At 30.1% G+C, this 57,671-nt stretch carries 55 protein-coding genes (1 of these 55 cut by a window edge); 5 read left to right on the forward strand and 50 right to left on the reverse strand.

The features are described from left to right. Positions 1–180: 180 nt before the first annotated feature. Positions 181–783, forward strand: a complete 603-nt coding sequence (locus SALLE_RS04205) for an FMN-dependent NADH-azoreductase (protein WP_115558374.1) — start codon at positions 181–183, stop codon at positions 781–783. Positions 784–803: 20 nt separating this feature from the next. Here SALLE_RS04205 and SALLE_RS04210 read toward each other — a convergent pair whose 3' ends face one another. From SALLE_RS04210 to oppB, 11 genes are all read right to left on the reverse strand, one after another. Then, positions 804–1,550: a class I SAM-dependent methyltransferase gene (locus SALLE_RS04210; RefSeq protein WP_115558375.1), complete on the reverse strand. Its 747-nt coding sequence runs from the start codon at positions 1,548–1,550 to the stop codon at positions 804–806. Continuing rightward, a complete protein-coding gene (locus SALLE_RS04215) occupies positions 1,551–2,114 on the reverse strand; it encodes a hypothetical protein (protein WP_115558376.1) in 564 nt (187 codons plus the stop codon). A gap of 61 nt (positions 2,115–2,175) precedes the next feature. Next, the gene (locus tag SALLE_RS04220; RefSeq protein ID WP_115558377.1) at positions 2,176–2,835 is read right to left on the reverse strand and encodes a hypothetical protein; all 660 of its coding nucleotides are present in this window, start codon (positions 2,833–2,835) and stop codon (positions 2,176–2,178) included. Positions 2,836–2,898: 63 nt separating this feature from the next. Beyond that, a complete protein-coding gene (locus SALLE_RS04225) occupies positions 2,899–3,942 on the reverse strand; it encodes a hypothetical protein (RefSeq protein ID WP_115558378.1) in 1,044 nt (347 codons plus the stop codon). A 30-nt stretch (positions 3,943–3,972) separates the two neighbouring features. Next, a complete protein-coding gene (locus SALLE_RS04230; RefSeq protein ID WP_162807954.1) occupies positions 3,973–6,990 on the reverse strand; it encodes a DNA translocase FtsK in 3,018 nt (1,005 codons plus the stop codon). Positions 6,991–7,109: 119 nt separating this feature from the next. Beyond that, positions 7,110–7,769, reverse strand: coding sequence for a hypothetical protein (locus SALLE_RS04235; protein WP_115558379.1), 660 nt, complete (start codon positions 7,767–7,769; stop codon positions 7,110–7,112). A 2-nt stretch (positions 7,770–7,771) separates the two neighbouring features. Beyond that, complete coding sequence (locus SALLE_RS04240; protein WP_115558380.1) at positions 7,772–9,994, reverse strand: ABC transporter substrate-binding protein; 2,223 nt, start codon at positions 9,992–9,994, stop codon at positions 7,772–7,774. A gap of 118 nt (positions 9,995–10,112) precedes the next feature. After that, positions 10,113–12,137, reverse strand: coding sequence for an oligopeptide ABC transporter ATP-binding protein OppF (oppF, locus tag SALLE_RS06105; protein WP_162807955.1), 2,025 nt, complete (start codon positions 12,135–12,137; stop codon positions 10,113–10,115). Positions 12,138–12,140: 3 nt separating this feature from the next. Next, the gene (gene oppD / locus SALLE_RS06055; RefSeq protein WP_115558381.1) at positions 12,141–13,838 is read right to left on the reverse strand and encodes an oligopeptide ABC transporter ATP-binding protein OppD; all 1,698 of its coding nucleotides are present in this window, start codon (positions 13,836–13,838) and stop codon (positions 12,141–12,143) included. Positions 13,839–13,856: 18 nt separating this feature from the next. Continuing rightward, a complete protein-coding gene (gene oppC, locus SALLE_RS04255) occupies positions 13,857–14,834 on the reverse strand; it encodes an oligopeptide ABC transporter permease OppC (RefSeq protein ID WP_115558382.1) in 978 nt (325 codons plus the stop codon). A gap of 19 nt (positions 14,835–14,853) precedes the next feature. Next, positions 14,854–16,071: an oligopeptide ABC transporter permease OppB gene (gene oppB / locus SALLE_RS04260; protein WP_115558383.1), complete on the reverse strand. Its 1,218-nt coding sequence runs from the start codon at positions 16,069–16,071 to the stop codon at positions 14,854–14,856. Positions 16,072–16,219: 148 nt separating this feature from the next. Between oppB and SALLE_RS04265 the strand changes: the two genes are divergently transcribed. Further along, on the forward strand, positions 16,220–16,702 hold the full coding sequence (locus tag SALLE_RS04265) for a hypothetical protein (RefSeq protein ID WP_115558384.1): 483 nt from the start codon (positions 16,220–16,222) through the stop codon (positions 16,700–16,702). Positions 16,703–16,715: 13 nt separating this feature from the next. Here SALLE_RS04265 and SALLE_RS04270 read toward each other — a convergent pair whose 3' ends face one another. Next, positions 16,716–18,437 (reverse strand): ribonuclease J, encoded by a 1,722-nt coding sequence (locus SALLE_RS04270; RefSeq protein ID WP_115558385.1) that lies wholly within the window; start codon positions 18,435–18,437, stop codon positions 16,716–16,718. A 228-nt stretch (positions 18,438–18,665) separates the two neighbouring features. Here SALLE_RS04270 and SALLE_RS04275 point away from each other — a divergent pair, with 228 nt between their 5' ends. Beyond that, complete coding sequence (locus tag SALLE_RS04275; RefSeq protein ID WP_115558386.1) at positions 18,666–18,965, forward strand: rhodanese-like domain-containing protein; 300 nt, start codon at positions 18,666–18,668, stop codon at positions 18,963–18,965. A gap of 16 nt (positions 18,966–18,981) precedes the next feature. Here SALLE_RS04275 and SALLE_RS04280 read toward each other — a convergent pair whose 3' ends face one another. From SALLE_RS04280 to SALLE_RS04290, 3 genes are read right to left on the reverse strand one after another with little or no spacing between them, the layout of a single operon-like run. Then, positions 18,982–19,689 (reverse strand): hypothetical protein, encoded by a 708-nt coding sequence (locus tag SALLE_RS04280; RefSeq protein WP_115558387.1) that lies wholly within the window; start codon positions 19,687–19,689, stop codon positions 18,982–18,984. A gap of 50 nt (positions 19,690–19,739) precedes the next feature. Then, complete coding sequence (locus tag SALLE_RS04285; protein WP_115558388.1) at positions 19,740–20,120, reverse strand: PTS sugar transporter subunit IIB; 381 nt, start codon at positions 20,118–20,120, stop codon at positions 19,740–19,742. Next, on the reverse strand, positions 20,120–20,911 hold the full coding sequence (locus SALLE_RS04290) for a diacylglycerol kinase catalytic domain-containing protein (protein ID WP_115558389.1): 792 nt from the start codon (positions 20,909–20,911) through the stop codon (positions 20,120–20,122). The genes SALLE_RS04285 and SALLE_RS04290 overlap by 1 nt, the downstream gene beginning before the upstream one ends. A 106-nt stretch (positions 20,912–21,017) precedes the next feature. Here SALLE_RS04290 and trpS point away from each other — a divergent pair, with 106 nt between their 5' ends. Continuing rightward, a complete protein-coding gene (gene trpS / locus SALLE_RS04295) occupies positions 21,018–22,028 on the forward strand; it encodes a tryptophan--tRNA ligase (RefSeq protein WP_115558390.1) in 1,011 nt (336 codons plus the stop codon). A gap of 36 nt (positions 22,029–22,064) precedes the next feature. On the opposite strand, the gene SALLE_RS04300 is transcribed toward trpS, so the two are convergent. The 20 genes from SALLE_RS04300 to SALLE_RS04400 form a co-directional block, all read right to left on the reverse strand. Continuing rightward, positions 22,065–23,657 carry a lipoprotein gene (locus SALLE_RS04300; RefSeq protein ID WP_162807956.1) on the reverse strand — a complete coding sequence of 531 codons (1,593 nt, stop codon included), beginning with the start codon at positions 23,655–23,657 and terminating at the stop codon, positions 22,065–22,067. An 11-nt stretch (positions 23,658–23,668) separates the two neighbouring features. Further along, a complete protein-coding gene (locus tag SALLE_RS04305) occupies positions 23,669–24,013 on the reverse strand; it encodes a hypothetical protein (protein ID WP_115558392.1) in 345 nt (114 codons plus the stop codon). A gap of 143 nt (positions 24,014–24,156) precedes the next feature. After that, positions 24,157–24,534, reverse strand: a complete 378-nt coding sequence (locus SALLE_RS04310) for a PTS sugar transporter subunit IIB (RefSeq protein WP_115558393.1) — start codon at positions 24,532–24,534, stop codon at positions 24,157–24,159. Between the two features lie 4 nt (positions 24,535–24,538). Beyond that, positions 24,539–26,443, reverse strand: coding sequence for a PTS transporter subunit EIIC (locus tag SALLE_RS04315; RefSeq protein WP_115558394.1), 1,905 nt, complete (start codon positions 26,441–26,443; stop codon positions 24,539–24,541). 62 nt (positions 26,444–26,505) lie between these two features. Then, positions 26,506–27,021, reverse strand: coding sequence for a lipoprotein (locus SALLE_RS04320; protein WP_115558395.1), 516 nt, complete (start codon positions 27,019–27,021; stop codon positions 26,506–26,508). Positions 27,022–27,197: 176 nt separating this feature from the next. Then, entirely contained in the window at positions 27,198–27,557 is a 360-nt protein-coding gene (rplT, locus tag SALLE_RS04325; protein ID WP_115558396.1) for a 50S ribosomal protein L20, read from the reverse strand. A 16-nt stretch (positions 27,558–27,573) separates the two neighbouring features. Next, entirely contained in the window at positions 27,574–27,768 is a 195-nt protein-coding gene (gene rpmI / locus SALLE_RS04330) for a 50S ribosomal protein L35 (protein ID WP_115558397.1), read from the reverse strand. Between the two features lie 22 nt (positions 27,769–27,790). Next, entirely contained in the window at positions 27,791–28,324 is a 534-nt protein-coding gene (gene infC, locus SALLE_RS04335; protein ID WP_115558398.1) for a translation initiation factor IF-3, read from the reverse strand. Positions 28,325–28,539: 215 nt separating this feature from the next. Next, on the reverse strand, positions 28,540–29,037 hold the full coding sequence (locus tag SALLE_RS04340) for a lipoprotein (RefSeq protein ID WP_162807957.1): 498 nt from the start codon (positions 29,035–29,037) through the stop codon (positions 28,540–28,542). An 84-nt stretch (positions 29,038–29,121) separates the two neighbouring features. Then, positions 29,122–29,826: a phage minor capsid protein gene (locus SALLE_RS04345; RefSeq protein WP_115558400.1), complete on the reverse strand. Its 705-nt coding sequence runs from the start codon at positions 29,824–29,826 to the stop codon at positions 29,122–29,124. Beyond that, complete coding sequence (locus SALLE_RS04350; protein ID WP_115558401.1) at positions 29,810–30,019, reverse strand: hypothetical protein; 210 nt, start codon at positions 30,017–30,019, stop codon at positions 29,810–29,812. The genes SALLE_RS04345 and SALLE_RS04350 overlap by 17 nt, the downstream gene beginning before the upstream one ends. A gap of 14 nt (positions 30,020–30,033) precedes the next feature. Beyond that, positions 30,034–30,309 (reverse strand): hypothetical protein, encoded by a 276-nt coding sequence (locus tag SALLE_RS04355; RefSeq protein WP_115558402.1) that lies wholly within the window; start codon positions 30,307–30,309, stop codon positions 30,034–30,036. 815 nt (positions 30,310–31,124) lie between these two features. Then, positions 31,125–31,736 carry a hypothetical protein gene (locus tag SALLE_RS04365; protein ID WP_162807958.1) on the reverse strand — a complete coding sequence of 204 codons (612 nt, stop codon included), beginning with the start codon at positions 31,734–31,736 and terminating at the stop codon, positions 31,125–31,127. Between the two features lie 2 nt (positions 31,737–31,738). Beyond that, positions 31,739–32,734 carry a putative cysteine peptidase gene (locus SALLE_RS04370; protein WP_115558405.1) on the reverse strand — a complete coding sequence of 332 codons (996 nt, stop codon included), beginning with the start codon at positions 32,732–32,734 and terminating at the stop codon, positions 31,739–31,741. Between the two features lie 26 nt (positions 32,735–32,760). Continuing rightward, positions 32,761–33,375, reverse strand: coding sequence for a hypothetical protein (locus SALLE_RS04375; RefSeq protein WP_115558406.1), 615 nt, complete (start codon positions 33,373–33,375; stop codon positions 32,761–32,763). A 31-nt stretch (positions 33,376–33,406) separates the two neighbouring features. Next, the gene (locus SALLE_RS04380; protein ID WP_115558407.1) at positions 33,407–34,006 is read right to left on the reverse strand and encodes a hypothetical protein; all 600 of its coding nucleotides are present in this window, start codon (positions 34,004–34,006) and stop codon (positions 33,407–33,409) included. 187 nt (positions 34,007–34,193) lie between these two features. Further along, on the reverse strand, positions 34,194–35,291 hold the full coding sequence (locus SALLE_RS04385) for a DUF871 domain-containing protein (RefSeq protein WP_115558408.1): 1,098 nt from the start codon (positions 35,289–35,291) through the stop codon (positions 34,194–34,196). Between the two features lie 58 nt (positions 35,292–35,349). Next, positions 35,350–37,557: a PTS sugar transporter subunit IIC gene (locus SALLE_RS04390; RefSeq protein ID WP_115558409.1), complete on the reverse strand. Its 2,208-nt coding sequence runs from the start codon at positions 37,555–37,557 to the stop codon at positions 35,350–35,352. Positions 37,558–37,613: 56 nt separating this feature from the next. After that, positions 37,614–37,934 (reverse strand): PTS sugar transporter subunit IIA, encoded by a 321-nt coding sequence (locus SALLE_RS04395; RefSeq protein WP_115558410.1) that lies wholly within the window; start codon positions 37,932–37,934, stop codon positions 37,614–37,616. 4 nt (positions 37,935–37,938) lie between these two features. Continuing rightward, a complete protein-coding gene (locus tag SALLE_RS04400) occupies positions 37,939–38,235 on the reverse strand; it encodes a PTS sugar transporter subunit IIB (RefSeq protein ID WP_115558411.1) in 297 nt (98 codons plus the stop codon). Positions 38,236–38,360: 125 nt separating this feature from the next. On the opposite strand from SALLE_RS04400, the gene SALLE_RS04405 reads away from it, so the two are divergent. After that, positions 38,361–38,549 (forward strand): hypothetical protein, encoded by a 189-nt coding sequence (locus SALLE_RS04405; protein WP_115558412.1) that lies wholly within the window; start codon positions 38,361–38,363, stop codon positions 38,547–38,549. A gap of 74 nt (positions 38,550–38,623) precedes the next feature. Here SALLE_RS04405 and SALLE_RS04410 read toward each other — a convergent pair whose 3' ends face one another. From SALLE_RS04410 to SALLE_RS04480, 15 genes are all read right to left on the reverse strand, one after another. Next, positions 38,624–40,489, reverse strand: a complete 1,866-nt coding sequence (locus tag SALLE_RS04410) for a lipoprotein (protein ID WP_115558413.1) — start codon at positions 40,487–40,489, stop codon at positions 38,624–38,626. 15 nt (positions 40,490–40,504) lie between these two features. Next, positions 40,505–42,355 (reverse strand): lipoprotein, encoded by a 1,851-nt coding sequence (locus SALLE_RS04415; protein ID WP_115558414.1) that lies wholly within the window; start codon positions 42,353–42,355, stop codon positions 40,505–40,507. Positions 42,356–42,448: 93 nt separating this feature from the next. Beyond that, positions 42,449–44,299 (reverse strand): hypothetical protein, encoded by a 1,851-nt coding sequence (locus SALLE_RS04420; RefSeq protein WP_115558415.1) that lies wholly within the window; start codon positions 44,297–44,299, stop codon positions 42,449–42,451. A 41-nt stretch (positions 44,300–44,340) separates the two neighbouring features. Then, complete coding sequence (locus SALLE_RS04425) at positions 44,341–46,176, reverse strand: hypothetical protein (protein ID WP_115558416.1); 1,836 nt, start codon at positions 46,174–46,176, stop codon at positions 44,341–44,343. 103 nt (positions 46,177–46,279) lie between these two features. Next, entirely contained in the window at positions 46,280–47,113 is an 834-nt protein-coding gene (locus SALLE_RS04430; protein ID WP_115558417.1) for a sulfite exporter TauE/SafE family protein, read from the reverse strand. A gap of 221 nt (positions 47,114–47,334) precedes the next feature. After that, the gene (gene murQ, locus SALLE_RS04435; RefSeq protein WP_115558418.1) at positions 47,335–48,231 is read right to left on the reverse strand and encodes an N-acetylmuramic acid 6-phosphate etherase; all 897 of its coding nucleotides are present in this window, start codon (positions 48,229–48,231) and stop codon (positions 47,335–47,337) included. A 15-nt stretch (positions 48,232–48,246) separates the two neighbouring features. Beyond that, the gene (locus SALLE_RS04440) at positions 48,247–49,983 is read right to left on the reverse strand and encodes a PTS transporter subunit EIIC (protein ID WP_115558419.1); all 1,737 of its coding nucleotides are present in this window, start codon (positions 49,981–49,983) and stop codon (positions 48,247–48,249) included. 93 nt (positions 49,984–50,076) lie between these two features. Next, positions 50,077–50,859, reverse strand: a complete 783-nt coding sequence (locus tag SALLE_RS04445) for a MurR/RpiR family transcriptional regulator (RefSeq protein WP_162807959.1) — start codon at positions 50,857–50,859, stop codon at positions 50,077–50,079. Positions 50,860–51,036: 177 nt separating this feature from the next. Further along, on the reverse strand, positions 51,037–51,867 hold the full coding sequence (locus SALLE_RS04450; RefSeq protein ID WP_115558421.1) for a hypothetical protein: 831 nt from the start codon (positions 51,865–51,867) through the stop codon (positions 51,037–51,039). A 14-nt stretch (positions 51,868–51,881) separates the two neighbouring features. Then, a complete protein-coding gene (locus SALLE_RS04455) occupies positions 51,882–52,988 on the reverse strand; it encodes a MupG family TIM beta-alpha barrel fold protein (protein WP_115558422.1) in 1,107 nt (368 codons plus the stop codon). An 8-nt stretch (positions 52,989–52,996) separates the two neighbouring features. Further along, complete coding sequence (locus SALLE_RS04460; protein WP_115558423.1) at positions 52,997–53,305, reverse strand: putative phage holin; 309 nt, start codon at positions 53,303–53,305, stop codon at positions 52,997–52,999. Continuing rightward, positions 53,305–55,356: a PTS transporter subunit EIIC gene (locus SALLE_RS04465; protein WP_115558424.1), complete on the reverse strand. Its 2,052-nt coding sequence runs from the start codon at positions 55,354–55,356 to the stop codon at positions 53,305–53,307. The genes SALLE_RS04460 and SALLE_RS04465 overlap by 1 nt, the downstream gene beginning before the upstream one ends. An 18-nt stretch (positions 55,357–55,374) precedes the next feature. Continuing rightward, positions 55,375–55,686: a PTS sugar transporter subunit IIB gene (locus tag SALLE_RS04470; RefSeq protein WP_115558425.1), complete on the reverse strand. Its 312-nt coding sequence runs from the start codon at positions 55,684–55,686 to the stop codon at positions 55,375–55,377. A gap of 108 nt (positions 55,687–55,794) precedes the next feature. After that, complete coding sequence (locus SALLE_RS04475; protein ID WP_115558426.1) at positions 55,795–56,898, reverse strand: MupG family TIM beta-alpha barrel fold protein; 1,104 nt, start codon at positions 56,896–56,898, stop codon at positions 55,795–55,797. 14 nt (positions 56,899–56,912) lie between these two features. Beyond that, positions 56,913–57,671, reverse strand: partial view of a MurR/RpiR family transcriptional regulator gene (locus SALLE_RS04480; RefSeq protein WP_115558427.1) — the 3' portion only. 18 nt of this gene lie beyond the right edge of the window; the window shows 759 of its 777 coding nt (coding positions 19–777); the start codon falls outside the window, past its right edge; its stop codon occupies positions 56,913–56,915.

Consider the following 57,671-nt stretch of genomic DNA (forward strand, 5'->3'; position numbering starts at 1 on the left):
AATTACTCCTTTCTTTTTTTACAATCTATTTATATAATAAACGATTTTTTTTAATTTTTTACAATAAGTGCAATTTAAATAGAAAAAAGTGCTAAAATTTAGTGTTAAAAGAGGATAAATTAACTTATTAGTTGAATAATAATTAAATAGGAATAGAATAAATATCAAGGAGGAATTATTATGAAGAATAAAATTTTAGTAATAAATGGTTCAGTTAGTCCTATTGAAAAATCATTTTCTGTCGCATTAACAAATCTATTTATTGATGAGTACAAAAAAAACGATCCCGAGGCAGAGTTTATTCATTTAGACTTGAACACAAATGAAATGGCTGGAAAAACACTTACAAGAGAAAATATGGGAACCTACTTTAACGAAAAAGATAGTATGGCTTATATTGAACAATTAAAGGATGTAAATAAGGTTATAATTGGTTGTCCAATGAATAACTTCAACGTTTCTGGAATTGTTAAAAACTATTTAGAACATGTATTATTGGCAAATCAAACTTTTTCTTATAAATATTCAAAAAAAGGAGATGCTATTGGTCTTCTAAAGCACTTGAAGGTTCAGATTTTAACTACCCAAGGAGCTCCATTTGGTTGATATCTGTTTGGTAACCACACCGAGTTTTTAAAAGGAACTTGAGAATTTATGGGGGCACAAGTTAACTCACCAGTTTTACTCGCAGGTACAAAAGTGGCTCCAGTAAATGCTATGGATCCTAAGGCAGCAGCCTTAACTGTTAAAGACGAAGTTATCAAAGCAGCTAAAAGCTTTTAAAATAGACGAAAGTCTATTTTTTATTTGGCTATTATTGTGACCGTTTTTAAATTAAGTACCCTTTTCATTCCATAATTGATGATAACTTTTATATCAATAAATCCAGCTTCTTTTAAAATGGCCTTAAATTCATCAACTCCAAATCAGTTTAGATTAAATTGTTGTCTTTGAGTCTCAACTAATTTCTCTTTATGAAAATCTTCATAAACTAATTCTGAAATAGTTTTTTGGTTAACTCAATCTATTTCCTTGGATATATTAGTCAACTTAATTGAACGATTATCATCAATTTTATAATCAAAAGAATGTATTGTCCCTGCTTTAAAATTTGAAGGAAAAATTAAATCAATTATTACCTTTCCATTTTTAGTTAGAATAGACTTAAATTTTTTTATAAGTTTAATTACTTTTTCACGTTCCTCAATTAGACAAATTGTTCCTGTTGGCATTAGTATTGCTTCATATTTTTTTTCAAATTCTGTTTCCACCAAGTCACCCAACAAAAGTGTCGTATTTTCTTTATACTTTAATAAATTTATTTTGCAAATTTCTAACATCTCTTGAGAGTTATCAATTCCTTCAATATCAATTCCTTTTCTCAAAAAGGGGATCAACATTCTACCCGTTCCCACACCCGCCTCAAGAATTTGGCCGTTAATTTCTTTTATTTCTTCATAATAAAATTCCAAGTCACCATCCACTGAATGACCAACCGGTTTTGTTAAGTCATAAATTAATCCACTTAAACTAGGATAATAATTTCCCATTTAAGCCTCCAAAACCGCGCTTCTATTTGCAATGGATTTTGAGTTTTTAACTAATATATTTATGAATCGGCTTGAAAGGATGCCATCAATTGCGACAGAAACCGTCAATGATGCGATAAAAACTACAACTCAATAGATTTCAACTTTACAGTTAATCAAAACTATAATTAATAGCAAGTATAATAAAGCTCTTAATGTCAAAGATGCAATCAAGTAAGAAATTTTAAGGCGGTTCGCAGATATTTTTTCTGTTACCGAAGGTTCTAGTGGGTTTTTTTGAGTTTGTTCTTTAATTTTATTTTTAGGTTTTGGCTTAATTAAAGGTCAAAATGCCAAGGCAATAGGAATAGAAGCAAGCGCGCTAGAATATCTATTAATGGGGAATTCAACTGCGCTTTCAATTATGAAAGATAAAACAATTACAGCTCCAACAGTTAGACTAATTTCGAAAATAAGTTCATTTTTAATCAATAGAGCCTCAATAAGCAAAAAAATTACTAATAAAATAGTAATTAAAGATTTTAAAAATATTTGTATTCAATTCAGTGATTTTGTTAATTTCATTTTATCGCCCCTAATATTAAAAACATTATAGCATATTTAGGTATATTAGGGTAATAGTTATTTATTTAAGATCAGACTCTATGAATTTAACCAGCTCTTTGAGAGCCAATTTATATTTCTTCATTTTTGTGTTTAAAGTAGCTGTACTAATAGGTTCATCAGGGTAAGGAACCAAAGTTTCATCTTTACTTATAATTGCCATTTGCATTGAGAATATCTCCGTTACAAATAGATTTTTGAAAATTTCTAAAATTTCATTAAGTATAGAAATATAACTTTTAGTTATTATTGAAATAACTTCATTTTCTCCACCTAGAGACTTTATTTTATTTAAAAATAATTCTTCAAGAATTGAATTGGTTTCCTTAATTTCATCGACTCCCTTATTTCACAAGCTTTCAATTTGAACTTCTGCCTTAGCAACTTGAGAATCTTTTAAATTTAATTTTAAATCTTGAATAACAGATTTTGGAACTCCAAAACCAAAAACCATTTTATTGCCAAAGTAATTTAAAATAACTTCAACCCTTGCATTCTTTAAAAAATCTTTTGTAATTTTTTTGATATCTTCTAAATCAGTTTTGTAACTATCATTTTTTTGATTTGTTACTACATTTTTTTTATCACGCTTCTTATTTTTTACTATAAGAATTAGACTTATAGTCCCTATTAAAATTGCCGCTATTGCTATGGAAAGGACAATTCAATAAATTTCACTCATAATTTAATCCCTCTCTTATTTCATAACTTTAAAATTATACATCAATTAATTTAAATCAAAAAATTATTTAATAAGTTTATTAAATAATTTATCATATTCAACTAAATCTTCGCGGCGATTAATCAACTGATCATAGTTTTTGTCTGCAAGTTCTTTTTCGTGAACCAATTGAGAAAAAGATGATGAAGATTGGGACTCCATTTCTAAGTCATACTTTAATTTTGCGAAATTTGGTTCTGCAAATAAATTTTCGTCAATATTCAAGCAGTAACTTAAATATTTAACTTCTTGATTTCTATCAATTTTTTCAAGTAAAGATTTAATATCTGTAAATTTTTTAATTACGGATTTCATTAATCTGCAATTTTCCCTACGAAAAGTCAGAGCTTGCTTGAATAATTCCAACAACTCTGAATTGTACGATTTTAAAACCTTATAGTTATTTGTAATTTTCTCTTCATTTTCTTGAATTCGACTTAAATTGTTTTTTAAACCAATAACATTTGCATCTCTCTTGGCAACCCTAACGTGTCTAAACTCAATATCTGTTTGATGAGCAAATTTTTGGTTGTCTTCTAGTAATAAGGAACTAAGATAGTCCAGTTCTTCAACCTTTTTTATTATTTCTGTGATTTTGTCAGTATTTTTTGAAAATAAAGTCAAAGCTAGATTAATTTCATTATTTAAAATAATTACTGGATCAAACTTATCTCTTACTTTCAAAAGCGTTTCTTTGGTCTGTTCATCTAAATAAATACTTTTTAAAAGATTTTTTCTAATAGAAAAAGCTTCTAGTATTTTTAAACAGTTTTTTTCGTCTATGCTTCCTAATGGATTCTTTAGATTCTTTATTTTAACACTGGCAAAATTATTTTTTCTCAATGTTAAAGATTCTAATTTCTTACTAGAACGATTAAGAAAGTCAATAATTATTTTCTTATCATCTAAACTAGTCTTCTTGATGTTAACAAAACCAATAACATTTCCAACTCTATCATAATCAATTCCCAAAGGAATAAAGTAAGTTCTTGTAGGAATTTTTTTGGTAACCTGGTTAACGGTTACTTCATATGAATAGTTGATCTCAAATATTTCTCATGTTTTCATTGAAATCCCCGCCCTCCTATTTTAATTAAACTAATATTCCTCGTTGCTTATGAATACTTCTCTAGGTTTAGAGCCGTTTTGAGGTCCAATAATTCCATTTAATTCTAAGTCATCAATAATTTTTGCAGCACGATTGTATCCAATACTAAAGCGACGTTGAATTAATGAAGTTGAAGCTTTTTGAATTTGAATTACATAGTCCTTGATTTCCTCGTAAAGGTCGTCATTTGAACCTCCCGCATAAGTATCATTATTTTCTTGAATATTCAAAAAATCTTCATCAAATATTTGTTGTTGTTGATTTGAAGCGTAATCTACAATTCTTTCAATTTCTGAATCACTTAAAAACGCTCCTTGCGCTCTGGTTAAAGTTGAGCTACCTGGCGGCATATATAACAAGTCTCCTCGACCAATTAACTTTTCTGCCCCAGTCGAATCTAAAATTGTTCTAGAATCAATTCCTGAAGAAACCGCAAAAGCAATTCTGGTTGGGATATTTGATTTAATAACTCCAGTTAGAACATCAGTTGAAGGTCTTTGAGTTGCTACAATTAGATGAATTCCAGCAGCTCTAGCCATTTGGGTTAGACGCATAATGCTATCTTCAACATCTTTTTTATTAGCTGTCATCATTAAGTCCGCTAATTCATCAATTACAATTACATAAAAAGGTAAACGATTTTTTTCATCTGTAATTTTGGCATTATAGCCCTCAATATTTTTAACACTCAATTCTGTAAACAAACTATAACGGCGTTCCATTTCATTAATGACTTTCTTTAAAGCATTATTAGCTTCGCGCATATCAGTTATAACTGGTGCTAGTAAATGAGGAAGGTTTGAATAAATTTGCAATTCAACTTTCTTTGGATCAATCATCAAAAATTTCACTTCGTGAGGCTTGCTTCTTAGTAGTAAAGAAGTAATAATTGTGTTTATCATAACTGATTTACCACTTCCTGTAGAACCAGCAACAAGTAAATGAGGCATTTTATCTAACTCAGCAAAAAGAAGCTCTCCAGTAACGTTTTTACCAATTGCAAATAACAGTTTTGAATTCATTTTTTGAATCGGAGTTTTTTCAATAACTCCACGTAAACGAACTAAGCTTGGAACATCATTGGCAAGTTCAATTCCTACCAAAGCTTTACCTTCAATTGGTGCTTCTAAACGCACGTTTTGGCTTGCTAGGGCCAATTTTAAGTCGTTTTCAAGCGATATAATGCTGTTAACCTTTGTTCCTGGAGCTGGTTGTAATTCAAACTTGGTTACAGTTGGACCGATATTCATATTAACAACTTTGGCATTAACGTTAAATTGAGCTAATGCATTATTAATTGCTTCCGCTTTTGCGTGAGCCATTGCTTCATTTTTCTTAATATCTTCAAGGCTTGTCTTGTGTTCATCCAATAATGAAATTGGTGGAATTTTATAACCCTTGTTAACAAAAATCTCTTTTTTTATTTGCTTAGTTTTATCTACTGAGATGCGGTTTGATGGAATTTGTGGATTATTCAAGAAGCTATTACTTACTAATCGAGTATTATTTCTTTGGGCAGCAATTTCAGCCATCGGACTTCTTGAATTGTGTTGTTTTGCCAATAGTTCTTCATAACTTTGACGTTCTTGTTTTTCACTTGAAATAAATTCCTCTAATGTAGATTGTCTTGGTTTGCTTGAATTTAAATTATCCAAACGGTCTTGCTGACTTGGAGAAATTCTTTCTTTATTTGGATTATTTAGACTGCTAATTAGCTCTGTTGTTTTACCATTCGCCCCGAAAGGAGTAATCTTAGTTTCTTTTTCAAAAATTTCACGAGCTTGTTTTGTTGAAATATTACCATAAATACTTGATTGCGGCATTTCGTATTTTTCTTCGCTAAGTCTTCTTGATTCATAAGATTCCATAGAAGGATTTTTAAATACAGAGTTTTGGTTATTAGAATAGACTTGATTTTGTTGCTCACGATTGGGTGAAAAATTATTTTCAAATTCTTGGAAGCTGTTTTCATAGAAATTATCATTATTGTGCTGAATTGGTTTGTATCCACGAGCCCCTTTTTGTAAAAACACATCATCAACTTTTTGCATCTGAGTTAACTGATCATCATTTTGATGAAAATCTAGTTGTGTGTTATAAAAACCACGACCCTGATTTTGATAAAGATCTTCTTGGCGATGTCTACGAAAACTTGGCAGTTCAATTGTAACATCACTTTCCTTAATTGACTCCAAAATCATTCGATCATTTAAACTTTCTCCTGGATTAAAGTCAAGAACGTCCATGTAACGGCGTTTTGAACTTGAGGCGCGATTACCACTATTTTTTAACTGCAAAATACGCAAACTTCTACCACGACGCTTGCTTTTGGGTTTAAATAAATAGAATGGGTCACCTGTGAAAATTCAAATCATTGTGATGAAAAATACAAAAACCGCAATTATTAAACCACCAAAAATTGTAGTAAATCCAGCGATAGCAGCAATTAAGTTACCAAAAATACCTCCACCAGCTCACAAAGTAAAGTAACTTTCTGGAGGAGAGATTAGTCAGGGATTAGAATTTTGATCATTTGCTGAGAAAACCGAATTTTCTTTTCAATTAGTAAAGTAACTATTCATTACATCAGAAATAATTGATTTTGATCACCAATTCTTCACAACAAATAACTCAGATTCAGTTGATCAAGCCACAATTAACAAGATTGCAGAAATTAAAAAACAAGATGCCAAAATTGTGATTGTTACCATTAACAAGAAACGCTTTTTAAATTTATATTTTATTCCAAAATAAATCGAAATATCAAATGCAAAAAAAACAAAATAAATAACGTATTTAAATCAACCAAAAGGCAGAGTAAAAATGACATCGTCAAAAAACTGACCAACAACAGTTAGCCTTGCGATTGAAACAATATTAAAAAAGAAAAGCAGTAAAGCCCCAATTATTCAACCAACCGAGTCCCCACGACGCTGCTTTTTGGAAACGCTAAATGCTCGAGTGCGGTCGTCATTTTGATCATCTAGCTCGCGTTCTCTATCCTTCATATTAAACCACCTTAATTTGTGCATATTTATTTAATTATTATACTAAATTCGCAAAGATAATTCAAAGAACCATCAAAGAAAGAAAAATATCTTTTTAAAATAAATTTAAAAAGATATTTCTAGATATATGTAAATTCAAATTCTTGATTTGTATAGTGTAAACTTTCACTATTTCCTTTAACTACTATTTTACCAACTTCGTCGTCTTCTGGTTGTTTGACAGAAACTATTTCTAAATTATTTGAGTTGCAAATTAGATGGTTATTGAATCTTTTAATTCTGGCTAAAATCACTTCAGGTTTTTCTTTATCAGCTTCAAAGTCTTTCAAATATGGTTGAATAACAATGTCACTTAAATTCTTTTTCTCATCCTTGAAAAGTTGGGTTTCAATGACTTCGGTGTGGTCTTCAAAATTTAGACTAGTTTGTTTGGCAACTAACCTAAAAATTACTTTATCACCAATTTTAAAACTAATATCTTTATCAGAAATAATATCATGATTTTCATTTAAATATTGAAATTCAAAGTCATCCTCTACTACTGGTAAATAAACATCGCTTTCAAAAGCTCTAGCAACATTTCATTCAAATACTTGCTGATCGGTTCCGTCTGTAGCCCCTTCCAAGATTCCGATTCGTGAAAATTCAGATGAACTATAGGCTTGTAAATTGGTTTTATTAAAATCACGGTTGTGAGTTGGATCTCCACAACTAATAACACTAAGCGCACTAGTTGAAGTTACTCCTAATGTAAATAGGCTTATAAGTAATTTCTTCATAATTAGTTACCCCCCATTTTAGCTTCTAGTTTCAAAATTCGTTTTTGTTCTTCATAGCGAATTGCTAAAATATCACGTTCGCGTTGAGTTAACAAAAAAGGAGTCAGTTCAACAAAGTTAAAACGATATTTTGAACCTCCATATGGAGTTAAAGGTTGAGTAAATGGCTTTTTATAAGTTAATTTTACTTGGTAACTACCATTTGGTACATAAACTGGAATTAATAAATAATCACGATAAATTAAATTAAATTCTGCTTCTGCATATGCTTCATAACGAGTTTTTAAATCAGTTGAAATTTTATCTGCAGCGTTTAGTTTAGTAGAAAAGTCTGCATAACTATTCATTGTTTTGGTAGCTTCTGGATTTTGCTCTAAATATTTGTATTCCTCTTTGAAACCTTCAAAAACAACTGTATCTCCATTTTTTTTGAAATTTCCTGCACGATTAGTTCCAGTATAACCTTGTAAATCCCCACCAATTGCATAAGTATTTAAGTAAGTTGAGGGATCTGAATAATCTGGTGATCAACCTGAAATAACTAAATTTCAACCACCTTTTTTAAGAAGGGTTTGGTATTCTGTTACATCCACAGTAATATGTTTAACAATTTCAATTGGATTATTGTCAATTGAGTTAAAAGTGTCAATCATATTTTCTAAGTAAATATTTGAAGTTGTTGCTAAGTTACCATTCATCAATGTTGGAATTTTAACTCTATCATTAATACCAACTGCCTTTAAATCTTTTCTAACTTGATTGAAAAGATTATCAAGAGTTATTTCTGGATTTGTATCTTTAAATGAATTTTTTAAATTAGCTTCATTATGATAAAGCGCGTCGCTTCCATCAGCTAATAAGTCACTTGCAGAAGTCGTTTGACCTGATGATTCAACATCTAAAGTGGCATTTAAAGCGTTTGGTTTCATTACTTGTTTTTCATATTGTTTTTCAACATAACTTGCATAATCTGTTCCATCTTCTTCAACAACAAATTTACGAGCTGTATAAACGTTTCTTAAAAATGATGATGTTTTTCCTGAATCTAAGGCATCTGAAAAGTATTTAGCAAATAAGCTTCGATCTAAAAAGTTCGATAATGTCGCTCTAACAGATTTTGTTGTCATCGCCAAGTTTGCACGTCGAGATATTTCATCCCGACCAACATTGGCCATATTCATTGTGTAGTTAAAAGTTGTTGGGTCTGGTGAAGTTTCACTTGTAGCTCCTGCAAAGATCGGGTTTGCCGCATCTTTTCCAACATATTTATTTCAACCAGCTGAGTCAGTTGGGGCGATGATAGCTTCACTTGCATCTCCTGATTCAAAAAGCACCCTGTTACGACTAACATCTGCATTTTTTAAGTAAGTATATTCTAATTTGCTAACATGGATATCACTTGAGTTAACGTAATTTGGGTTTTTCTTCAAAATTATTTGTGAAGTTGGTTCATAAACATCAACCAAATATGCTCCTGAATATCAAGGAATTCTTCAAGTTCTTCCGTAATTATAGTAAGATTCATTTGGTTTATCTTCGCTGATTGCTTTATCAGGTAAAGGTGCAAATGCTGTATAAGTTACAACTGTATCAAAGTATGGAACCCCTTTTGTTAAGTGGAAAGTGAATTCTTTAGAATCCTTTGAAGGAGTTGTAATTCCTTCAAAATTTTCATAAAGTTGTTCAATATCAGAAGAACTAGCTGGGGCAATTGAAAAAGTACCGTTTTTCTCCTTAACTCCATTTAGTTTCTGTTTTAATTCAGTAGCACCTTTAACAAAGGTTTCTCATAAACCAGCTGTTTCTGAGATACTTCTATTATTTAAAACATAAAATGCAGCATTTTTCATATCTTTTCCTAAAATAGGATCCATTTTATTACCAAAAGCATCATATCAATAAGCATCATCTTTGAATTTGAATGTTCATTCTGTTGAATCTTCATTACTTCTTACAATTTCTGCCAAATCGCCAACAATTCTACCATATTGGTCGTTTGTTAAAAGCGTGCCTTGAAGGTTGTTTAAATAACGACCATCTTCTGCTTGCATGGTTACTCCAGTTGATCAATTAGTTAATGGGTACAAGTAAGTAAATTTAAAGGTATTAACGTCGTTTAAACGACTCATTAATCGGCTAGTTGTTACACCACAACTAGTTACCGCACTCCCTGCTAGCGTAATCGCCGAGAAAGATGCTAGCATTTTTAATTTTAGTTTAAGCATTTTATACCCCCCTTTATTTTTATTTGCTATATTTGATTATTATAGTGTTTTTTTGTGAACAATTCCACTATTTGATATTTAATATTAAAAAAAATGCCAAACTAAATTGTTTGGTATTTTATTTCTTTTTTAATGCATTATATTCTCTAGTATTAGCCAAAACAAAGTGTCCAGGTGTAATTTCCACAAATTCAGGTACATCGAAAATATAGTCGAAGTGGACTTCTTCAGGATTATAATCAATATGAATTTTTGTTTTTTCTTGCTTTGGATCTGGTAAAGGAATCGCGGTTAATAGTGATTTAGTGTATGGATGCATTGGATTATCAAATAATTCATTTGCTTCCGCTAATTCAACAATTTCTCCATGATAAATTACCGCAATTCTATCAGCAATAAATTTAACAACTGACAAGTCATGAGCTACAAAAATATAGGTTAAATCAAATTTTGCTTGAAATAGTTTTAATAAGTTTAGAACTTGGGCTCTAATTGAAACGTCCAGCGCAGATATTGGCTCATCTGCCACTACAAACTCTGGTTTCATAACTAGCGCTCTTGCTATTCCAATTCTTTGTCTTTGCCCTCCAGAAAATTCATGAGGATAACGAGATAAGTGTTCTGATAGAAGTCCAACCTCTTTTAAAATAGATAAAATTAAAAATTGCTTTACATCGCTATCTTTTACTTTATCCATTGATAGTGATTGTTGTCCATCTTTTAAATTGTTGTTATAGAATTCAACATAACTTGATCGGGCTTCTTCATTTTTATATAGTTCAGGAAAGTTTTCTAAACCTTCTCCAATAATTTGGCCAACAGCCATTCGATCATTTAATGAAGCTGCTGGATCTTGGAAGATCATTTGCATTTTTTTCTTAAATTCTCTTCTAGACTTACGGTTTTGCAATACAAAGAATTTTGACTGTGCAATTACATCATCAATTGAAGGTAATTTTAAGAATTCAAGTAGTTCAATGATTGATTCATACGCTATTGACGGCTGCTCGTCATCATTTTTAGCTCAACGATAGACTTCAATGATGTCGCGCTCTTTAATAACTTCATCATTTACTACTTTAACTTTTTCAAGAGTGTTTTCATAACTACTTAGTAGTTCTTTTTGCTGAATTGTTTGTTCTTCTTGATTTGATAACTTAGAAATACGCTTTTCTAAAGTCGAAACAATTTGAATCTTTGTTGCTGTAATTTCAGCATTATAAATATCAATTTGTTTTTTACGACTTTTTTGCGAACTCGATAAAGCGACATTCATTTTTTGGTTATCTGAAATTGTTAAGAATGTTTTAGAAGCTTGACGGCAACGCAAAGTTATTTCTTTTAGAACTGTAAATAGGTCGTTAAAGAAATCCTTTAAAGAATTATAATGTCCCTTAGTCTTAAAATTACGGCGAATTTTTTCAACTTTTAAAATGTACTCATAAGCTTGATTATTCAAAGTTTTTGTACGCATAATCAAATCCATAGTATCATTTTGCTTTTTCATAATTGAAAGTTCTAACTCTTTGTCGATTTCTGGTATGTAAGAGCTTAAATTGTCAATGAATCTTAATAAACGTTTTTGTAGTTTTATTACCCCAATTAATGATTTTAAATTATCATTAACAAGCGCTTTAACTAGTTCAAATTGCTTTGCGCTTCAATCACTAGTGCTTATTTTTTTGTAAAAATTACTTCCATCTTTTAAAATATAATTTTGATTTTGTATTTCCTTGATTTCATTAGTTTTAATATTATAATCTTTATTTTCAACATATTTATAATATGTTTGTTTAGCAGATTTTAAGTAATTATTTAAAGCAACAATTGAACTATTAATATTTAATTGCATATTATTAATTTTGAAAAGAATCTTTTTATTCATTAAATTTAGATTGGGCAATTTTCCCCCAATTACATTATTTTCTAAATAAACAGTTCCGTCATGAATCGGCTGAATCCCCATAATAGCTCTTCCAATGGTTGTTTTACCACTTCCCGATTCTCCAACTAAACCTAAAGTTTCTCCCTTAAGAACGTCAAAGTTAACTCCTTTAATCGCTTTAAATGTTTTACCCTTAGCACGAAATTGTACTTCAAGGTCACGAACCATTACAAAAGGTTCTTTTTGATTAGATTTCATAAATTACTCACCGACCTTTGCATCTCTAACAGCTTTTGAAAGCATGTCTAATTGTTTTGGTCTTTGAACTTTTGGTGACCTTGGGTCTAATAACCATGTTTTAGCGTAATGATTTTCACTCACTTTAAACATTGGAGGTTCGTGAATATAATCAACTTTCATTGCATATTTATTTCTTGGCGCAAAAGCATCACCTTTAATATTTGAAAATAATGATGGTGGTGTTCCTGGAATTGAGAATAAATCTTCACCTTTGATTCCAAGTTGGGGTAGAGATGATAGCAGTGATCAAGTATATGGGTGTTGGGGGTTGAAGAAAATATCATCCACTGTTCCATGTTCTATAATTTGACCAGCGTACATTACAGCAACTCGGTTGGCAATATTGGCAACCACTCCTAAATCATGGGTAATGAAAATAGTGGTAAAGCCATATTCCTTTTGTAAATCTTTAATTAAGTTTAAGATTTGTGATTGAATTGTTACATCCAAAGCAGTTGTTGGTTCATCACAAATTAAAATTTTTGGACGACAAGCCAAGGCAATTGCGATAACAACTCTTTGACGCATTCCCCCAGAATAGCGACCCGGAATATCTTTGAATCGTTTTTCAGGATTTGGAATTCCGACTTTTCCTAATATTTCAATTGCTTCAGCTTTAGCTTGGGCTCGGGACATATTATGGTGTTTACGTAAAACTTCTGTAATTTGGAACCCTACTGAAAGTAAAGGATTTAAACTTGTCATTGGATCTTGAAAAATTGTAGCAATTGTAGCTCCTCTTAGTTTAGTAATTTCCTTGTTTGCTCTTGATTGGCTAATAAAACTTGGGTATCAAACATTTTTTCAGTTTTTAATAAAGGCATTGAAATCAATTTCACTGATTTCACCCCTTGACTTAACGATTGAATTTTTTTCTTGTAAACTAACTTCAAATTCGCTTAAAAATTCCTTTTTAGCGAAGTATTCATCAATTTTTTTAAAGTCATCATCTTGAATTGAATCTTTGTTTTCATAATAGTTTTTGATTAGCTTAACATTGTTCTTTAGTTTTAATTTACGAAATATCGATGGTGTTCTAAACTTTTCAATATCAGCTTTTGCTAAAGCGATTTCATTTGTAAGTTTTTCAAGTTTTTGCTCACGATAACCCGGAGTAGAAGCAGTTTTATAAATGTCTTCGTATTGTTCAATTTTTTCGATAATCGGAATAGACTTAGTAATCCCGCGGTTTGACTTTGAGAATTCGTATTTAGTTTTATTAGCTTCCAATTTCTCTTGAAGTTGTCTTAAAATTTCTTCAACCTCTTTAGGATCAAGAGCGTTAATTTTTTCAATTAAGTTTGATTTTTGACTTATAATATTTTTATTTTGTTTAATAATTCCTTTTTTGGTAGTTTTATCTAATAAAGTTTTATGAAGAGACAAAAGATCTGTCTCGTTTTTGAAATAAGATTCTTCGTCTTCAATAGTTTTTTTGGTAGGAAAGTAAGTAATTGAGCCGTTACTTACTCAACCATTTTCCTCTAACATATTTGTTAGAGTTTTGGTCATAACAGACTTTCCACTTCCTGATTCCCCAACTATAGCGACTGTTTCTCCATCATAAATGTCAAAAGAAACGTTACGAATGGCTGTTAAAGTTTTTGAACGAACTCGGAATTTAACTATTAAATCTTTTATTGAAATTATCTTTTCCATTCTGTTATTTCCTTTCTTTTAACGATGGTTTTTTGGATCTAGTGAGTCAGCAAATACTCGACCAACTAGGAAAACGATGATAGAAATACCAGCAATCATTGCTACTGGAATAATTATTAAGTGAGGGAAGTCTTGTCAAGCACTACTTGCTAAAACTTCGTTTAAAATATAACCCAACGAGGTGTTTTCACGACCAACAATAAATCCAAAGTTGAAGTAATTTAATGTTGAGTCAATCGCAATTGCCCCTGGAATTGAAAATGAGGCTGTTTGAATTACAATTGGTAAAATTTTTGGCATAATGTTACGACCAATTATTTTGTAACCTGGTGTTGCTAAAGTTCTTGAGGCAATATTATATTCGGTATTTTTAACCAAAATAATTTGTACCCTGATTATTTCTGCCATCCCGATTCAACTTACAATAGAAACTGCAAAAACAATTACTCCTCAAGATTGACCAAAAGCGAATATTATGATTAATCACAATATTAATGTTGGTACCAGACTGATAAAACGAGTTATTTCAATAAATAAGATGTCTAAACGACGGTAGTATCCTCAAATTGAACCGATAACTACTCCTAAAATAATTTGAATTACTGAGATTGTAACCGCAAAGATTAAAGTAGTTCGAGTTCCGATTCAAATTTTATTTCAAAAATCTTCACCTTGAATTCCTAAACCAAACAAATGATCTCATGAGGGATTTTTTTGAGTAATATCTCAAGTTATATCACCTGGTTTGGGAACAGCTATTTTACCAATTGGTACAATCGCAGCTAGCAAGACGATTATCAGAAGAACTGCAGTACATACTAAAAATATTCAATTTTTACATAAAATACTTCCAACTGTTTTTCAGTAACTATATGGTTTAGTTGTGATCCTTTCATTCTCTTCGTTTTGAGGTCCAACTATTTGAAATAAATCTTTATCAATTTTTTCAATATCAAAATCATTATTTAAATTATTTTCATTTTTTTGATCTTGCATTATGTGACCTCCTTTTTTATTATTTTGTTAATTTAATACGTGGGTCTAATGCCGCCATAATAATATCAGCAATTAGAGTTGTTATGATTCCAACAGATGCTGAGAAAACAATGTATCCCATAACAACAAATGAATCTTTGGCAGCTACCCCAGAAACAATGAATTTACTCATTCCTGGAATTGCTCAATTTTGTTCTGTAAAAATACTTGAACCAAATATAGTACCAACAAAAGCTACTGGTAAAGTTCTAAAAATTCGGATTCCAGCATTTCTAAAAATATGAATATTAAATACATAGGTACTTGACATACCTTTTGAAAGCGCAAATTTAGTATAATCTGCTGTCATCTCATCAATTACGTATCGACGAGTTGAAATTATAATTGGGGGCATAATCATTAACACAATTGTTAATGTTGGTCAAAATTTTGTATCAAAGGTTCCTGAACTAAACAATCCATGAGCTCCAAAGACATTTATTGAAATTAAGTAAATTCCAACAACAAATACCACTGGAGGAATTGCTGTAAAAATTATGCTTGCTGTATTAATTGAATTATCAACAGTTTTTTCCTTATTTTTGGCAGATAATATCCCTAACGGAATACCAATTCCATAAGAAAACACCATTGCCACTGTACCAAAAGCAAATGAATAAGGTATTGCTTCTGCAAAAACACTTGTGACTGTTTTTCCTGGTTCTGATACTGCTGTTGAGAAAACTTCTCCCAAGTAGAATCATTTGATTACTTTATCTCCAACTAAAACAATTTCCCCTGATGGTGTAATAGTTGCTGTTCCGTTAATAACAACTTCTCTTGGTATAAACGGGATGATATTAAGAATATAGTTCCATAGCTGAGTTAGTAAAGGCCCGTCTACTTTAAACATTGCCTTTCTCATTGCTAAAAGACGAAAGTATTCATCATCACCATAAGAAATTCCTAATTTATTATAGTCAATATTTCCCATGTAAACTTCATCTGGAGTTTGTAATCTTAGCATAATAAATACTACACAAACCGCCAATAAAAGCGTTATTAAGGCGAAAAGAATACGTTTTAATGAATAACCAATTAAAGGAAATCGAGCTCAAAATTCATCAGTATTACTCTTAGCTGCTGCTAAATTGAATTTCATTCTCGTTCATATAGATGATTTAGTATGAATTATTTCATCGTCAAGACAGAAGTCATTTGATTCCAAATCGAAATCAATTTTCTTTTTTTCTTCCATCGAAATGCCCCTTTCGTTTTTTTCATTATTACTTTATAAATTTAAAAAATTGTATTTATTTACATATATTTGCATATATTTATTAATATAACATATAATAAATTATAAGTGAAATTATTTTAAATAAAATTCAAAAGTGAGGGATATTATGGCTAAAAAAGAAAAAAATAACAGTACCTTTAAACAACTTAAGGAATTAAAAGCTGATCAAAAAGAAATTCATGAGGCCGAGGTCAAAGATGTCATAAAAGAGACTTATCAAGGACCTGATAGTTTTGAGCAAAAGACTAAATATCGCTTTGCAAAATCGCTACGTTGATATGAGATTTTAATAACTGTGATAATTTCAGGAATTTTCTTGATGATAGCCTTTTTGGTAGACATTTACGCAATGCCAGGAAAATATTTTGCCTCTACAATGACAACAATTTTAATCGTCTTTGGTTTATTAGTTTGACTAATTATGGGATGAATCAAAAATCGCCGAGCAGCTGGTTATTACAATGATGCTCGAAGAAGATACTTAGCGACAATGACAGATGAAGAAGCTTGAATTGTCAAAATAAGAAAATTAGTATTAATTTTTGTTATAATTCAAGTAATTGGAGCAGGATTTTCATTTTTAATATAAAAAACAGCGGACATTAGTCTGCTGTTTTTGGTCTTGGTGAATTTCTTCTTGGTTCGAAAACCGAACCTGTAATTTCATTAATAATAACCAAAACAATTGGTTGTTTACCTGTATCTTGTTTTACAATACTTTTCATTTTTGAAATAATTTCTCTCTTAATTAAATTTAAGTCAAAACTTTCGGGTTTATTTTTATAATCCTCTTTTGCCTTTTCTAAAATATCAACAACATTTTTTTGCATTAATTTAAAGATTGGGTTATCTTCATTAATATAAATAACCCCTCGCATTTGGATATCAATTAAACTGGTTAGTTCCTTGTCGTTTTCATTCAAGTTAGCACCAACAATAATAACTCCGTCAGTTGCCAATTGTTTTCTTTCATTTAGAACAACTGCTCCAATATCTCCAATTCCAGTTCCATCAACATAGACATCCCCGGTTTTGATTTCCTCTTTTGCAACAACTAGTTTGCCTGATTGAGTAATTGTTAGAACTTGTCCATTATCAATTAATCCAACATTTTCAGGTTTTACCCCAGCTTCAATTGCAGCTTTTTCGGCTTGTAAAAAGTCTTTATACAACGCCTTAACTGGAATAAAGAATTTAGGATTCATGATTTTAGTCATTAGTTTAATATCTTCATAACTAGCGTGCATTGCTCAAATATTTTTTTCACTTAAAACTACTAATTTTGCATTAGTTCTTGCTAACTCATCTAGAATTTGAGCGTGTCGCATTTCAACTCCCGGTGCTGGAGGAGTTGCTAGAATGATAATATCTTTTTCTGTAAATTCAATTACTGTATCATTTCCTGTGGCTATTTTAGCTAAACGTGAGTAAAGTAAATCTCCAGTTCCTGTTACTAACAATATTCCATTATCTGATTCCATGAAATCATTTATTGAGAAGATATTTTCTTCTGAAATATTTAACTTAGTTTTAATAATTGGTGATTCTAAAATTGTTGCCAATGATCTTCCATAAATTGCCATTTTACGATTGTTTCTAATAGCTTCACGAGCAATTTCAGAAAACTTGAAGATATCTTCTTCAAAAATTCCAATAATTAATCTTGCTTTTTCTTTCATTGGACCAGCAATTTTAGCTTCAATTTTATGATTTGGAACTGTATACGACTTTCTTGAAGCACATTCCGCATCACTAATTAAGGCCAAAACCCCATTTTCTGAAATTTTGTTTAAGTGGTGCAAATCAGTTGAAAAATATGATTGCTCTTTTCCGTCAATTATGTAATCTCCGATATAAACGATCGCCCCTTGATCGGTTTTGATAGCATAACCAAATGATTCTGGAAAACTTGAAGTAGTTCTGAAAACTTCAACTTCAACTTTACCGAATTTAATAATCTCTTTATCCTTAACGATTTTAAAATTATTTTCACGATTTTTTAAACGGAATTTTTGAGTCTTGTATTTTAAAACTAATGTTGTTAATTCATTACAAAATACAGGAACATCAACTTCACGCAAAATGTAGTTAATCGAACCAGCATTATATGCTGCTGGATTTGAGATAAAAACTCCTTTTACTCTATGCTTATTATTTTTGATAAATTCAAGGTTAGGAATAACAATATCGATTCCTAAAATACCTTTTTCTGGAAACTTGATACCCGAATCAAAGATAAATAAATCTTCGTCCACATCAACAATAAATAGATTTTTACCGCGTTCATCTTGACCACCAAGGGCCATAAACTTAATTTCTGACATTTTTTTCTCCTCTATTATAAAGACCCTGCTTTACGAAATAAAAACTTTGCTTGTTTTTAACTATTATTTTTATTAAATTACTCGCAATTGCACTTAAGACTTAGTTTTTTATATTATATCTCATTTTATATTTAATTACTTATAATAGTTTAATAATTTTGGATGAAAATCATTAATTGCTTGTTTGCCCTTAATTAGGTGTAAAATATAAAAAATAGGAGGTTAATTATGCGTTCAATTTCTTTTGATGAATACTTAAAAATTCAAGATACCGCCAGAACCATTGATGTAAGGACGGCTAGCGAGGTTAAAACTTTGCTTAAATTCAACTGGGCAGAAAATATTTATGTTGATGATTTGATTAGGAATTTTAAAACCTATTTTCCTGATAAAAATCAATTAATTGTGACTGTTTGTAACGCAGGAAATCGCAGTGGTCAAGCTGCTCAGTTTTTACAAGAAAACGGTTATCAAAATGCTTATGTTTTAACTGGAGGCATTTATAATTACTTTAGAAATAAAAAATAATCAGTAAATTTACTGATTATTTTTTTATTGGTTCTACAAAATCTCTAATTGTATTATCAAAATATTTAGTTGTATTATTTGCTCAAAGTTGGTTTGGAGTTTCATACTTTGAAAGTTTTTTGAATACTTCATTTTTGCTATCTATAAAATCTTGAGTACTAGCAATTTCGTTTTCGTTAACAATTTCTACATGATTATTGTAAATGCTTTTATAAACTAAAATATCAAACACTTTTTTCTCATAATCTTGTAAAAATTTATTATTACGGTATAAGTAGAAATAACGCATCATTTTTTCATTATCTGAATCACCTCTTTGGTATTTAAATGGTGAATCTCAACCCGATAATTCCTCAATTTCAGCAATTGTACTTTTGTAAATCGCTTGGTATTCATCAGAATTAATATAATCTTCTAGGTTATTAATGTATAGCTTTAAAGCCTTAATAGTTTCTGAGCTTGGTTTAAATTTAGCAGTTGGATCTACAAAATCTGGGAACGCTTCTCCGTTAGGAATGATTTCAATACCATTATCATCACCGGGCAATACTGGTTTACTTGGGTTTGGATGAGTTGGTTTACTTGGATCTGGAATTGAAATATTTGGTTGTTCGGGAGTAATTCCTCCACCCCCATTAGCCACACCAAAAGTACATGAAACAACCGAAGTTGGAATTGTTGTTGCTAAAAAGGTTCCTGCCAGAACAGTTAATAATTTTTTCATTAAAATCACTCCTTTGTATTAATATATTATATACCTTTTTAAATCAAAATTTAACTGTCCATATTTTTTAATAACCTTTTTGTTTTCAAAACAAAAGTATTAAAATTATAATCTTTGAGAGATAAAACTACACTATCTTCTGATAAAGTACTTTTAATCCCCAATTTTTTTAAACGTTTTTGGTCCATTAATGAATTTGAAAACAACTTCAAGCAACAATCGTTATTGATAGTTTCGATGCTTTGGATATTATCTAAACCTCCAACTGAGTCCAAAATATTATCGTATTTAAAAATATTTTTCTTAAAATTGGGGTCCTTATTATTCTTATTAAAATTGGTATAAAATCCTTTTCGAATAAATAAATAGATTATACTTCATATGGCAATCACTACTGCCACGATTAACATTACAAGTCAAACTATTAGCATTATTTTAATCCATCCTTAATAAAAATATCTCTCAGCAACTTTATTTTTGTTGGTCCATTTTTAATCGTACTGATAACTTTAACTTTATTTTGAAGTAAACTAATTTGGATTTCGTTTGCATCTAGTTTTTTCAACTTAGTATCAATAAATAAATTATGAGAATTATTTTCAATTTGTAAAGCAACTTTATGGTTTGGTCCTAAAATGATTGGCGCTTGTAAAGAGTGATAATTATTATTATTAATGGGACTAATTTCACTAATTTGGATAATTCCTGAATCAGCAATCACAACACTGCCCCCATTAGATTTGCTAAATCCAGTTGAGCCATTAGCTGTGGTTATACAAAGTCCACTACCTTTGAAATTTTGCAACAACTCATTGTTAATAATAATTTTGATATCTCTAGCTCGTGAATCATTTATTAGTTTTAATTCATTAAGAGCTAAAAATTGTTCTGAACCAAATTCAACATTTAGAACATCAAAGTAATTTATTGTAAAATCACCATTTTCAATTGCACTTATTGTAGCTTTTTCATCCCCCATTTTATTATGGTTTGTATAGAATCCAATCCCTCCGCTTTTAAATGGTACAAAATTTATACTATCAAGAGATTTATTGTATTCTTCCACAGCTCGCAAAAAAGTACCATCTCCCCCAATTATGAAAACAAAATCTGGATTAACTTGATCTTTAATTCAACCATTTTTTAAATGAGTAGTTTCAAGCTTTTTAACTAATTCTTGAGTTTCTGTATAGTTATTTTGAATAATTGCATATTTTTTCATTGAAAACCAACCTTTTGATAATTTTAACAAAAAAATAGCAATTTTAATTTATTAAATAATCTTAGCTAAAATAATCTATAATTTTATTAATAGGAAGCGGTGAATTATGGAAAAGAAAAGATTAATTTCAGGAATTACAAGCACAGGTAAAATGACCTTGGGAAACTACTTGGGGGCAATGCAACAATTTGTTGAACTTCAAGATGAATTTGAAATGATGGTATTTGTAGCTAACTTGCACGCCATTGTTTTACCAATCGAGGCTAAAGTCTTAAAAGAAAACATTAAAAGTATGGTGGCACTTTATTTCGCTTGTGGTCTTGACCCCAATAAAGCAACTGTATTTTTACAAAGTGATGTTTTAGAGGTTACTAACTTAGCTTGAATTCTATCTTGTAATTCAACAATTGGAGAACTAGAAAGAATGACTCAATTCAAAGATAAGTCGACAAAAGTTAGAGCTGATAATGGGACTAATTTCATCCCAACAGGATTGCTTACTTACCCAACTTTAATGGCAGCAGATATTTTATTATATGATGCTCAGGCAGTTCCGGTTGGAAAAGATCAAAAACAACATATCGAGTTAACAAGAAATTTAGCAGAACGACTTAACAATAAATTTGGGGAAATGTTCACAATTCCTGAACCAATTATTAGAGAAAACGGAGCTAAAATAATGGACCTTCAAGATCCAACTAAAAAGATGTCAAAATCTTCTACAAATCCAAAATCATATATAGGTCTTTTGGATGACTTAAAACAGGTTGAAAGCAAAATCAAGGCCGCTGTCACTGATAGTGAAAATATTGTTAAATTTGATGTTGAAAATAAACCAGGAGTAAGTAACTTAATGACAATTTATTCTTGCATCACTAAAAAAACTAATTCACAAATCGAAGAAGAATTTAAGGGTAAGAATTATGGTGACTTTAAAGCCGCAATTGCCAAAGTTGTGATTAAGCTTTTACAAAAAATTCAAGATAAATACCAAGAACTATTTAATTCTCAACAAGTTGAAGATTGATTAGAACAAGGAGCTTTAAAAGCTAGAACAATTGCTGCTCGCAAGTTGCAAAAGGTTGAATGAAAAGTTGGACTAAAATACAAAAAATAGAGAAAGGTTATTAATAAACCATTCTCTATTTTTTAATTATTCTGCTAACTTAAACTGAGTCGCTTCCCCAGATTTGGGAACATAGTCTTGAATTAGCGCAATTGAATTAGCACCATTAAAATCTGTTGATAGAAATAACCTTAAACCTCAGTTAATTTCACTAATAATATTATCACCCTCAAGAGCATAAATATTACCATTAGCATCAACATAAAAACTATTGTGTTGTTTTAAACTCATTTGGTTGAGATTAAATGAGGGTTGAATTCCAAATTTATCTAAATCCTCCATGGCTTCTTGAACTGGTTCTTCTCCCAGGATTTTTCCAAATAAATCATTATAAGTATATTTTTTACTAAATTCCACATCATCAGGTTTTTTGATTTCTAAAAATGTATTTTCTGATTCTGGTTTTTGATGATATAAACTATTAAAAAACTTAGCAACCGCATCTAAAAGTTCTTTTTGATAAGTTTCAATATTACTTGAAGTTGTTTGTTGAATATAGAACGTTGAAATTTCAGGTAAGACAAATTCACTTCCACCATCATTGACAATAATCCCACTAACATTCATTCTTCCAAAAGCATTTGTTTTTTTGCTATCCAATTTTAAGTCATCTTTTTTAAAGAGTCCACCAAATTTTTGGTCAATACTATTTTCAAAATTATTAAAGCCGAATAAACTGGTTTTGCCCTTGCTATCAGAACTCATTTGGTCATAAAATGATTTCAATTTATCTCCATCAGCTTCCCCACTTTTCAAAATTTCTACAAGTTCCTTGCGTTGGGTGCTTGAGTGAATTATTCTCTGACTTAATGTTAAGTAGCTCATTGAATTTAAATGAAAATCAAATTTATCACTTGTTAAAGATAGTTTGGTTTTAAACGCTTCTTTTAAAGATTGCTTTGATTGATTTTCTCATAAATTTGGATTAGTATTATTTTCATTAAAAATTAAATCTGGTTTTTGCATTTTGTTACGAACATCTTGAAATTCAGCAGCCAAACTTAGAGCAGCAGGTTTACCTGCCGTATTGAAAACCGCTATTGATTGAGAAAGTTCAATTTGATCGGTTGTTTCTGCAAATCCTGATTCTTCTAAGTAGTTAAAACTAAAAATTAAAGAAAACTCAATCGCAAAAGCATTATTTACTTTTTTAACTTTAGTATTATCAACTGAGAAAAATATTTTAGTCTCTTCAACATCAGGTTTGATGGTACGGTATTCAATTTTAGAATTAATATTTGAAATAATATAATTGCGGATTTCTTTAATGTTAATTAATTGACTTAGATCCATTAAGAATTCAGCATTTTGTTCATCAATTGGATCTTGCTTATTTGAAAAATTATCTTCCAAATAAGCATAATTTAAGAATTTGAAATCGCTTTCTTGACTTTCATTATCATCTGAAATAAGGACATAATTATTCATCAGTGAATCTAATCCTTGAGTCATTAAATAAGTTTCAATTTCGTTTTTATACATTTCTGTTAAATATCTGTAATCAGCAGAAGGAAAGTCTAGTAAACTTTCTGACTTTTCCCTAGTATTACAAGCAACCACACTAGCAGTTGTGCTCGCTGTCAAGGTTAGTCCGCCTAAAATTAGTAATAGTTTTTTCATATTTTCTCCCTCTACTGATGAAATTCTTCATCAAAATTTCATTTTACTTTTCGAATTTTTTCAATTCTCTTAGTTGCGTTTTTCTTTTTTCTAAATTCTAAACATACGTTATGAATTGCAATTAAATTGTTAATTACAAATAAATCCTTAAGAGTTGTATCAATTAAATCAACATACCATTGCAAGGTATCTGGTTTTTCAAAATTAAAATAATTTTCTTTTAACATGTGATACTTGCAAACGTAACACATTTTCATTACATTCGGGTCTGCGTTTTCTAAAACAATAGCCTTATCTCAGGCTGCTTGCAATTCCTTTTGGTCAAATTCAACTTCGTTGCCATTAATTTTTGCCATTTTCAAACTTCCTTAAATAAATTTTAATAGGTATTATCAAAATAACCTTAAAATGATTATACTCTTTTTGATTCATTTTAAAAAGTGGCTGCAAATAAAAAATACCACTTTGAATTTCAAAGTGGTATTAAAGGTAAAATAAATTAGTTGTGATTTACTCAAAGTTTTTCAATTGCGGGTTTTAGTGATGAAATGTAGGGTCCATAAATTACTTGAACTCCTGTCCCTGCGGTTTTCACCCCTAAAGCCTTAGTGGTTTTTAATTTTGGTTCGTCAACAAGACTTGCATCAAATACTGTTACTCTCAAACGAGTTGCACAGTTATCTAGCAATTTAATGTTAGCGTCTCCACCAAGTCCATCAATGATATCTCTTAGTAATTTAATATCATAACCATCAATTTGATCAGCTTTAGCTCCTTTTTTACCTGTAGCTTTTTTTGCATCAGCGTGTCCTAATAATTGATTCAATTCGTTGTGAATTTGTTCTGGATTATCGTATTTTATATAAATTTTTGCCATAGTTTTAACCCTCAACTTTCATTGCTTTTGAACCAGTGGTTTTAATAACACCCTCTGATACTTTACTTGCGTCTTTAACTTCAACTATTAATTCAGTTTTTGAGTGATCTAAATCAATAATGTTGTCTTTTCCTCCAAGTGCTTTTAGTAATTTTTCAGCGCTAGCTGCATCTTTTTTAGTACCTTTTGCAAGTGATGCTTTTAAAGCTTCAACTGCTACGTTTTCTTCACCAGCATCTTCACGACCTGGAGTTTTGTAATCTTTTACTTTAATAATTCATCAGAATCCGAAGAAGTATGATGGTGACATGATTAGCAATCCGTAGATTGGAATTCACATTGCCCCAGTTCTTCCTGCTCAACTTCCAAATGCTGGATTTCCACTAGTTCCTGTTGAGTATCCTGGGATAATTCCAAAGAAGATTCAATCGATAAATCCAGCGGCAAATCCTTGACCAACAGTTACATTTAATAAGTACGCCATCATGAAACTAATTCCAGCCATGAATGCATCAAATAGGTATAACATTGGAGCAACAAATAAGAATGAGAATAAGATTGGTTCTGTAATTCCTGTTAAGAAACTTGTTGCAGCTGCTGAAATCAAAATTCCTGAACTTTGTTTTCTATTTTCTGGTTTAGCCATCATAATCATTGCAGCTGCCCCGAATGGGTAACCGTATTGCATGAAGGCAAAACGTCCTGACATAAACATTGTTCCTACTTCATTAGTAAACTTACCAATTTGAATAGACCAAACTCCATCAGAAGATTGTGAAAGTTGGTTCGCAAAGTTAGAACTTCAAACCTCATTGTTCATTAGAATTTGGTGAGCTTCATCAGTCATTTGTCAACCGTTTCCACCCATTCATTTCATTTGTTCAAAGAAGATTGTGTAAGCTCCTGAAGTCATTGTTCAACCTGTAATAATGTTGTTTGAATCAATAACTGGAGTTAATCATTCCCCTCCAGCTGATGTATATCAGAATGGAGTATATTGTACGTGGTGTAGTCCCATAGGAATCAATAGACGTTCGGTAACCCCGAAGAAGAAAGCAACTAGTGCTCCTGCTGTTCTAGTGTACTCTTCTTTTCCACCAATTCCCATTAATGATCCCATTCCTGTTCCAATTAGGTATAGTAATTGTAGGAATGCTGGTCAAATAAAGAAGAATGCTAATCCTGCTGCGATTCCAAAGAAGAAACCAGCAATAGGAACAAATTTTTCTCCACCAAAGAATCCTAAGATTCTTGGTACTTTAATATTATATGTACGGTTGTGAATAACTGCCATCCCTCAACCAATTAAAATTCCCCCAAGAACTGATAAGTCAAGTGTGGGAGTAATTCCTAGAACGCTTTTTAGCATTCCTTTATTTGTTCCTTCACTTACTAATCCAAATTTACCAGCTAGGCCTCATGGGTCGAATTGAACAATAGCGTCCCCGGCTGTATTAGTTGTTGGTAAGAATAATGCCATTATTGTTGAAGACATAACCATGTATGCAACAAAGGCCGAAACTGCTGCTACCCCTTTAGATTGTTTTGCAAATCCAAATGCTACCGAAGTACAGAAAAGTACTCCAAGTGAGGCAAAAACAACATCACCGATTGACTTCATTATGTTGAAGAAGTTTACCGCTCCGTCTCCTCAATTATTTTGTGAAGCGGCTGCGGCAAATCCCCCCCCAATTCCCAGGAATAACCCGGCAATTGGAAGAACTGCAATCGGGAAAACGATTACTCTTGCTAAATTTTGTAATTTTGAAAAACTGGCACCTTTAAATTGGTTTCAATTTTTTCCAAATTTAGAATTAGCAAAAGCTTCTTTTTTCTCAGCTTTTTTGGCAAGTTTTTGCTCTTTTAAAAGAGCTTTATCGTTATCTATAACGATTTTTTCGTCTGCCATAAATTCTCCTTATATTTTTTTATTTTGATAATTAGATATTTTGTGTATGAAAATTATCCAATCTAGTCTTCTTTTGTACTCATTGTTGTAACAAAAGAACTTTCACCTCTTCAAAGATTGTTACCATCGACTGCTTTAAACGTAACTTTAATGAAGTTAGTTTCAAAAAACTCTGCTTCAGCAAGATTTTTAACATCTTCCTCTGGTTCATCTGGAGTTACCACTTCATCTTTTTTAGATTCATAGTATTTAGTTTTAAATTCCCCGTCTTTTTTATCGTCTCCGTTAATTTCAAAAGTATAGTGTACATTTTCCACTGAACCTTTTACAATTTCGGCTGTGACGGATCTAACTGCGGCAACGTATAACGCAATTGGCAATGTCTTATCAAAACTGTTTGATCCATTGTTAAAATACAAACTAATATTTTCGCCGTCTCGGTTTCATCCGGGCAATTTAGCTTCTATAGAAGAAGCATATTGTTCAAATGAAGCTATTTTGACATCACAAGCAACAACAGCACTAGCCGCTGAAACTGTGACAGTAAAACCTGCTAATAGATTTAATAACTTTTTCAATTTAGCTTTCCTTTCTACCGTACTAATATCTGTACATTTTTATTATAAAGTATTTTTCCATTTTTTCTACATATTTTATAAAAAATTTAGAAAAAATGGAAAAATTAACATTATATAAAATATGTTTTAATAATTTATTTCCAATAAAAAAACTAGGTAAAACCTAGTTTGTTACATTATTTTGCTAAAGATTTTTTAGCAGTCGCAATAATTCCTTCGAACTGCTTTGGTTCATTAATTGCAAGTTCAGATAACATTTTACGGTTAACTTCGATCCCTGCTAATTTTAATCCATTCATGAATTTTGAATAACTCATTCCATGCGGGCGAACTGCTGCATTAATCCTTACAATTCATAAACTTCTAAAATCACGTTTACGTAATTTACGTCCAACGAAGGCATAAGCCATAGAACGAACAACTTGTTCATGTGCCTTTTTGTAACTTGATTTTTTGGTTCCATAATAACCTTTGGCACGTTTTATTCAACGTTTTCTTCTTGCTCTGGTTACTTTACCAAATTTAACTCTTGCCATACTATTTTGCTCCTACCTATCCTTGTAATAAACCTTTTAAACGTTTCATATCTGTTGAATGAACAAATATAACTTTTTTTAGGTGTCTTTTTTGTTTTGTTGATTTGTTTTGTGCTAAGTGTGAACAATAAGCTTGACCACGTTTTCATTTTCCAGCAGCGTTTTTTCTTACACGTTTTGCTAGAGAACTTTTTGTTTTCATTTTTGGCATAAATAAACTCCTCCTTATTTGATTAGCCTTTTTTCGGCACTACATAGACATCTAAGAATCTAGCTGTTAGTTTAGGTTCTTTTTCAACTTTACATACATCCTCAATAATTGCTAGGAATGAATTTAGAGTCTTTTGACCAAATTCTTGATGAACTATTTCTCTACCTTTAAATTTAAGAGATATCTTTACTCTATCTCCATTTGAAAGGAATTCGCGAGCTTTTTTAGCTTTGGTTTCTAAATCATGTTGCCCAATTCCCACTGTTAAACGAATTTCTTTATTTTCAGTCTTAACTTGATTTTTTTTGTTTTCTTTTAGTTTACGTTTTTGTTCATATTTAAACTTTCCATAATCTAAAATCTTTGCAATCGCTGTAAAATTGTCTTGTTGACTAACTTGCATTAAATCAAGTCCTTGATCTTCAGCCATTTTAATCGCTTCCATTTTAGGGATTGGTCCAATTTTGTTTCCATCATTGTCGATGATTAAAACCATTTTAGCTCTGATTTCACGATTGACAAAATCAGACTTTACGTCTTTTTTGATATCTGCCATTTAATTCCTCCATTAAAATAAAAAATGTGCCATTTAAAGACTAATAGCACACTAAAATATTATTAACTCTATAGTTATAATAATCAGATTTTACCGCTTCATTTAATTGACGGTGAGCTTGTGCTACTTCTTTAAACCTTTTTAATTATGACATAATTAGGAAAAAAGTCAATTAAAATTATCAAAAATAACTATTTTAATGATAACTGCTAGAACTAGTTTTCTGGACCATCATTTTCAATATCAAAAATAAGAGTTTTAACTCAAACACCGGTAATTATTTTCATAGTTTCTTCGGTTGCACATTTTTCTATATCTCAAACTCCTCAAGTAAATACAGCATTCTTTAAATCTTCAAATTCCATATTTGGGGAAATAGGAATTGTGGAAATCTCAACCCCAGGATTAAATTTTCAAAACTGTAAAAGTTTAAAATAAAATGCAGATCTTAGAATTAAAAACATTTGATGGTTGGTATTTTCTTTGGCAAAATCAAGGTATTCTTGTATATATTTAGAATTATTTGATCTAACTTTATTTAAAATTTGATAGTTAACCACTTCGCTAATATCCAATAATTCCTGCCATTGTTTTCCGAAAAATACTTCATAGTCCTTTAAAATTACCTCATTTTTTTTATTACAAGACACTACAGCTATCGAACTTGTCGAGACAAGAGACAGCGATGATAAAAAAATTAAAATCTTTTTCATCATTTCATTTCCTTTCAAGATATTATCTCTTCCAGAAATATATTAACTCAAAATATAAAATAAACAATAATAAGTTTCTGAAAACTAAGAAAATCTTTTAATTTCATCAATAATAGGATCTTCACGTTGTAAATTCCTTTTTAAATGATTTTTATCTAGAAAATCCAAATATTTAAGATTTTCTATTTCAAGCTTTTTTTTGCTTTCATTAACAATTTCATCTTTGCTACTATTATTAATTTCATAGTTCAAATCACGGATTTTTTGCTCAAATTCGTACTGTTTTAGACGCAAATTAAATCTATTAATCTTGTGCTCTTCGCTGAATTGCTTCTCAGGAATAACAGTAACTCCTTCAAAGTAGTCTAAATCAATGTGTTTGCAACCCACATGGTGATATCCAGCAGCTATTGCTTCTTTCATCGTTGGTGCTTGTGAGTGTTCCTCAGCGATGATTATGACAGTGTTTTCTCAAGGTCGACACAAATCACAAGGATCCTCTTCTTCGCGAACATAAACAACCTTAGATAATCTAAGTGATTGTTTTTTACCAAACCAGTTATAAACTCCCATATAGGGTTCATTTTTCTTAACTTTAATTTTTTCGTTAGTAATTTTTTCAAGCACTTCTTCTTTAACTACTTTTTTGCGTGATATTTTACCTCAAGGAATTAACAATAGTAGTAGTAATATAAAAACTATGATGACCACAATTACTCATCAAGGTAGATTATTGATTTCATTAGCATTTGGCCTGTTGGCTAGGATTAGGTTAGTTATTATGTTCATTTAAAACCTCGTAATATTGATGAATTGCTTTAATATCAATTTTCTGTTGGCGTTCACAAACCCCACAATTAAAAACCTTTAAATGATTTTTGTCTTCAGATAGTTTATCGTTGAACAAGAATTTTTGATAATTCCAACACTTTTTGCAAAATATGAAAAGGAATTCTGTTTGGTTATTTAATTTTTCTTCCATAATATATCTTCTTTCTATTTATTGGGGATGTAGAAACTAATTCCCATTGCAAACATAAATATTCCAGCAACTACACATAAAAATATCATAAAAATAAAGAAATAATTTTGTCAAAAACTAAAGATCTTATAGCGACCACTTTCGGTTGTAAAATCCGCCTTTTCAACCTTTCTTTTTCTTAATCATCTTTTGTAAATAAAAACAAAACCAATAGCTAATAAAACTGCTAAAAAACTAAATCCAATTAGTAAATTGCTGGTTAACTTTGATAATTCTTGAGCGAGTAACATAGATATCTCCTTTTTATAAATTATAACCGATTAATTATTGGAAAAGCAACATTTAGAAATTTCAAAGATTTAAATTTTTTATTAAATAAAATTTTGAACTAAATTTATTATTGACTAAAATCCATAAAGTACTATAATCTATTAAATTCAAGATTAAAGATAGAATCAAAAGGAGAAGTTCTTATGAAAAATCGATTAATCCCTAGTATGTTAATATCTTTATTACTAACACTAATAATAACCGATTTAATTGCTCCGCTACTATTTTTTCAAAATGATAATTGACCCGTTTGAGGAATTGTATTATCCTCAATTGGTTTTATAATTTTAAGCCTTCTTATCATATTATATTTTTTTAGAAATTATTTAAAAAAATGTCCAAATTGAATTTCTAAAGTTTATGATGTTTGTTTTATTAATTTTGGGCAATTTAAAATTAATCAATTATTATTTTTAATTACCGTTTTTGTAATTTCAGGAGCTATTACACTTGGCTCAAGCACTGCTTGGTCAATAATTTATACCTTCTTAAATATTTATACGCAAATAAATTTGGACATTGTTTTCTTTATGTACATGTTAAGTTTTATGCTTTTGTTAGTCTATATTGGAGCTATAATATGAGTCATATTGATTTATGGTAAATCTCAAAACTTTTACCATGATGTTCGCTGAGCATGTTTGTTATTACCATTATTTGGATGAATTTATTTTTTCACCTTCCAACCTTCAAAAAGAGATTTGGCTTAATTAAAAAACAAAATTACCTCGAAAACTACTTTTCTAAGGTAGTAATTTGAGGTAATTTTTATTTATTAATTGACTGTATAGTTAACAATAACATTAACCAATTCAGCTTCTTGTCATTTTATTGAATAGTTTTTTAGTGCTTTCTGAGATTCATTTTGATCCAGTAAATTTGTTAACTTAAATAAAATATAGTCATTGTTTTCATCAATTTGATGAGTTAGTTCAAATCTTGTATCATTTTTATCCCCATATGGAATCTCATCAACTTCATAATCATATGATTTATTTGCAATAACAACGGGAATGAAACAACTTTCATATTTTTGCCTGAAATTACAATGAAAATCATTTCCCTCATGTGAAGTAAATTCTAATTTGGAACGAAAATAGACTTCAACTTTTCGTTTATTATAATTTTTTAGTTCGCTTTTAGCAGGGCCAACATAAGCTTTATTCGAATATACTAATTCAATTTCCAACTCAATATCTTCAACCAAAGGATTTCTAGCCCTAAATTCCTTTTCTATAGTTGTCTTTTTCAAATCTGGCAAGTATCCCATTTCACGCTCATACATGTATTTATCTAAGGATTTTTTGCTACTTTTACAAGAAACTACGCTTATAGGTAAGGGGGTAATAATTGAAAAACTTAAAAATAGTTTTAGGATTTTTCTCATTATTATTTATAATTGTCGAGAAATTCCATATTTGCAAAGTCATTAGCTGTCTTTCCCATTCTTTCTAGTTCGGTTCAACTATATAACTCCCCTTGGTACTTAAAGCGTTTTTTTAAGGCTTGTTTTGGCTTATTTGGATTCGGGTAGAATGCATTTCAAAATCCACCCGAAAAAGTACTTCACAAAAGAGATTTTTTAATAATTCTAATCGGTTGACTATCTGGTCATCCATAGTGAACAACATAACTATCTGTTGATTTGTTGTATCCAAAGATTACAATATTGTGTTTGTGCTTAGTCCAAGACATCATTACCGGCACTCTATGTTTCAACAAATTGTCCTCAGGGCTTGAAGTATGCCAAAAACTCGCACTATATTCATTTGCAATATTGGCTTCGCGGGATTGAATTTGGATTCACTTATTGAACGTATTTTGAACCGATCCCCCAACTAATAAGTCTAGTTTAAAATTATTTAAATTTCACAGTTTAGATGCCAGAGAGCTATCCATTGTTTCGTATTCTTTAAATGAGTATCTATGAATTGGTGCTTGTATCTTTCCCTCTTCTTTGATGCCAAAATCAAAGTATTTTCTAAAGTTATCATCATTAATTACTTCTGAAGTTACAAAAAGTTCAAGATAAGTAAGTATCATCGCCAGAGAATTGTATTCACAAAGACCTTTTTTTAGTTTTCCTTTTTCTCTATACCTAGCTTCGCTATAACCAAAAGACTCTTCTTTTTTTAATTTGAAAAATCATTCAAAATTTGGGACAAGTTCAAAATCTGTCTGGTTATTTTCATAAAATAAATCGGAAGGATTATTTATAGGATCACCAGGTTGCTCACCGCCAGCACTTTTAAAATAATAATCTGGAATATCATTTACAGTTTCAGAACTTTCATCTTTTGATTGTGTTTCTATTGAATTCTTGGCATTTGTTATGTAAGGAGCAGAAATTAATAACGAACTCAAAATAAGTAATATTTTTTTCATAGTTTTATTCCTTTCTTTCTTTTAATTTAATTTGAGTGATAAATGTTTATATTAGCTATGTGGATATTTGGGATTGAAATAGAAATAGATGTTATTTTGTCTTGGTAGCTTTGATGAAAAAATGAGCAAGTACAAGTTACTAGAAGATAATCTTTATTTTCAGCAATACTTCACTGTGCAGAAATCGTTTGATCTCAATTATTTTTAATACTAATTTTATTTTCGTTTTTTTGAGGGTCAAAAGTTTTGTCTAAAATGCTTATAAAAGTAAAACATTTATCTCCCTTTTTTCTAAATATACAATTTGAATCAAGGTTACCAGGACTTCCAAAAGTTATTTTACTTTGATAATTTATTATGGCTAGGCTACCGCTTTTAACAATTAAACTTTCGCTTCTACCTTCAACTAATATGAAATTAGATTTTATGACAAAATCAAAGTCATTAGATTCAATTCTGGGGTTGAGTTTTATAATTAATTGACCAATAATTTCAAAGTTTGGGTTTGGAATAAAACCGAAATCATGGATATCAATCAAATCATCGACAGGGATTTTTTCAGGTTCACATGAAACAGTATTTGGCAAAATTAGTCCCGTAACTACAAATAAATTCATTAAAGTCATAATAATTTTTTTCATATTTAACTCCTAACTGTTTAATTAATACAATTTATTTAATGTCATCATAAATTATGGCGACTTTAACCAATCTGACTTTTTGTCAAAAAATGGTAAAACGAGCAGTTTTTTGATTGTTATTAAAGATAACTAAAATATAATCTCTTGTTCATTTAAATTTGATGTCAAGAAATTGTTCTATATCATTATCAGAGTTTCCAAAAACAATTCTTTCATCATTATTTTCATTATATGAACTATCCATAATTTTTATTGGTAAAACACACTTACCACTTTTGGGGTAAACACGACAATTATATCGAATGTTATAAGAACTTCCATAGTCCAATTTTGATTTAAAAGTAATTTCAACTCGACTGTATCTACGAACAGTTTTCTCATCATAATTAGCCAATAAAAACGCTGAATGCGCATACATTTTAAAGGAAAAAGTATTAGGAACTAATCTTGGGTTTTTCTCAAATAAAGCTGTCAAAAAATCATCCCTTTTAATACTTGGTACATAGCCCAAATCTTTATTATCGATGAAATCTGCAATTGGGTTACTGCTTACATCTAAAAAACCAACATCAAGACTTGTAATTGTCCCAATTCCAAAAAAACTTGAAAGAATTATTAAAATTTTCTTCACTACACCACACCACACCTTTCAGTGATTAATATTTTTTATAAATCTTAGATCCAAAACTTTTCTTTTTGTTTATTTTAAAACTTTTCTACCCTTATGGTAAGGCTTAATTTCTTATATGTCAATGCTTATTTATAAATAATTAAAATTAAAAAAAACTTCTTGCTATAAAAATAACAAGAAGTTTTTTTTAATTTTTTTTAAATTGATATCGATTGTTTGCTTTAATAAAGTTTAGTAAAAATAATTCTTCTGGCTTTATAGAACCTATGAAGTTATATTTTTTTTCATCGTCTTTAAAGTTGTCTTGCAAGATGATGTGACACTCCCCTTTATAATGAGCATCATTGTCATTGATAATTACAACATCTCCTTTATTGTAACTGGCTTTTTGTTTACCGACCAAGATTTTCTCAGCTTTGTAGTAAACTCGAGTCATTGTGTAACGAATAAAGGCTTCGGTAATATCCATTCTTCTAAAATGTAAGTGATTAAATAAGATTTTTTCTTCTACTGGTGAAACCTGATGAGCAGTTTTAAAATCAAAAGTAATTTCATCACGATCAATTTGAGAAACCAATTTCAATTCCTCTTCGCTTGCATATGCATTACCAAAGAAAATCACATCGACTTCATCACAATACATTAAGATTTTAGCCTGACTAACAACATCATAGAATCTCATGAATTCTAAAGTGGGAAATTCTTTATTTCCCAAGGCTGGACCTTGGGTTCCTACATGACTTCCAATAAAAGCTGCCGTACTTAAACGGTGTTGTAAATACTTTTGATTGGCTTCTTTAAAAAAGTCATAAGGAATGGCAGTATTTTTTTGAGGATAAAAATTATGACACCCACTAAGACGACTCTTAATCGGTTTAAAATCCATCACATTGGTAATTAAATTATCATTGTTTGACATATTTAATTGCACATCAATTCCATAACGGTTATGAGTTAACTCAGCAATTTCACTTGGTAAACTTGGTGAGTCTAGACGAATACAATCAATCCCCATCTCCAAACATTTTTTTGGATCATTTAAATCAATTCCTAATCTTTGTAAAGAAACATTTTCAAAGTCAGCAATAGTGTAAAAACCTATGCTTTTAGCATATTTCAGTGATTTATTTATTTTATCAATTACTTCAATTGGTTGATTATTAACATGGAAATAACTTGTAAATACTTGAGTATATCCAAGCGATTTAGCGAAATCCAAATAGGCTTTATCCTTTTCAAAGGTTGATTGTTCTGGGTAAATTGAAATTCCTAATTGTTTTTTCATAATACTCCCTTTCTAAAAAACAGATTCTAAAGAATCTGTTTTAGTTAATATAAAAATATTAAGCTTTTTGAGTTTTAGCTTCCAATTTTTCAGCTTTAGCTTTCGCTTTGGCTGCTTGGTTAGCCATATATTTGTCTCATTTTGGTTTATATTGTTCAACTTTGCTATCACGAGTTGTTTTAATTTCTGTAGCTTTTTGTAGGTATTTTTCTTCCTTAGCTTTAGCTTTTTTATTGTTATTTTCAATTGCTAAGGCTAGTTTTTCTTTATTTACCATACGTTTTTCTCAGAACTCATTAACTGTAGCAGCATCGTTTAAAGCATTTTCAGCTTTCATTTCGTTAGCCGATACTTTACGTTCAGTAATAACCCCATAACGGTATTCAGGATCATTGTAGTAACGCATTTCTTGGTTGTATTGTTCAATGTTTGATTCTTTTAATTTTTTAAAGTAATTTGCATTATCAATTAGCACGAATGGGAAGTAGAAGATTATACTTACTCCCAAACAAATGGTTGCTGGAATCAGCGCCATGAAGTCAATTGAAGTTAATACTGCTCCAAAGATTCAAGGACTAGTTCAAGGTGTTGCTACATATGAATATTTAACTACTCCAAGAACATCTGGTGAGAATAATCAACCAATAATTAAGTTAACAATTGGTGCAAAGATAAATGGTACAACATAAATTGGGTTCAAAATTAATGGGTATCCGAAGATAGTTGGTTCGTTAATTTGGAAAATCCCTGCTGGAGTAGCGTATTTTGCAACTTCTCGTAATTCTTGACGTTTTGAAACTGCAAAAGTCATAATTAATAATCCTAAAGTAGCTCCACTTCCCCCAACATACATGTATGAATCGAAGAATGGTTTAGTAAATACTCCCATCTGACCTGAAGCAGCTGCCATTTCATAACCCATTGAAGTTACTAAAGCGGCATTGATTCCTAAAATCATTCATCAGATTGGTTCAAAGATACCAGCCATTAGGTTTGATCCGTGAACCCCGAAGAATCAGAAGAATCCAGTAAAGAATACAAAAGCAATTCCTAACCCAATTCCCCCATTACCTGTGGCAAATCCAATGAAAGCACTAGTGAAGATTTTGTAAATAAATGCTCCTGCTCCAAATTGGGTTGCTCCCAGTGTAACTGTTTGAAATGATGCTGATATGATGTATCCTTGGTTAACTGAATCTAAGAAGAAAGACATTTTAGCGGCTTCATCTAGTCAAGCAAAGTTTGAGTGACCTTGTAAAGTTGCTATTGCAGTAGTTCAAACCGCTTGATCGGCTGCTCCTAGAGCGTTATAAGCATCAACAAATAGTTTTTGGTTTTCTATTGTATTGTCTAATGCTAAAATTTGTAGCATTGGAGTTAAAATTTGTTGGTATTCAGCAAAGGCAGCTAAACTACCGTTTTCGCCAAACATTGCTGCAATGTTGTCACCATCAATAGTGCCAAACATTTTTCCAAATTGGTCTGCTGTTAAAGTAAAGTAGGTTCCACTGTTAACAAATCAACCTCCCCCAACAATAGCCATTGAAAGGAAGATAATGTTAATTGCCCCAACAGTTCCTAAAGTAATTACCACTGGTAGGAAAACCGCAAATGATTTTCCAACAGCTGGAGGTACTCCATCTGGTAATTTAATATTTAAAGCTCGAACTCCTGATAAGTATATAAAGAATTCGGTTGCTAATAATCCAAAAATAATTGCTTGGATTAATCCAACTGCTCCCATGAAGAAAGTAACTTCCCCCATACAAGCTAGTAGAAATGCTGATAATGATACAAAACCAGCAATAATTGGTGATTTAAACTGACGGCTTAAAGCAATAAAGTATCCAAATAGGAAAGCAAAGTAAATTGCCATCATTCCTACTGTTACTGTATTAATGTGCCCAAAAGCAAGACCTCCAATTTTTGAAGCTTGTCCTCATCCATTTGATGTATCTGCTAATAGAGCTGTAACACCATCTCATGATACATCTGGATTGGCAGCTTTACAGATTAGACCTAAAAATGAAACATATCCACTTCCAGCTCCACCAAAAATAATTGCATTAATTAAAATACCGATTGAACCAGCAATAATTAATGGAATCATGGTTCCAAAAGAATCTCTAATCGCTGCTAAATGGCGTTGATTTCCAACTTTAGCCATTCCAGGGACAAGTGATTCGTTAATTCATTGTTTAAAAGTGCGCTTTTCTTTTTCTTTTTCACGCGCCTTTTTGACATCAAATTTTTCAACTTCTGCCATGTTTGATACTCCTCTCCATAATTTTTAAAATAAAAATAATGTTTCTGTTTAGGTAATTACTTACCTATTTTTTTATAAACATCAATAAACTCTTTTGCCAACAAAATAATTGTTTGGGTTGTTAGTAATTGATCTTCAGCATGAATAAATAAAATTGGGAAAGTAATTTTCTCTCCTCCAGCTTCTGCACTCACAATATCCATGTGAGTTTTTTCAGCAGTCAGAATTGATTTTTCAGCTTCTTCAATTAAATTCTCAGCCTCTTCAAAACGACCATTTTTAGCAGCATTGATTGCTCCCATCGCATGACCCTTTGCTTCCCCAGCAAAAGCGATTATTGTGAAGGAAATCTCTTCAAAATTTCAAGTTTTAGCCATTTTATTAACCCAACATCCTTATAGCCATTTCACATGCCTCTTTTGCTTTAGCTAAAGCATAAATATTTGCCGGAATTACCTCAACAGGTTTATCAGTTAGTTTTTTCAAGTCCCCTAATGCATAACTTACTTGTGGTCCAACCATGACAATATCTCATTGATCAACTACACTTTTAGCTTCTTGCATTGACATTGCTTCAATTGTTCATTCTAGGCCTTCTTTACGAGCATAATCAGTCATTTTCTTAACTAATGTACTTGTACTCATACCTGCTGAACAGCATAGTAAAATTTTCTTCATTCTATGTTCCTCCAATAAATTTTTCTATAATAATAGTATAACAATTATAGAATTTTTTTCCACAATTTTTATCTAGAAATTACTTTTTCTCTACTTTATGTTAAGATTATTTCAAGGAGAATTTTATGGTAAGTAATTTGATTTATTATTGTTTTATTCCAATTGGACTTTGATTGATATTTTTTATAATCGTTCTTGTTCTTGAAAAATACTTTCAAATTTTTATGCCAAAAAAACTTTTTTGGTTATTACTAACTTTTGTAATTGTTACTTTAATTGTCATTGGAATCGTTATAGCTTCTTTAAATCTTTAATTAAAAAACCGACTTTTAAAAGTCGGTTTTTTGTATGAATTTAATAATTTTTAAGTTTTATATCTTTATAATACCTATTTGCTAAAATCTTTTAATCTTATTCTAGTCGGAGCCTCTCCAAATTCTGCAGGCTGACTATTCAACCTTTTAGGAACAATCATTAGTAGAGGACTGGGATTTAGAAGCAAATTAAAATTTTCACCTGTACCACTTATTCCAAAAGAAAAGTGTTCCATTTCTATTAAATTATCACTTTTATCTAATGAATAAATATAACCATTACTATTTATTTTATAATAAGATTTATCAAAATCCATGGCAGGGTAAGTGTAGAAGGTGTTAATAAAATCTTTAATATCTGGATCAACAGACATCAGTTTTTTTCTTGTATTTTCCAAAGCAGCAATTTGGATTATTCTGGCATCATATTTTACATTAACCTCTAGTTCGTTTAAAATTTCCTCTGGTAATGTTAAATTATAAATAAAATCAGGGTTTTGGCCAATATCAAAATTTGAATACCCTAAAAATTCTCTACAAAATTTAAGTCAAGCCATACCGGCATTATAAGCATATTCAATCGTATTTTCAAAGCTAGTAATTTGACGATTTACAATAAAATAATTAGGCATTTCAATTGTTATATCATTTCCTGTTCCATTTTCTTTGTAAGTTAATGAAATTTTTTTTAAGTCAGTTCCTCATATCGCAATTGTTTTTTTATCTTTTTCTTTATCAATTTTAAATTTGGAAGCAGCCAATTTTTCAGTAAAATATTTCATATAATTATTTGATTCATCTAAAAAATAATCTATATGATAATGGTTAATACTTCAAGAGCTCTCTGTGTCTTTTTCAATAAATTCTCGAATTTCTTTAGGTACTACAAACTTAAAAACTTGATACAAAGGTGAATCAGAAAGATTTTGGTCTCCATCAGTTTCAGCCATTTTTCTTGCAAAATTTTCTATTTCTTGATTTCCATTAGAAGTTAAAGTGCTGATTAATTGGTTCATTTTTATATCATCGCCAATGGTATCTCATCCAAAATTAGAAACAGAATTGGTTACTCCAGATCCAAAAGCACTATAAAGTTTATTTGTAATCAAATTTGAATTGTTTACGTCAATGGAAAACCTTTCAGACTGTTCAACTTTTTCACTGGCATCTATAACTGCTTCACTTATTCTAGATTTTATCGATTCACTACTATTGATTGTTTCTGAAATATCTAAAAAATTACCGCTATTGCTGATAAAAGACATTGAATTTACATATTTATCAGACTCCAATTGTTCTCTAATTGAAATTGACAACTGGTTTAGGCTTTCTGCAATATCGACATCATTAAAGATATTCATTATTTCATTTCAAAAGATTTCGTTATTTGATGAACCACCATCAGCTTCAAGAATTTGAATTTGAAAATCAAATTTAAAAATTATTGATACTACATCATCTGATTTTTTTATTAATTGAATTGAATCTGTTTCAAATTGTCCACTAAAAGGGCTTGAGCTATTTACTAAAATTGGTTTAAAATTAATATTTTGAGTAATATTCTTATTAATGTCATTTTTTAATTTTTCTATATCAACAATATTTTTGAGGTCCTTTGAAATATTGTTAAAACTAGCGTGACTTGAAGGTATTTTAAAATCATTAGTTCCTTGCTCATTCAAAATATCCAAAATTCTTTTAATACTTATACTTTCAAATTTATTTTGAGCGGCTTGGTTTTCCAATAGTAAAAAATCAGTAAAATCTTGGTCTAGATTTCGCTTTATAATTTCGGTTGTTTCATCAATTAACTGCTTTTTTAAAGCATCGTAATCAAACTCTTTACCTTTATTTGAATCTCCTTTTTTACATGCAACAACACTTAGGGGTGCCGAAACGGCTAGAGTTGTTGCAGCAAAAATGCTTAATAATTTCTTCATTATTTGGCCTCCTTTTTATTTTTTAAAATCTATAATTTTTCACTTTGTTGGAGAATCTCCGAATTGATCTGGTTGGCTATTTTTTCTGCCTAAAAAATTTCTATATTGATTTATTTCGTTTCTAGCATCATTGAAGTCAACCCCGCCTCCTCTTCAACTCACTGAAGGGAATTGAAATCCCATCATTTCGCCGTTAGGGCCGAATGAATAAATATAACCATCTGAATTTATTTTAATAAAGGCTTCCGAATTTTCATAAGCTGGAAAAATTGAGAAATAACTTATAAATTCTTTTGCTAAATTATTATTTATCGAAATATCTTCGAGTGCTTTTTCAAAAGCAGCCAATATAATTGTGCGAGAATTATAAGATACTCCCACTTCTAGTTCTTCGATTATATCAGGTGGCAATTCAAGATTATAAATCATTTCTGGGTTTTCATTGACATTAAAATTTTCATAACCAAAAAATTTTCTTAATAATTCAAGTCAAGAAACATTAAATTTATACGTAAATTCATTGGTGTCATCTAAACTCGTTTCCTGACGATTTATCAAATAAAAATCAGGCATTTCAATAGTTATTTCTGTATTAGAATAAGTTTCTGTGTAAGTTACTGAAATATTTTCTAAATCTGTTCCTCATATGGCAATGGTTTTTTTGTCATCATCATGGTCTATTTTTAATTTTGAATTCAGGATTCTTTTTTTGAATAGCTTAAATAGATTTTCATTATTTAGATATTCTTCGATGTTGTAGTGATTAATTGCAATCGAACTTGTTTCATCATTTAATACAAAATTTTGAACAGCTTTGCTAGGGCTCATTTTTTGAAAGCGCGAAAGCGTAACGTCGTCAAATGATCTTTGGGACATTTTTCTTGATCAATTTTCTATTTCTTCAGAACCTCTTGAAATCAACGCACTAAGCAGCCCTTCCGTCCATACATCATCTTCAAAACTATCTCAAGTCCCCGCACTGAAACTGTATGATTGACTTTCTCCGGGTATAATATAATTTTTGTTAGTTTTTAAGTTTTTATTTTCCAAGTTAATAGTAAATCGTTCTGAATTTTCAGTCAATTTTTGCGCTTCATCTACCGCTTCGTTTATTTTTGATTTTATGGAAGAATCTGCATTAATTTTTTCTGTAACTTCTAGAAAATTGCCACTATTGCTGATAAAAGAAAATGAGTTACTATATTTGTCCGATTCTAATTGCTTCACAATTGATTGTGATAAATCATTTAAGTCGTCCACAATATTAATATCTTCAAAAATATTCATTATTTGATGGAAATTAATTGATTCATTTAATACATCACCATTTGCTTCTTGAAGTGCCAAATTAAAACCGAAATTGAATTCAATTGATACTACTTCGTTTGATTTTTTTAATAATTTTATTGATTTAGTTTCAACATCATTTTTAAACGGACTTTGCCCATTAATTAAAATTGGTTTAAAATTGATATTTTGAACAATGTTTTTATTTATCTCATTACCTAATTTTGCTAAATCAATTACACCCTTTAAATCTTTTGATATGTTAATAAAATTTGTAGAGTTTTGGTTTAATTGTAAGCTATCAACATCTTCTTGAGAAAGAATATCTAAAATTTTTATAATGCTAATTGAATCAAACTTTTTTTGAGCTTCTTCGTCTTTTAAGAATAAATATTTTTCAAAATCTTGATTAATATTTTCATTAATAATTAGTGTCATCTCATCAATTAACTGCTTTTTTAAGGCATCATAATCAAATTCTTCACCATTATCTGAATTACCTTTTTTACATGCAACAACACTTAGAGGTGCTGAAACTGCTAAAGTTGTTGCAGCAAAAATGCTTAATAATTTCTTCATTATTTTGCCTCCTTTTAATTTTATTAATAATAACACATATCAGTGTTATTATTAATAAAAAAATTGAAATTTTATATTTTTAAATATGTTGAGTTATCGAATTCATGAAGATATTCTTCATTTAGTCGCTTCTTCACCAAATTCTTCTGGTTGACCAGGATATCTTTTCGGGAAGATTCTATATTGATAGTTAGGATTTTCTAAAGGTTCCAGATCTCCTTCACCTTGTCATCGAAATATTGCCATAGTGTTTTCCTGTTTAATTCCATCTGCATTGAATGAATAAATGTAACCACTAGAATTAATTTTTATGTAGGAGTCTTGTAGTGTTGTTGGGATTATAACAAAACCATTAATTAGCTCGCTAATAATAGGATTACTTATTGAAGTTCTTTTAATTGTTTCCTCTAGTGCCGCCTTCATTATCGGTGCAGAATTGTATGAAATACCCACTTCGAGATTTTTGGTTACATCTTCGGGTAAAGAGATATTATAAACCATTTCAGGATTTTCATTTATATTAAAATTTTCAAAACCAAAAAAGTTACGACAAACTTCGAGAAATCCTATATTGAATTGGCGGTTTAATTCATTAGTATCTATCATGCTGGTTCTTTGACGGTTGAAAGTAAAATAGTCGGGCGTTGTCACTTTTATTTCTTCCTTGGTATCAGGGTCTGTGTATGTTAAAAAAATGTTTTCAAGGGTAGTTCCTCAAATTGCTATTGTTTTTTTATCTTCAATTTTATCAATTTTGAATTTGGAATCAGCTATTTTGGCACTTAAATAAGGGAATAGGTTTTTATTTTTCATATAGTAGTCCAGATTGTAATGGTTCACAGCCCAAGAACTGTTTTCATCTTCTAAAAGCAATGATGCAACTTCATTTTGAACTTTAAATGGATGAATTGCCCTCATAAATTCCAAGTTTTTATTGGCATTTGCTTCTTCAACCATTCTCTGAGCTAATATGTTGATTTTTTCCATTCCCAAAGAAGTAATAGCGCTGAATAATCCCTCTGTTCAAGAATCATCTTCTAAAGTATTTCATTCTCTATTAATTCAATTTTCAGTTTTTGATTCTCCAAAAACTGTATAAAGTTTTTCTGTTACTAAATTAGATTCTTGAGTGTCGATAATAAATCCTTGAGAATTTTCAACATTTGATTGGGCTTCAATAACCGCTTCTTTTATAGTTGATTTTATTGAAAAATCACTATTTATTTTGTCTATGCCTTTAGAAAAATCACCACTATCACTGGTGAAAACCATCGAATTAACATATTTTTCAGATTCAAGCTGTTCTTTAACGCTTTCAGATAGTTCATTAATGGTTTTGGCAACATCAGCGTCTTTAAAAAGATTGATAAATTGTTTATTTATAATAGTTTCATTTAATGTAATACCTTCAGAATTATTAATTTGCAAATTAAATCCAAAATCAAAAACCATTTCTACAACACCATCTGATTTTTTGAGCAATTTAATCGAATTAACTTCATAGTCATTTTTAAATGGGCTACCATTTACAAGAATTGGTTTAAAGTTAATATTTTTAACAATTTTTTCATTAATGTCAGAATTGATTTTAGTTAAATCAACAATTCCTTTAAGATCTTTTGAAATGTCTTTAAAATTTTGAGAATTAAAAGGTAATTGAAGTTCGTTCTTACCTTGTTCTTCAAGAATATTTAAAAATTTTGAAATACTAATCGATTCAAATTGATTTTCTGCTACCTGGTTTTCTAATAATTGATAATTTTTAAAATCTTGATTAAGATTTAAACTAATAATTTCAGAAACCTCTTGAATTAATTTATTTTTAGCAGCTTCATAATCAAATTCGTCCCCATCATTTATAATAGTTCTTTTACAAGCAACCAAACTAACTCCTGCAGAACTGATCATAGTAATTGTTCCCAATAGACAAAGTAATTTTTTCATCAGCTATCTCCTTCTTGACAAATTAATTTATCAAAATTAATTTATTTATTAAACGAATCTATTCTTCAGTAAGTTGGTGTTTCTAGATTAGAAGTCAGAATTTCTTTTCTTCTAGGTATTCTTCTAACCGCTCCATTACCAACCCTTTTATAATTTACTCCAGTTCCCTGTAATCAAAATTCAATTTCTTCAAAAGGTGTTGCATATCCATATTCATTGTATGAGTGAATAAATCCTTCAGAATTTATTTTAATGAATCCATTATCTGATGGTGAAACCCTAAAACTGCTTACAAAATCTCTTAGACGCGGATTGCTTGTTAAAATATCACTAATAGCTTTTTCTAATGCAGCGTTGAGAATCTCACTAGAATTGTAAGAAACACCAACTTTTAAATCACTTAACATATCTTGGGGTAATTTTAAATTGTAAGTAAGATTTGTATTTCCATTAATATTTTCAAACCCTAAAAATTGTCTACAAACTTCTAGTCAAGCAAAATTCACACGATAAACATATTCTTTTGTATTAATTAAATGGGTTTTTTGCCTATTAATAAAGAAATAGTTTGGCATATCAACAGTTGTTTTAGTTCCCGATTGATATTCTTCATATGTGACTGAAATGTTTTCTATTTCTGTTCCCCATATAGCAATGGTTTTTCTATCTTCGGTTTCTGAAAGTTTAAATTTAGATTTTGATATTCTTTCACTAAAATAAGGATAAAGATTTAAATCATTAAGAAAATAATCAATATTATAGTGATTTAAAGCTCATGAACTTTCTTCATCTTTTAACAATAGTTTTTGCACTTTTTCACTTACAATATACGGATTGACCTGATCCATGAATGTATTATTAGTTTGTGAAATTTTTTCATATTGATTCATTCTTAAAGCATAACTATCAATCACATCATAACCCGTTGATGTTATAGCGCTCAATAGACCACCGTATTTGCCATCATCTTGAATATTTTCTCAATACATCAGATTATTAGTTGATTTTGGTTGCGATTCTCCAAAAATTGTGTATAGTTCACTAGTTCTAAGATTAAGATTTTGAAGATCAATGCTATACAGTTTTGAATCTTTTATTGGAATTTTGGCTTCATTAGCAGCTTCTGTTATTTTAGCCTTTAGTAGGATGTCATTGTTCATATCATTTGTTGTTCGCATATAATTACCCGAATTACTCATAAATTCCATTGAATTACTATATTTTTCTGATTCTAACAGTTCACCTATATTATTTGACAATTCAGTAAAACCTTTAGCAATTTCTGCATCTTGGAAAATATTCATTGTATGTTTGTAAGTAACTTTTTCAATTACTAAGTTGCCAGGACGGTCTTTTAGCATTAAATTGAAATTAAAGGTTGCTAAAATTGAAACAGTGTCATTTGTTTTTTTTGTTAATTTGATTTGATTCAATTCAAAATCATTTTTAAATGGTGACTGACCATTAATTAAAATTGGTTTATAGTTAATATTTTGTAAAATTGCTTGATTAATCTGAGTAGTTAATTTTTCTAATTTAACAATATTTGTTAAATCTTTTCCGATTGCTACAAATTCAGATGAATTGGGTGATAATTCTAAAATGTCAACCTTTTTTTCTGAAAGGATCTGTAATATTTTTTTAATATTAATTGAATTGAAGTCATTTAAAGCGATGTCATTTTCAATAAATTGATATCTATTAAAATCTTGATTGAGATTTTGATTAACAATTTCAGTTACCTCAGAAATCAATTGATTTGTTAAAACATCGAAGTCAAACTCAACTTTATTTTCGGTTTTTTTACAGGCCACTACAGACAAAGGAGTGGACACCACCATTGCACTTGCGGCAAAAATACTAAGTAATTTTTTCATAATAATGTCCTCCTCTTATTTAGATAATAATAACACATATTAGTGTAAATATATAAAAAATAACTCTTTTACAAGTTATTTTTTATATAAATTTAATATTGTTTTAAAAAAAGTAATCAATAATCATTTTTATAGCAGAAGCCCAGATTAGGATAATTAAAACTCATTTAATATATATTTCTTTTTTGACATATTTTTTTAATCAGATTGCTGAAATGGTTCCAATAATTACCCCAAAAATCATTGGTAGACCGTGTACTACAATTAAATCAAATTCTTGAAAAAATTGATAATTGGTAATCAATGAAACTAGAGAGGCCCCAGCAATTAAGGCATGTGAAATGGGTGCTGCATTCTTAATTGATAATTTACATCAAATCAACAAGAGTGGCATTAATATTGGTCCACCCCCCATTCCAGTTAGCGATGTAATTAAGCCTCCAGTTAAAGCAATTATAATAACTTTAAATGTACTTATATAATTGCCATCACTTATTTTAAGAAATTGAAATTTCTTAGCATTTGTTTGTTCTACTGTTGTTGATAATAATTTATTTTTAAATTTGTACTCAACTAGAACTAATAGGATTCCAATAAATATTAAGGTGATCCCAATAATTAATTTTAAAATATTTGAATCGAATAAAGTTACTAAGTAGTTTCCCAAAAAAATCATTGGGATTGAAAAAGTCAAACCAATTAAAATAACCAAATAATTAATGCTTTTTTTGTACAAATTGTAGCAAACATTAATTAGCGAAGAAGTAAAAACTAATAAGGTCGAAAGGAATTTGACCTCCTCAATGGATTTTGAAGTCAACAATAACAATAAAATCGGAACAAAAAGAACTCCTCCACCAACTCCAGATAGTGAGCCTAGAGCAGAAACTAGTAAAGCTAAAACAATTAATATTGGAATTAATCCTGCTAGACCCATATTTTACCTCCTGCTTTTATTAAATATCTCAAAGCAAATTCAAATGATACTCATTACTATAAATAAACCAGCTCCAACCCCAAGCATTATATAACCTGGTAAACTGATTTTAAAGAAAAACAACACCATACCGATTAAAAGACAAAAAACCGCTATTAGTCCAACTGTACAAATAGCAATTTTTTGAAATTTAGTTAACGATCCATAAGATCCCATTTTAATTAAATTAAACCTCGAAGTTTATAGTTATTTTTCAAGAATAATTCTTGAGCAGCATGGTAGTTAATGTTGTTTTTAATCATTATGGCTGCAAATTTGCAATCCATATCAGCAGCTTGAAGAGCTGTTAAAGTTTTTTCGTTATCATTGGTATTGGTTAGCTCATTAACAATCTTTATGCAACGGGCAACCAATTTTTCATTAGTAGCCTTAACATCTATCATTAAGTTGTCATAAACTTTACCGCTTTTAATCATTAGAGTTGTTGAAATCATATTTAAAACCATTTTTGTAGCAGTTCCTGATTTCATTCTTGTGCTTCCAGTAACAACTTCAGGTCCTGATAATACTTCAATTACTGCATCCCCATAATTTTGAAAAGCAGAATTACTAGTCATACATAATCCAACCCCAAAGGCTCCAATTTCTTTGGCATATTTTAAAGCTCCGATTACATAAGGAGTTCGCCCCGAAGCTCCAATTCCTAGAACTGTGTCATCTTTGGTTAAATTAATTTTTTTTAAATCTTCAATCGCTAAATCTTCAGAATCCTCAGCACCTTCAATAGGAATTCGCAAAGCTAAATCTCCCCCAGCAATATAACCGAAAAACTTATCTTCAACCCCATAGGTTGGTAGCATCTCACTGGCATCTAAAACTCCGATTCTTCCCGAAGATCCAGCTCCCAAATAAATTAAGCGACCATTATTTTGAAACTTTAGATAAATCTGATCAATTACTTTTGCAATAGCAGGAATTACCTGCTTAACAGCTTTGGCAATCTTGTCATCTTCACTATTAATAAGATTTAAGATTTCTGTGGTACTTTTTAAATCAAGGTCATGAGTATTTTCATTAACTGATTCAGTTAAAATTTTTTGTAAATTTACTTCTTTCATTTTCTTAAATCCTTTCTATTTTAATTGTAAACTCGCCAATTGTTTACGAGCTTCGATTGGGGTTTTAACATATCACACAATTCATGAAACAAAGATTCCGATTATTGTTGCAAATGCAAAACCATAACCAATTTTTTTACCTAAACTAATTTCACTATCTTTTTTGAAAATAGTTTTCATTTTAGTTGAGCCATTTAAAGCTATTTTTGAGTAACTAAACCAGCAAAATGTTGCCCCAAGCATATAGGTTAATAACAATCCTGATAGATAAGTTAATATCCCAGCAACGATATTTCCATCAATTGTGGTCATCATGATGGCTGCTGTTAATCCTCCTGGACCTGTAGCAGCATTCATTCCCACATTTATTCCAGCTCAAAAGCTCATCGCCCCCATGTAGAATCCTCCAAATGCAGCAGTAATACAAGCTACTACAAATGGTCTTACTCTTGGTAAACAGATTCCATAAAGTAACGGCTCACCAATTCCTAAGAATCCAGGAATGATTGCTCCGGTTATTTGTTTTCTTAATACTGAACCTTTTTTAGCCATTAGTCATAAACCAATGCTGACCCCAACCATTGAGGTTCCCCCCATACACATAATTGGGAATAAACCATTAACCCCAGTTTCTTGAATTAATGCAAAGTAAACTGGTAAGAAACCTTGGTGTACTCCAAATGTTAAGGCAATTAAGAAGATACCAGCTAAGAAAGCGGCTCCAAATGGGTTTTGGTAAATGTTAATAAATAATCACGATATTGCAGTGAATAAGTATCCTGCTAGTGGAATAATTAGTAAGAAGTTTACTAATACCATAATAAAGATTACTAAGATTGGAGTTAAGATTGTATCAATAGCTCCTGGCATAAAGCGACGGAAAACTTTTTCAATGTTTACAGTCACCCCAGCAGCAATCATGGCTCCAATTAATCCAGCATGAGCTGCACCTAAAATCGGAACTCCTGCTGTGGTGTAGTTAACAAATCCAACGGTAAATCAATTTGATTCAATATTGTCTTTGTTAATTAACATTCCCAAGAAGTTATAACTATCACCTTGATCAATAAAGATTCCAATAATAGTTGGTCCAACAAATGAACAATACATTGCAGCCATTAAAGCGGAAATTCCTGGGCTGCCTCCTCATTCTTCTCCAATTCTTCAACCAACTGCAATAATAAACACGTTAGTTAAAACTGTTAATGACAAACTCATTACTTGTCATCAAGATTTCAAAGTTTCATAACCTACTCAATTGGGACCGGTCTTATCAGCTAGCATTGGAACTTGTGATAACATAATTCCAGCAATCCCTGAAAGAATTCCAGCTCCAATAAAGGCGGGAATTAACGGCGTAAATACTTTTGATATTTTACTTAAAAAGTTTTGTACTTTGTTTTTGTTACGATACTTACCTTTATTTTCTTGACCAGCTTGTTCAGCTGATTTGATTTCAAAGTTGGCTTGATCTAAGTTTTCTTCAACCACTGCTTGAGAAACTATTTCTACAAGCTTACCAAATTCAACCGCCACTTTGTTAACAAAGCCTGGTCCTAAAATAATTTGCAATTGATCATCTGCTACAACAACCCCTAATACTCCAGGAGTGGTTTTTAAAACATCTAAATTTACTTGCTCTTTGTTTTTGACTTTAACACGAAGTCTAGTCATACAATTGGTAAATGAATTTATGTTGTCTTTGCCAATGATGTCACAAATTTGCTTAGCAACATTTTTAGCATTTTTCATATAAATCCTTCTCTCTACAACTTAATGATATAATTACTAAAAGATATTACAATGTAAAAAATAAGTTATGGAACTAGTTCCATAACTTGAAAATTACTTGGCATAAATATTATTGAATAAAATCTTACTGAATTTTTCAGGATCTGAATTATAAATAAATGTAAATAATTTAATTACCAAATAAAACATCGAAACTTTTGATTTTAATCCCACTAATCTTAAAGTGTTTTCTGAATCATCTAATTTCAAAATAACATCAGCTAAATCAAATAAAGCACTTTTTTCATCTCGAGTAAATGCGATAACTTGACAACCATGCAACTTAGCGGCCTTGGCGTGCTTAATTACCTCATCTGTAATTCCTGAATAAGAAAACGCAAACAAAATATCTCCAGGCTGGGTATTGTTAATGCTAATAAAAGCACCGTGATAGTCGGGATTAAATTCTGAAGCAAATCCCAATCGTTCTAGACGAGTTTTTAATTCCATGGCCACAGAGTTGTTTCCCCCAACCGAGGAAATAATAATTCGATTTGCCTTTTGCAATAACGAATAAACCTTTTCAAATTCTTCACTTGAATTTAAATTAAAGGTTTGTCGAACAACGTCAAAAACAAATTCAGTTTCAAAGTCTCCATCGGGTTTTTGCTCAAATAATGCTTTACTTTCATTTTGTAGCAAAACTCTAAATTCTCTAAATCCTTCAAATCCATGTTCTTGAAAATAGCGAGTAATCGATGCTTTTGACATGTAACAATTTTTGGAAATATCATTTATTTCTAGATCTTGTTTTGCCTCTAGTTTCTTGCAAATATATTCTAACAAATCTGATTTACCACGATTGTTTGTTAGAAAGGAATAAGCTGATTTTTTCAATTTATTCATCTCCTTTAGATCGGGAATTTCTTTACATCCCAAATAATTGAATAGATTTTAAAAGCTAAAATCACTATTATTATAATTCTTTTTTAAAGATAATACAACTTAAAAGTGTAATTTATTAACTTATCTTATTTATATGAAAACCCCAAGGTTTTGCCTTGGGGTTTTAAATTAGTTATTATTTTCTAATAAAATAACATCGATTGCTACTTTTTTAAACTCTTCTAAAAATACAAGGCGATACTCAGTAGATTTAAGCAATCCTCCACTAACATACAAAGGTAGCATGCCGTTGAAATTGGATTTTTTTAAATCACCGACTAACTTCTTAATAATTTCAGTTGAAACTATTTTCTTTTCTAAACTTAAACCTTCGTTTTTAGTTAAAATTTGAACTGTGAATTCTGAAATTCTTTGTTTAAAGTTTTCTTGATTCAAATATAACTTTTTAATTTCTTCAAAATTATTCATTTCAAAAAAATCACAAGTTATTTTAACAAAGTTACTTTCAACTTTTTTATTTTCAAAATCGTTAATTCCATGACGAATTCAAGTTTTTCCAAAATCAAATGCCGAACCATAGTCACCAAGTAAATGCCCTCATCCACCAAGAAGTCTAGTTTGATTTTTTATTCTCTCTAAATTGACTGAACCTGTGCCCAAACTCATAAAGTTAAATTCTGATTCTTTAATTAATAAATTTGCTTGTAATTCAATATCTGTTAAGAATGAGAGATCTTTAAAATCTGGATTAAATATTTTCTTGATAATACTTTGATCGTACATTCTAATTCCAGGAATTCCAAACCTAATTGGTAATTGCGAATAAGGACTTAGGATATTTTTTATGAACTCTAAATTGTGTAAAGATTCAGTTTCAAAAGCTACCAAATTTAATCTTGGAGCAATTGTTTTTTCAATGACATTTTTTTTATCATCACAGAAATATATTTTTGTACTAGTTGCTCCGCCATCAACATAAATTGCTTGACAATTTATCATCTTAATATTCCATTCTATTTAACTATTTTAAATTTGAATCGAGTTCATGGTTTTATATAACTTAGTAAAAATAATTGATCTGGTTTCACTTTTGCCACAAGATTCTTGCGATTATCTTTTTCAACATCAGCAATTATAAGTTGTAACTCACCTTTATAAAGGCTAAAGTCATTATTACCAATAATTATGTCACCTTTTTTTAGGTTTTGGTCTGCGTTACAAACTGGAAATTGCTCATTTTTAAATTTCACACGGCTTTGAGTTGAGCGAATAAACTTGGGATTAACATCCCCTCTGCGAAAGTGAACTTCATCAGAAATTATTGTCTTTTCGATTGGAGTGGCAGTTTTTTCTAAAGTTATTTTAATCTCAGGAATATAGCGATCAAGCTTGCCAAGTTCAATAATCTCTTCTTTGGTAGCAAATGCATTAGCAATGATTATATCATCAGTTAACCCACTGCTTCAAAGAGCAATTGCTTGGGTTGTGATATCTTTACCTCGCAAAGATTCAAGAGTACAACAGTTATCATCAATTGCTCAATTTGAAATTTTACTTTCATTTAAACTTGAAATAAAAGCCGCAGTTCGTAACCCTAGGTTTCTAAATTTTAAAGAAGTTTCTAAGTAGTATTCATCTGTCAAGCCACAATTTTTTTGAGGGTAGAAGTTGTGACTTCCTTGAACACGATATTGTATTGGTTGATAAGATAAAACGTCATTAACTAGAAAGTCATTATTATCCATATTTAGCTCAATTGCAATATCATGATCATTAAATGTTAGTTTTGCTAAGTTAATCGATTCAATTGGTGAATCAAATCGAATAACATCAACTCCTAAATTTATAAAAAATTCTAAATCATTATTGAAATTTATTTCTTTTAAAATTCTTGAGTTAACATCAATTGTTACCTTCATATTTTTTGATTTACCATATTTAAAAATTTCTTGATACTTGCTTAGAATATCTTTTGAATTTTTATCTGTTAAATCAAGTTGCAACAAGGCGCTTCATAAAATTGAAAATCCATTGGCGGTCGCTATATCAATATAGTCTTTCATCGCTTGCATTTCCATTTTTTCAGGATAAACAGCAATGCCTAATTTTCTATCAAACATAATAACCTCTAATCTATTGTTATTGGAGTTTTGGAACTACCTTGACGTTTTCTATGAGATCTATTTGAAACCAAATTCAAGAAGACTCCAATATACATTGCAAATAAAACTCCGGTAATGGTTTTGGTATAAACATTATCTTCTCATAACATGAATAATCCGACTGCAATTAACATTACAACAATCATTCCGATTGAACCAAATAATATTAAACCTAATTTTGATCTTTTAATAAATTTATCTGCTAAAAAATAGCTAATAATAAATACTACCATCCCGATTGCCAGGGCAATAGTAAATTGAATTCCGTCTTGCATTATTTCATCTCGCTTGCTGCCATTTTTTGATCATTTAACTGCGCTGCTAATTCAACACGTTGTGTTCAATAATCTAATTTTGTTTTACTAAATTCTAATTTTGTTTCAATTAAAATTGGTGAATTTTTATCAAGTTTTTTAATTTTTGATTCAAAGTCTTTTTTGTTTTTTTCTCAATTAGTTGATAAGATGGCTTTTTGTTTTTTAAAGTCAGCCTTAATTTCAACAAATTTATTTTTAAATTCTTTTTTATGGATTTTTAGTTTATTTTTATTTTGCAATTCACTTTCTGCCATAATAAATTTATTTTTCTCAGTTTGCAATTTAACAATATCGTTTTGATATTTTTGTTCTTTCACAACTGCTCAAATTTTTTCATTTTTACGGTAAGCTGCTAATGCTTTTTCTTTTTCAAATTCTAAGTTTCTCAATGCAATTTGCAGATCAACTTGTAGAGCTTTATTTTTTAATTTATTTTCTTTGTTTGTTAGTTTTTCGTTAGTGTTAGTTGGTAAAATTTTATCTTTAAATTGTTTTTGTAAAGTTATTTTTTTGTAATCAAAACTAATTTTTACTTCATCAATTTTGGCTTTGTTAGTTTTATCGAATTTGTTTGGTCATTTCATTTTCAATGATAATGAACCTAAGAATGAATAGTGTTCTTCTTTGTTGTAAACTTTTCCTTCCAAGAATAATTCTTGTTTTAGTAAACTTTTATCATAGGCCATCATGAATGGTGCATAACAAACTGTGGAAATTCCGATTGTCGCGAGCGGTATAAATACTGCTTTTCAATCTACTCCTGCAGATAAGATAGCCCCAATTGGTCCAGGTAAAGTTCATGGAGCAGTTGCCACAAAGCGAACATTTAATATTTGCATTAATAAGGCTCCCACTAAAATACAAATTTGTGGGGTTAAAATAAATGGTATGAATAAGAAAGCATTTAACATAATTGGGAATCCAAAAATAACTGGTTCGTTAATGTTAAATATTCCTGGGATAATACTTACTTTACTAATTGATTTAATTTGTTTTGATTTAGCTAATAATAAAGCTGAAATTAGTAATCCCAAAGTAGCTCCACTACCCCCAACTCAAACCCCTCATTGTAGGAATTCTTCTGGATATAGGTATGGAATATCTAGTCCAGCATTGAAAGCATCGTTGTTAGCACTAATAGCTGTTGTTCAAAATGGTCTTAAAAAAGATCCCACAACACTAGCTCCCGAAATCCCTAACATTCAGAAAATGGTAATTAATAACGCAGTTAACATAACCCCAGGTAGAGTTCCTGTTAAAGCTCCTTGGATTGGATTCAATATTTTTCCTAAGTCGTTTATAAAGTCAAATCCTAATCAGAATCTTGTTAAACCAACAACTGTGGCTCAAATTAAGATTGGAATTAAAATAATAAACGAATTTGAAACTGATTTAGGAACTACGCTTGGCATTCTAATTGTAATGTTATATTTCTTACATAATCTGTAGAACTCATACATTGCAATACCAGAAATAATAGCCACAAATAATCCTTTTGAACCAATGTTGGCCATGTTCATCGCTCAAACTCCACCAGCTAATCCACCAGCATCATTTAATCCAACATATAACATGTCAGCTCCAACTCACATCGCAAAGGCAGTAAATGTTAATACTCCCCCAGTGGTTGGATCCATTTTATAAGATTTTGCCAATTCTGAACCTATGGCAAAGGCAGTTACAAATGACATTAATCCCATTGTCATACGATTAATTTGTTGGAAAGTTGTAACTAATCTTGGAGGTAGGATTGAACTTAATAAATCCGTACTTCCACTTCCGATTGGGAAGTTAAGAATAATTAGAAATAAGGCTCCAATAATAATTAATGGTATATTGGCCACAACCGCATTTCTCAACGCAAGCATATGGCGTTGGTTAGCAAATTTGGTTAAACCAGGCATTACATTATTATTTACTCAAGATTGAGATAATTCTTTTTTCTTATCTTTAATTTGAGTTTCGAGACCGAATATTTCTTGTTCTTTATCGGTTTTTTCGATATTCATATAAATCTTCTTTCTAAACTATTTTGCAAGTTCTAATTTTATTTCTTCATATAGTTGTTTTGCTTGTGTTGCAACATATAGTTTTGGATCTATTTGCATACACTTAATGTTTTTGCTGTCACAAATTTTTTTAATTTCGTTAAAACGAAATCTAATTTGTGGAGATACTAAAACAATTTCATAATCGGCGAAAGTATCACTTGAGAAACCTCCAGCTGAAATACCTAAAGCATCTCATTTGATTCCTTCAGGAATTGTAATGTTATCTAAAGCCTGAGCCATCATGGTAGTTGAGAAACCACCTGAACAGGTCAACAATCCTTTTTTCATAACTTATTTCCTTTCTAATAGAATAAATTCTATTGATTTAATTATCTTTAATATTTTTTTCAAAACAATGAGTTTAGTGATTTTGTAAAGTAGTTTCACAAATAAGAACTAGGTTCTTAGATTAAATCTTTGTCAAGAATCTAAAATTTTTAGCAACTCATGGTCATCAGAATCAATTTTTCCAACTAAGTTTTTTTCTCCAGTATTTGGTGTCTTAGTTTTAACAATTTGTAATTCATTTTTATATAAACCTGCATCATCATTGCCAATTAGAACATCCCCAATTTCAAAAAACTTTTTTTCGATTGTTATTTTCGGATTGCTTTCATTTTTAAATTCTACTCTAGTAGCAGTTGAACGAATAAAATAATCATTTACATCTCCACGATTTTGGTGCTGGCGGTCTTGGATTATTATTTTTTCAATTGAATTAATTTTATTTGCCAATTTAATTTTTAAAGAAATAATAAAACGATCCAATTTACCAAGATTTTCAATTTCCTCTTTGGTTGCCGGACAATTGGCAATTATTAAATCATCAACTTGTTTTGTTGCTCACATTAGTTTGGCTTGACTGGTAATACTTAGATTGCGACAAATTTCTAAAGTTGGGGTTCCACTGTGATTTGGTCAAGAACAAAAAGCTAATGGATTATTGGATGAAAGATAGCTAGTTGTTTTTAATCCAGCTTCTAAAAAAGGTATGGAAGTCTTATTAAAATATTGTAAATTTAAAGCGCTGTAATTTTGAGGATAGAAATTTTGACAACCAACTATATTTTCTTTCTTGGGATCATAACTTAAAATATCTTGTAACGCATAATTATCATTACTCATTTGCAATTCAATTTTTATATCATTGGGATTATAAGATAAATTGGCAATAGTTTGAGAATTCATTGGTAAGTCAAAACGAATTATATCAATTTGCTTATCTTTAAATCATTTCAAATCTTTAATTTCTATTTTCAAATCATCAATGACTCTTTGATTAATGTCAGCTGTAGTATTGAATCCGATTATCTTAGCAACATTTATTGCGTCTAATATTTTGGGCAACAATATCTCTTGATTGTTTTCTAATAAATTTATTGGTAGAAAAGTAAAATAAGCTCGTGAAAAATTATTTTTCCAAGCTAATTGTAAGTATGATTTTATATCCGCTTGACTCATTTTGTCAGGGTAAATTGCTATTCCTAATTTTCTTGTCATTTATATACTCCATTCTAATAAGAATTTAAAATTAATTTTTCATCATATTTTTCATAATCCTCATTATAAATCATCATTGCCAATTTGATAATTAAAAAAAACATACTAACTCTTGATCGAACCGACAAAGTTCGAAAAGGAGATTCAGTATTTTCCGTGTATAAAATTACATCACTTAGACTTGATAAAGTACTTTCATCATTTCTAGTAATTGAAATCAAACGCATTTGTTTTTTAATTCCTAAATTAACATTTTTAATAACTTCGCGTGTTTCTCCGGTATAAGAAATCGCAATTAAAACATCTTCTTTTTTACCATTTGAAATTTGAACATACATCCCATGTTGGTCAATATTAAATTCGGTTTCAAATCCCAAACGATCAAGACGATTTTTTAACTCAATTGCTACAGAATTATTCCCACCCACAGCAACAATGTAAATTCTGCGAGCATTTTTAATAATTTCAATTGCCTTTGTAAAATTTTCATTTTGATTGAGGTCAATTGTTTTTTCAATGCTTTCAATTATTAATTGATTTTCTTGATTTTCTTCTTTTTGAATTCCTATTGGATTTTTAGATTCATTTTGTAGCAAAAATTTAAATTCTCTAAATCCATCTCACCCATGACTTTTAAAATATCTTGTGATTCAAGATTTTGAAACATAACAATTAGCAGCTATATCATTAATATCAATTGCCTCTTTGTTATTAATCAATCCAAGAATATATTTCAACATTACTTCTGAATCTTGGTTTTGAACCAAAAAAGC

This window comes from Spiroplasma alleghenense, from assembly GCF_003363775.1.
GTDB lineage: Bacteria > Bacillota_I > Bacilli_A > Mycoplasmatales > Mycoplasmataceae > Spiroplasma_B > Spiroplasma_B alleghenense.